Origin of the sequence: Cryobacterium sp. TMT2-15-1, from assembly GCF_004402345.1 — a bacterium.
Lineage (GTDB): Bacteria > Actinomycetota > Actinomycetes > Actinomycetales > Microbacteriaceae > Cryobacterium > Cryobacterium sandaracinum.
The window spans coordinates 1-46,761 of the sequence record NZ_SOGD01000027.1; the positions used below are offsets into that span (position 1 = coordinate 1).

The 46,761-nt window shown below is 66.5% G+C and carries 43 protein-coding genes, 1 tRNA gene, 1 other RNA gene and 2 pseudogenes; 28 read left to right on the forward strand and 19 right to left on the reverse strand.

The genetic code is table 11. The features are described 5' to 3' along the window. Nucleotides 1-431, reverse strand: a pseudogene (locus tag E3O62_RS06010) (transposase); the annotation flags it as partial. Nucleotides 432-984: 553 nt separating this feature from the next. Between E3O62_RS06010 and E3O62_RS06015 the strand changes: the two are divergent. Further along, nucleotides 985-1,947: a serine protease gene (locus tag E3O62_RS06015; protein ID WP_134395858.1), complete on the forward strand. Its 963-nt coding sequence runs from the start codon at nucleotides 985-987 to the stop codon at nucleotides 1,945-1,947. A 965-nt stretch (nucleotides 1,948-2,912) separates the two neighbouring features. After that, nucleotides 2,913-3,107 carry a three-helix bundle dimerization domain-containing protein gene (locus E3O62_RS06020; RefSeq protein WP_134395859.1) on the forward strand — a complete coding sequence of 65 codons (195 nt, stop codon included), beginning with the start codon at nucleotides 2,913-2,915 and terminating at the stop codon, nucleotides 3,105-3,107. 48 nt (nucleotides 3,108-3,155) lie between these two features. Here E3O62_RS06020 and E3O62_RS06025 read toward each other — a convergent pair whose 3' ends face one another. Next, a complete protein-coding gene (locus E3O62_RS06025; RefSeq protein WP_198413765.1) occupies nucleotides 3,156-3,623 on the reverse strand; it encodes a nitroreductase family deazaflavin-dependent oxidoreductase in 468 nt (155 codons plus the stop codon). Between the two features lie 344 nt (nucleotides 3,624-3,967). Between E3O62_RS06025 and E3O62_RS06030 the strand changes: the two genes are divergently transcribed. Both E3O62_RS06030 and E3O62_RS06035 read left to right on the forward strand, forming a co-directional pair. Then, entirely contained in the window at nucleotides 3,968-4,369 is a 402-nt protein-coding gene (locus E3O62_RS06030; protein ID WP_134397875.1) for a VOC family protein, read from the forward strand. Nucleotides 4,370-5,169: 800 nt separating this feature from the next. After that, a complete protein-coding gene (locus E3O62_RS06035) occupies nucleotides 5,170-5,577 on the forward strand; it encodes a hypothetical protein (RefSeq protein WP_134395865.1) in 408 nt (135 codons plus the stop codon). A gap of 412 nt (nucleotides 5,578-5,989) precedes the next feature. On the opposite strand, the gene E3O62_RS06040 is transcribed toward E3O62_RS06035, so the two are convergent. Further along, a complete protein-coding gene (locus tag E3O62_RS06040; protein WP_134397876.1) occupies nucleotides 5,990-6,655 on the reverse strand; it encodes a hypothetical protein in 666 nt (221 codons plus the stop codon). Nucleotides 6,656-6,884: 229 nt separating this feature from the next. On the opposite strand from E3O62_RS06040, the gene E3O62_RS06045 reads away from it, so the two are divergent. Together E3O62_RS06045 and E3O62_RS06050 are read left to right on the forward strand one after the other, a co-directional pair. Beyond that, entirely contained in the window at nucleotides 6,885-7,574 is a 690-nt protein-coding gene (locus E3O62_RS06045) for a phosphoribosyltransferase (RefSeq protein ID WP_104101874.1), read from the forward strand. A gap of 58 nt (nucleotides 7,575-7,632) precedes the next feature. Further along, a complete protein-coding gene (locus E3O62_RS06050) occupies nucleotides 7,633-9,351 on the forward strand; it encodes a bifunctional 3'-5' exonuclease/DNA polymerase (RefSeq protein ID WP_241973346.1) in 1,719 nt (572 codons plus the stop codon). Nucleotides 9,352-9,402: 51 nt separating this feature from the next. On the opposite strand, the gene E3O62_RS06055 is transcribed toward E3O62_RS06050, so the two are convergent. Beyond that, nucleotides 9,403-9,987, reverse strand: coding sequence for a PadR family transcriptional regulator (locus E3O62_RS06055; protein ID WP_166784511.1), 585 nt, complete (start codon nucleotides 9,985-9,987; stop codon nucleotides 9,403-9,405). 232 nt (nucleotides 9,988-10,219) lie between these two features. Between E3O62_RS06055 and E3O62_RS06060 the strand changes: the two genes are divergently transcribed. Then, entirely contained in the window at nucleotides 10,220-10,741 is a 522-nt protein-coding gene (locus tag E3O62_RS06060; protein WP_134395872.1) for a DUF3145 domain-containing protein, read from the forward strand. 456 nt (nucleotides 10,742-11,197) lie between these two features. Continuing rightward, nucleotides 11,198-12,276, forward strand: a pseudogene (locus E3O62_RS06065) (IS30 family transposase). Between the two features lie 83 nt (nucleotides 12,277-12,359). On the opposite strand, the gene E3O62_RS06070 reads toward E3O62_RS06065, so the two are convergent. The 6 genes from E3O62_RS06070 to aceE all read right to left on the reverse strand — a co-directional run bounded on the left by E3O62_RS06070 (nucleotide 12,360) and on the right by aceE (nucleotide 19,991). Then, nucleotides 12,360-13,595 (reverse strand): beta-ketoacyl synthase, encoded by a 1,236-nt coding sequence (locus E3O62_RS06070; protein WP_134397879.1) that lies wholly within the window; start codon nucleotides 13,593-13,595, stop codon nucleotides 12,360-12,362. Nucleotides 13,596-13,685: 90 nt separating this feature from the next. Then, entirely contained in the window at nucleotides 13,686-13,934 is a 249-nt protein-coding gene (locus tag E3O62_RS06075) for an acyl carrier protein (protein WP_134363808.1), read from the reverse strand. A gap of 67 nt (nucleotides 13,935-14,001) precedes the next feature. Beyond that, nucleotides 14,002-15,006, reverse strand: a complete 1,005-nt coding sequence (locus tag E3O62_RS06080; protein WP_134397880.1) for a beta-ketoacyl-ACP synthase III — start codon at nucleotides 15,004-15,006, stop codon at nucleotides 14,002-14,004. A 12-nt stretch (nucleotides 15,007-15,018) separates the two neighbouring features. Then, nucleotides 15,019-15,945, reverse strand: a complete 927-nt coding sequence (locus E3O62_RS06085; protein ID WP_134397881.1) for an ACP S-malonyltransferase — start codon at nucleotides 15,943-15,945, stop codon at nucleotides 15,019-15,021. Nucleotides 15,946-16,050: 105 nt separating this feature from the next. Further along, nucleotides 16,051-17,256: a CdaR family transcriptional regulator gene (locus E3O62_RS06090; protein WP_104101895.1), complete on the reverse strand. Its 1,206-nt coding sequence runs from the start codon at nucleotides 17,254-17,256 to the stop codon at nucleotides 16,051-16,053. Nucleotides 17,257-17,264: 8 nt separating this feature from the next. After that, nucleotides 17,265-19,991, reverse strand: a complete 2,727-nt coding sequence (gene aceE, locus E3O62_RS06095; protein WP_134397882.1) for a pyruvate dehydrogenase (acetyl-transferring), homodimeric type — start codon at nucleotides 19,989-19,991, stop codon at nucleotides 17,265-17,267. Between the two features lie 256 nt (nucleotides 19,992-20,247). On the opposite strand from aceE, the gene E3O62_RS06100 reads away from it, so the two are divergent. The 8 genes from E3O62_RS06100 to E3O62_RS06135 all read left to right on the forward strand — a co-directional run bounded on the left by E3O62_RS06100 (nucleotide 20,248) and on the right by E3O62_RS06135 (nucleotide 25,224). Further along, nucleotides 20,248-20,715 (forward strand): peroxiredoxin, encoded by a 468-nt coding sequence (locus tag E3O62_RS06100; RefSeq protein WP_134395876.1) that lies wholly within the window; start codon nucleotides 20,248-20,250, stop codon nucleotides 20,713-20,715. 71 nt (nucleotides 20,716-20,786) lie between these two features. Continuing rightward, a tRNA-Val gene (locus E3O62_RS06105) sits at nucleotides 20,787-20,859 on the forward strand. A gap of 74 nt (nucleotides 20,860-20,933) precedes the next feature. Next, nucleotides 20,934-21,401, forward strand: a complete 468-nt coding sequence (locus E3O62_RS06110; RefSeq protein ID WP_134395877.1) for an S-ribosylhomocysteine lyase — start codon at nucleotides 20,934-20,936, stop codon at nucleotides 21,399-21,401. Next, entirely contained in the window at nucleotides 21,398-22,123 is a 726-nt protein-coding gene (gene mtnN, locus E3O62_RS06115; protein WP_134397883.1) for a 5'-methylthioadenosine/S-adenosylhomocysteine nucleosidase, read from the forward strand. The genes E3O62_RS06110 and mtnN overlap by 4 nt, the downstream gene beginning before the upstream one ends. 252 nt (nucleotides 22,124-22,375) lie before the next feature. Beyond that, complete coding sequence (locus E3O62_RS06120) at nucleotides 22,376-23,098, forward strand: GAF and ANTAR domain-containing protein (protein ID WP_241973347.1); 723 nt, start codon at nucleotides 22,376-22,378, stop codon at nucleotides 23,096-23,098. A gap of 9 nt (nucleotides 23,099-23,107) precedes the next feature. Next, nucleotides 23,108-23,824 carry a GAF and ANTAR domain-containing protein gene (locus E3O62_RS06125; protein WP_134397885.1) on the forward strand — a complete coding sequence of 239 codons (717 nt, stop codon included), beginning with the start codon at nucleotides 23,108-23,110 and terminating at the stop codon, nucleotides 23,822-23,824. Nucleotides 23,825-23,903: 79 nt separating this feature from the next. Beyond that, on the forward strand, nucleotides 23,904-24,242 hold the full coding sequence (locus tag E3O62_RS06130) for a hypothetical protein (protein WP_134397886.1): 339 nt from the start codon (nucleotides 23,904-23,906) through the stop codon (nucleotides 24,240-24,242). A gap of 103 nt (nucleotides 24,243-24,345) precedes the next feature. Next, nucleotides 24,346-25,224: a universal stress protein gene (locus tag E3O62_RS06135; protein WP_134397887.1), complete on the forward strand. Its 879-nt coding sequence runs from the start codon at nucleotides 24,346-24,348 to the stop codon at nucleotides 25,222-25,224. Nucleotides 25,225-25,719: 495 nt separating this feature from the next. Here the strand turns inward: E3O62_RS06135 and E3O62_RS06140 are convergent, their stop codons facing one another. Beyond that, the gene (locus E3O62_RS06140; RefSeq protein WP_134397888.1) at nucleotides 25,720-26,634 is read right to left on the reverse strand and encodes a universal stress protein; all 915 of its coding nucleotides are present in this window, start codon (nucleotides 26,632-26,634) and stop codon (nucleotides 25,720-25,722) included. Between the two features lie 141 nt (nucleotides 26,635-26,775). Between E3O62_RS06140 and E3O62_RS06145 the strand changes: the two genes are divergently transcribed. The 7 genes from E3O62_RS06145 (at nucleotide 26,776) to rnpB (ending at nucleotide 32,179) form a co-directional block, all read left to right on the forward strand. After that, complete coding sequence (locus E3O62_RS06145; RefSeq protein WP_134397889.1) at nucleotides 26,776-28,011, forward strand: sensor histidine kinase; 1,236 nt, start codon at nucleotides 26,776-26,778, stop codon at nucleotides 28,009-28,011. Beyond that, nucleotides 28,008-28,691, forward strand: a complete 684-nt coding sequence (locus tag E3O62_RS06150; protein ID WP_134397890.1) for a response regulator transcription factor — start codon at nucleotides 28,008-28,010, stop codon at nucleotides 28,689-28,691. Before E3O62_RS06145 ends, E3O62_RS06150 begins: the two co-directional genes overlap by 4 nt. Then, on the forward strand, nucleotides 28,688-29,191 hold the full coding sequence (locus E3O62_RS06155; protein WP_134397891.1) for a DUF427 domain-containing protein: 504 nt from the start codon (nucleotides 28,688-28,690) through the stop codon (nucleotides 29,189-29,191). The genes E3O62_RS06150 and E3O62_RS06155 overlap by 4 nt, the downstream gene beginning before the upstream one ends. Then, nucleotides 29,188-30,171 carry a DMT family transporter gene (locus E3O62_RS06160; protein WP_241973348.1) on the forward strand — a complete coding sequence of 328 codons (984 nt, stop codon included), beginning with the start codon at nucleotides 29,188-29,190 and terminating at the stop codon, nucleotides 30,169-30,171. Before E3O62_RS06155 ends, E3O62_RS06160 begins: the two co-directional genes overlap by 4 nt. Then, complete coding sequence (locus E3O62_RS06165) at nucleotides 30,131-30,952, forward strand: Nif3-like dinuclear metal center hexameric protein (RefSeq protein WP_134397893.1); 822 nt, start codon at nucleotides 30,131-30,133, stop codon at nucleotides 30,950-30,952. Before E3O62_RS06160 ends, E3O62_RS06165 begins: the two co-directional genes overlap by 41 nt. Nucleotides 30,953-31,020: 68 nt before the next feature. Next, nucleotides 31,021-31,758 (forward strand): zinc ribbon domain-containing protein, encoded by a 738-nt coding sequence (locus E3O62_RS06170; protein WP_134397894.1) that lies wholly within the window; start codon nucleotides 31,021-31,023, stop codon nucleotides 31,756-31,758. Between the two features lie 44 nt (nucleotides 31,759-31,802). Beyond that, nucleotides 31,803-32,179, forward strand: an RNA gene (gene rnpB, locus E3O62_RS06175) — RNase P RNA component class A. A 49-nt stretch (nucleotides 32,180-32,228) separates the two neighbouring features. Here rnpB and ppgK read toward each other — a convergent pair. Both ppgK and map read right to left on the reverse strand, forming a co-directional pair. Next, a complete protein-coding gene (gene ppgK / locus E3O62_RS06180; protein WP_134395889.1) occupies nucleotides 32,229-32,993 on the reverse strand; it encodes a polyphosphate--glucose phosphotransferase in 765 nt (254 codons plus the stop codon). Between the two features lie 19 nt (nucleotides 32,994-33,012). Beyond that, complete coding sequence (gene map, locus E3O62_RS06185) at nucleotides 33,013-33,879, reverse strand: type I methionyl aminopeptidase (protein ID WP_134397895.1); 867 nt, start codon at nucleotides 33,877-33,879, stop codon at nucleotides 33,013-33,015. A 12-nt stretch (nucleotides 33,880-33,891) separates the two neighbouring features. On the opposite strand from map, the gene E3O62_RS06190 reads away from it, so the two are divergent. After that, nucleotides 33,892-34,080, forward strand: coding sequence for an SPOR domain-containing protein (locus E3O62_RS06190; protein ID WP_134395891.1), 189 nt, complete (start codon nucleotides 33,892-33,894; stop codon nucleotides 34,078-34,080). Nucleotides 34,081-34,098: 18 nt separating this feature from the next. On the opposite strand, the gene panB is transcribed toward E3O62_RS06190, so the two are convergent. Beyond that, the gene (gene panB, locus E3O62_RS06195) at nucleotides 34,099-34,908 is read right to left on the reverse strand and encodes a 3-methyl-2-oxobutanoate hydroxymethyltransferase (RefSeq protein WP_134397901.1); all 810 of its coding nucleotides are present in this window, start codon (nucleotides 34,906-34,908) and stop codon (nucleotides 34,099-34,101) included. Between the two features lie 164 nt (nucleotides 34,909-35,072). Between panB and E3O62_RS06200 the strand changes: the two genes are divergently transcribed. After that, on the forward strand, nucleotides 35,073-36,410 hold the full coding sequence (locus E3O62_RS06200) for a glutamine synthetase family protein (protein WP_134395892.1): 1,338 nt from the start codon (nucleotides 35,073-35,075) through the stop codon (nucleotides 36,408-36,410). Between the two features lie 20 nt (nucleotides 36,411-36,430). After that, a complete protein-coding gene (locus E3O62_RS06205; protein WP_134395893.1) occupies nucleotides 36,431-39,466 on the forward strand; it encodes a bifunctional [glutamine synthetase] adenylyltransferase/[glutamine synthetase]-adenylyl-L-tyrosine phosphorylase in 3,036 nt (1,011 codons plus the stop codon). 81 nt (nucleotides 39,467-39,547) lie between these two features. Here E3O62_RS06205 and glnA read toward each other — a convergent pair whose 3' ends face one another. Continuing rightward, complete coding sequence (glnA, locus tag E3O62_RS06210; RefSeq protein ID WP_134397896.1) at nucleotides 39,548-40,972, reverse strand: type I glutamate--ammonia ligase; 1,425 nt, start codon at nucleotides 40,970-40,972, stop codon at nucleotides 39,548-39,550. A 144-nt stretch (nucleotides 40,973-41,116) separates the two neighbouring features. On the opposite strand from glnA, the gene E3O62_RS06215 reads away from it, so the two are divergent. Continuing rightward, nucleotides 41,117-41,557, forward strand: coding sequence for an RDD family protein (locus E3O62_RS06215; protein ID WP_104101960.1), 441 nt, complete (start codon nucleotides 41,117-41,119; stop codon nucleotides 41,555-41,557). Nucleotides 41,558-41,579: 22 nt separating this feature from the next. On the opposite strand, the gene E3O62_RS06220 is transcribed toward E3O62_RS06215, so the two are convergent. Genes E3O62_RS06220 through lipB form a run of 3 tightly spaced genes read right to left on the reverse strand, consistent with a single transcriptional unit; the run spans nucleotide 41,580 to nucleotide 43,960 of the window. Next, nucleotides 41,580-42,290 carry a DUF4191 domain-containing protein gene (locus E3O62_RS06220; protein WP_134397897.1) on the reverse strand — a complete coding sequence of 237 codons (711 nt, stop codon included), beginning with the start codon at nucleotides 42,288-42,290 and terminating at the stop codon, nucleotides 41,580-41,582. Nucleotides 42,291-42,338: 48 nt separating this feature from the next. Next, nucleotides 42,339-43,328: a lipoyl synthase gene (lipA, locus tag E3O62_RS06225; RefSeq protein WP_134395895.1), complete on the reverse strand. Its 990-nt coding sequence runs from the start codon at nucleotides 43,326-43,328 to the stop codon at nucleotides 42,339-42,341. Beyond that, nucleotides 43,325-43,960, reverse strand: a complete 636-nt coding sequence (gene lipB, locus E3O62_RS06230; RefSeq protein WP_134395896.1) for a lipoyl(octanoyl) transferase LipB — start codon at nucleotides 43,958-43,960, stop codon at nucleotides 43,325-43,327. The genes lipA and lipB overlap by 4 nt, the downstream gene beginning before the upstream one ends. A 109-nt stretch (nucleotides 43,961-44,069) precedes the next feature. Here lipB and E3O62_RS06235 point away from each other — a divergent pair, with 109 nt between their 5' ends. Continuing rightward, nucleotides 44,070-45,632 (forward strand): protein kinase, encoded by a 1,563-nt coding sequence (locus tag E3O62_RS06235; protein ID WP_134397898.1) that lies wholly within the window; start codon nucleotides 44,070-44,072, stop codon nucleotides 45,630-45,632. Nucleotides 45,633-45,661: 29 nt separating this feature from the next. On the opposite strand, the gene E3O62_RS06240 is transcribed toward E3O62_RS06235, so the two are convergent. Then, nucleotides 45,662-46,761: 2-oxo acid dehydrogenase subunit E2 (locus E3O62_RS06240; RefSeq protein ID WP_134397899.1), on the reverse strand; the 1,100-nt coding region annotated here is incomplete at its 5' end.

A 46,761-nucleotide genomic window follows, 5' to 3' on the forward strand; every position in this document is an offset into this window, starting at 1 on the left:
GTTGGTGAGACGGGCGTCGACCCGGTCGCGCTGGGAGATGGGGTCGCGCTTCCACTGGTAGAACGCTTGTTTGGAGAAGCGCAACACCCGGCAGGTCACTGTGACGGGGACACCGTCGACGGCCAGTTCACGGACCAGCGGGTAGATCATTTTGGGTTGACGTCCCGGGACAGATACGCGACAGCCCGGCGCATGACCTCAGCTTCCTGCTCGAGCAGCCGGGTGCGTTTCTTGGCATCCCGCAGTTCCGCGGACTCCTTCTCGGTCACGCCCGGCTTGACGCCTTCCTCGACGTCGGCTTTCTTCAGCCAATTCGCCAGGCAGGACTCCGAGATCCCGAAGTCATTCGCGATCTGATTCAGCGGGGCTTCGTGCTTCCGGGCGACCGCGACAACGTCGCGGCGGAACTCGGGTGGGTAGGGCTTGGGCATGTTGACATCCTTCCAGCGAAGACGAATCTCCACAGGTTAGGAGTCAACCAAACCGGGGGCAGNGCAGCCCTGAACTCCATTCGAAAGCTGGCGACGCGTCACCCGATCGATGTGAATGTACCGAGGTACAGCACGAGTACACACCGTCGCGGGCGGGAGCATCCCAGCCCTAACGATTCCCTGACGGGCTCGCCCGGAAACCTAACGACTTTGCCCCTAGGGGCAGCGCTCCGGTGTTCCAAAGTCATGCTGCACTGTGCCGCGGCGCGTCGAGCAATGCGCCACAATGCCTATCGTCGACTGCCCCGGCTGACGTGGCTTGTGCGAACAGTACGCGGACGGCGACACGGCCCTCACGAAACCGTGTCCCCTCAAGGGCCGACTAGTGGCGTGTTCCAGAAAGGGGCCAGTGTTGAATCACGCTTGAACGGGGGGTGCAATGCGCAATTCACAGAGGTCTTCGGGATCGACGGCGTTAACACATCGTCCTGTTCACTCACGATACCACCGGCGATAGGTCCGGCGGATTCCATCGATAACTGGAGTGAAGACTATGAACAGAAGCAGAATCAGGTCCGGTGCCCTTGCGGCCCTCGCCATCAGTGCTCTATTCGTGACGGGCGGCCTCGTGGCGTCCGGATCAGCCGGTGCATCTGCCGCGACGCAATCCACGGATGTCGATAGGTGGGTCGTTCCCGAGACCCAACAGGGGGGCGAATACTGGACGGCAGAGCGGATGAGGACCGCCACCCCTGGCGATGTACTGGTCGTCGACAACGTGGCATCCGCTGGCCGAAGTGACGTCGAGGTGGGGCAAGAGAAGAAGGTCACGAAGCAGTCCCGCAATCCCAAGGTCACACCAACGGCGACTCAGCAGACACCCGTGGACCACATCGGCAAGGTGTTCTTCACGCTCGGCGGGAGCGACTACGTCTGCTCGGGTAACGCCATCTCCGCGGCCAACGAGAGCACCGTTGCGACAGCCGGACACTGCGTGAACGAGGGCCCGGGGGCATTCGCCTCCCGCCTGGTCTTCGTTCCGGCCTACGAGAACGGCGCCGCACCTTTCGGACAGTGGAACGCGACGGAGCTCTACGCTCCGACCCAATGGACGTCGGGCGGCGACATCACCTATGACACCGGATTCGCGATCGTCTCTTCCCCCACGGGTGTGACCCTGAGCGACACGGTCGGCGCATCGGGCGTGGCTTTCAATGACGGCAGAGGACTCACCTACTCGGCCTTCGGCTACCCGGCGGCGGCACCGTTCACGGGCAACACCCTGCAGTCCTGCTCCGGCACCGCCACGGACGACCCATACGCCCAGTCCGAATCGCAGGGCATCCCCTGCGACATGACCGGTGGTTCATCCGGCGGCCCCTGGTTCATCGGCAGCGGCTCGGCCGGCTATCAGAACTCGGTCAACAGTTTCGGCTACAACAACGTCGCGAACACCATGTTCGGGCCGTACTGGGGATCGGTCATCGAGAGCGCCTATGCTGCCGCCGCCGCCTGAACCTGACCGGCCTGACGAACCCTGCCCCGCATCCGTTGCGCACGAGAATCTGACCGCGGGCCCGTCCGACGCCGAATGGGACGAAGACCGGATGCGCGCGGCGCGACCACGAGCGATCCGTCTCAACCCGGACGGCACTCGCGATTCGGGTGAAGTACCGGGACCGCCGGAACCGACGGACGTACAGTAGAACCACCTGCGGGACAGCACCGGCAAGTTGGTGGTCCGCCGCATACCGCGGTATGTGGCGGACCACCGTCCTGCCATCCGGGTCGAGGCCACGGGGACAGCCAGGGAGCCGATCGCAACCTCTCACCCCGTTTTGCAGCGGTGACAGGGATCGGGAACCGTCGAGGATCATTGACTACTGAGGTTCGGGGAACGGCTCGAAGACCGCCCGCTCGATGAGGCGGTGCGCATCGAGGGTCGCAAGGAGCACCCACGAGGGTGGCATCGGCACGAGGGTATCGACAACCGTTTGAGCAAGGATGCGGCCAGGACCCACGAGGAGCTGTTCGCGAGGGTTGTCAGAGCGTTCGTCTGCGACGTGGTGAGGGGTGCCTGGGTGTAGGGAGCGCGGTTCGTGTCGGACCGGAACAGGGATGGGTAGTCCCCGGTGGCCACGGATGCGCAGTGATCGGGTTGGCGAGATCAGGCTTTCATCGATCCCGTCAACTGAGTGCCCAACCACGCTGCCAACGAAGGCCGGGGCGGCAGCGACAATCGTTGGACCCCAGCAAATCTCGGCCTGGATTTCGCTCGCCCCCGCTCGATCGCGATGGACGCAAGGCCCGCACTCAAGGTTGTCCTTGTGTAGATCCCATGACTTCATCGTGCACCTCGACCGGGAGATGCGTAATTCCCATTCCAGGCTGGTCGCTGACGAAAGCGATGGGCGGAGTGCGCAACTTTCGCTGACAGCAACGTCTTGATAGGCAGCTCCCGACGGTGGGACACTGGAAGTTGTGAACCTCAACGATGAACTGCAGGCCGTCGAAAAAGTGGTGGATCGACTCACGAAACGATTCCCAAATGTGCCACGGTCGAGCGTCGAAAGAGCCGTCCGCGAGGAGCATCAGAACTTCTCCGGCCACCCGATACGTGACTTTGTTCCCGTTCTCGTCGAACACGGGGTCAAGGAACGCTTACGCAAACGGTGAACCACGGTTCAGCGGGATAGTGCGCGACCACCAGTGGTCCGTTGCGCTTTACTGGACATCCCGGATCATGAACACTGGGAAATCGGCTGCTATGGTTTCGAATGCCGAGACCGGCTCCGACTGATCGACCGGAATGTGCGGTCGGGCGCCGGGTGCTTGCGCCAGGTAGGACTTGATAATCGGTGCGCGGGCATCCGCTCGAACCTCTTCGAGCAGCACCCGTCGCCTGCGCCCCGCGTAAATGACGGCGCTCCCATTCGCGGCCCGCACATTGCGCACCCACCGCGAGCCCTGGCCCAGCATCGAAACCACGTACTCACTGCCTTCGTAGCGGGCCACCACGAGCGGCAGGGTGAGCAGGGTGTGCGACTTCGGATTGACGGTCTCGAGGCTTACCGCGCCGTGGCCGACGATACCGAGCGAGAACACCATCGCGCTGATTCGGTTCAGGAAACGCGCCCACCGGTTCGGGCGCCCGCCGGCGTACATGCGCCGTAACGAGTCTTCACGGATCATGTCGGGTCGCCGCTGATCTTGAAGTGGGTGTTGTGCACGAATTTTGGCATGAGTGGTGTGCCTCTCTCGTTTTCCGACTGACACCAACGTTGCGGCTGTGTCGCTCGGGCGAGCTGACAGTACCATCGCATCACGGCGCGACCATTGTCAGTGAGTATCCGATTCCGTAACCGTAGGGGACGGAACACCGTCGCCGTTCTTGACGACGTGCACCAATGCCAGGGCGCGACCGCGGCCCCGGTCGGTGTCCTATTTCAGCGAAACGACGATCACCAGCTCGATCAGACAACGAACAATCACGACGCTCTTGCGATCGGTGGTAGGTCGATCTGTATGCTTTGCAAATGACGGCGCCGCAGATCTATGTCACTTTTCCCGGTACAGCGCGCGAAGCACTCCGCTTTTATGCGGATGTTTTCAGTGGAGTGCTCACTCTGCATACCTACGAGGATTTCGGTCGCAGTGACGGCCCGCCCCGCAACATAGCTCACGGAGTGCTCGAGGGCGTAGTTGTATTGATGGGATCCGATGCAGCCGCAGGCGAAAAAAGTGTTCGGCTCGATGGCGTCAAGCTCTCATTGCTGGGCGCCGCCGAACCGAAAATCCTCCACGAGTGGTTCGATAAACTCGCGATTGGCGGCCAGATCGTTGACTACCTTGCCCCAAAGCCTTGGGGTGCTTCGGATGGCCAAGTCATCGACCGTCATGGACTGCACTGGCTCATCGGATACGAACTCGGGCAATGAGCGGCACACAACGCTCGATCGTGGGGAGCTCCACCGTGCTTTCCCCCTGTCGCCCTTTTGGAAAGCCCCGAAGCGGATGCCGTGCCCGGCCCGTCCGCGCCGGCCGGACCGATCCCGGCCCGACGTGCTCGCCGTCAGAGACTTGATCAGCAACGGCGGCCAACAGAAAGTCCTGATCAACGCACCGGCTGTCCGCGAGTGCTCACCCGCATGTGGGCGTCGGAGTCGGGCAACTTATTGCATCGGGTGCACCCCGTATTTCGCCTCAAGCGTGGCATCCGTCACAATCTCCAGCGTGGACATGCCGCGACCGGTCTGGCAGCGCGTCACGCCGGGTCAGCGAAGTACCCCAAAACAAAGCTGCCGAAGTTCACCTGAACCACCCCTGTTACGCTGACAACGAGTCGTCCTGATTCGAGCCGACCGACTGAACCGGCATCGGTAGCGGCCAAGTACGGATGACTGTGCCAGCTACAACTGAGTATCTGTCTAGAAAGTGAGTGCGGGCCGGAGGATTCGTCCACGCGGCTACATCTGGCCGTGAGTCCACCGATCAAGGTGCGCCGAGGATCGCGTAGCCCCGCCGCATCGCATTTGGGTGCGGTGTCACAGGCATCCGCGGTCAGTTCTGCCGACATCGCCGCGACGACGGAGCTCTCCGAAAGCACCGGTTTGCATCACGAGCAGCTCAGCGTCTACTCCGCCATAGCCACAAAAACCGTCCATGATCGAGCGGAGAGCACCCTCAGTGACGCCGGAACGGTGATCACGGCCATGGCGAACACGGTGGATCCGACCCTTTGGCATCATCCGTTGCCGCGCTCGGGGACTACAGGTCATTGGAGACGGACACCGTCAACGAGCTCACCGAACAGGCTCAGGCTCAGGCGGCCGCCCAGGCCGTGGCCGCTGATGCGGCGCGCGATTCTGCTCCCGCTGTTGAGTCCCAGCCCGTCGCCGGTGGCAACACGCCGGCCGAGGCGAAAGCGACGGCCCGGGCGATGGCAGCCTCGCAATACGGCTGGGGCGAGTCCGAGTTCTCCTGCCTCGTACAGCTCTGGAACACGGAGTCTGGCTGGTCGTACACGGCCAACAACCCCAGCGGCGCCACTGGAATCCCGCAGGCCCTGCCCGGGAGCAAGATGGCCTCGGCGGGATCCGACTGGGTCACGAACGCGACGACGCAGATCTCCTGGGATCTCGGCTAGATCAAGGCTGGGTACGCCACCCCGTGCGAGCCTGGGCGCATTCCGTGACCAACAACTGATAGTGACCGCACCTGACCTGACCAGGCCGGGGCAACGGATTCGGGGGGTGAGCCGCAGGTCGAGGTGGACGGTCATGCTCCAGGCTGCTCCACAGTCGAACGGGTGGAAGGCTTGACGTACGTTGAGCGAGCCAGGCCCCCGCACGCTGCTGACTCTGGCGAGCGGCCTCACCCAGGTCCCACAGATTCTCCCGGGTGACGGAGACAGTCGGGCATCACCTCCCTATGCGGGACGCCTGCACCGGAGTGCCAACCAGCAGTGACGCCGGCGTACCGCACACCGCCCCGGCCACGGTAGGCGTTCCTCATCGACATCAGGCTGACCCGGTCGGCGCCAAAAAAACCCGTGCGAGTCAGCCGAGTGCTCCCGGCCGTCTGCGTGCAATGAAGAACGGTCGCACCGACACCAGGTAGAAGGCGACGAGCGCGGCCAGCAACCCCGATGCGGATGCCCCGACGGCGACGCCCCAGAGCAGCCGGGGCCCGTTGCCGGGCACGATCACGCCGGTGATGTCGGCGTTCGCGGGCGGCTCCGTAGACATCATCGCCGGAGTCGGCGTGCTGGTGTTCTCCGGCTCGGTGGTCGTTCTTGCGCGCTCGCCTGGAGCGGGAGCGGAGGTCGGGGCTGGATCCACGTTCTTGGCAGGTGGGGCTTCCGACGGTGCCGCCGCCGTCGCCGACGGTGCAACGACAGCCGGCGTGGACTGTGGCCCGGCCGAGGGGGCCGGCTCTGCCGGGGGAGTGGTGGCGGGTTCCTCAGGTGCTGGCGAGGGGAACTTGGTCGGAGTGAGAGTGGGAGGGGGCGGCGGAGTCGGTGTCGGTCCGGGGGTGGTTTCACCCTCGGTCAGGGCCACACACTGTGTCTCCCCGTCGACATCGACGATCGGCACGGTTTCGCCCGGGCACTCGTCGGCGGAGACGCGCGTCGCACTCGGCATCACGGTGCCGAGCGTCAGCAGGAGAGCGATCCCGGCCGTGAGCCCGGTCGCGGCAATCAGGGTGGTGAGTCGTCGATACACAGCTGATCCAGGTTCCGTTCGATGGTGCCGTCAGTGTTCTGGTTGAACCGAGTCTGCCCTCGGTCCCCGGACGCGTCCAGTGCCCGGGACCACCGAAGTGGCATGTGTGCCCGTCAGTTCGAATCGGGTCGCCGCGCCTGAGCCCCGGGCGGCCCTCGACAAAGCCGAGGGTCGGCGGCAGAATCGGACGAGGCGGACCCGCAGGAGGTATTCGCCGGGTGGGAGCCTCATGTTCACGAATCGGAGCGAGGCCGGCCGACTGCTGGCCGAACCATTGATCGAACGACTGACCGAGCTTGAGGCGCACGACCCGGTGGTCTACGCCCTCCCGCGGGGCGGTGTGCCTGTGGCGATCGAGGTCGCTCGGCGCCTGCATGCCCCGCTGGACCTCATCCTGGTGCGCAAGATCGGGGCCCCGGGCTATCCGGAGGTCGCGATGGGGGCGGTCGTCGACGGTGCTAGTCCGCAGGCGATCGTCAATGAGGACGTGTTCGCCGCCACCGGGGGCGACTCGATGGGTTTGGCCCGGGCCCGCCGTCGCGAGCTGGCCGAAATCGCACGACGTCGCACCCTCTACCTCAATGACCGCCCGCAGATCAGTCCGCGGGGCCGTGTCGCCGTCGTCGTGGACGACGGCCTCGCGACGGGAGCCACGGCCAAGGCAGCCCTCGCGGCCCTGAAAGGGCAGGGCGCCGCACTCACGGTGCTCGCGGTCCCGGTCGCACCCGCCGAGCTGCTCGGGGAGATGCGGCAGTATGCGGATGTCATCGTCGTGCTGCACGCCCCGCAGGAGTTGTGGGCAATCGGGCCCTTTTACACCGACTTCCACCAACTCTCAGACAACGAGACCGTCGCCCTGCTGCAGGAGGCGTGGGCTGAGGCTGACGCCACTCCACCGACAGACGGCCGGACGAACTGACGGTCATATGACGGATGCTTTTCCCGCCGGCACGGTCCCGAAGCGGCAGAATGGGCAGGTGCACCTTCTGGCGAGTCGAACGGGAAACGGGGAGATCCTCGTGCTGTCGCTCGACGCCGAGGGCAACGTCGCGGGGCCAGCACTCCGTTTGCCTTCACACGAACTTCCCGGCTATGTGCTCGGTCAGGAGCGAGACCGGCCCCGTTGGGTGTGGGAGGACACGGCCCGCATCTACCCGCTGCTCCTGGCGGCCGGAATCAGGGTGCAGCGCGCCCACGACTTGCGCCTGTGCCACGCGATCCTGCGCCAGTCGTCGCTGACCCAGGCAAGCGCGCTGGCCCGGGCGGAGCCGAGCCGCTGGGATCGGGCGGTGGCCTTCGAACCGGCCGCGTCCGCATCCGGGGTGACACTCTTCGACCTGTTCGACAGCGACGGTGACAGCGCCGCCGGCAGCGCGGCCGCCGGGTTCGGTACGCAGGCGGAATACCGGCGCCAGCTCGACGCGGTCCGCGCCTCTGCGGAGCCCGGCCGCCTCCGCCTGCTGCTCGCCGCGGAATCGGCCGGGGCGCTGATCGCCGCCGAGATGCAGTTCGCCGGCCTGCCGTGGCGCACCGACGTGCACGACGCTCTGCTGACCCGCGAACTCGGCCCCCGCGTCGCCCCGGGCATCCGGCCCGAACGCCTCGAAAACCTCGCTCGGCGCATCCGTGACGCTGTTGGCGAACCCGGTCTCAACCCCGACTCCCAGCCCGACCTGATGCGGGCACTGCAGAAGGTCGGCCTGAAGGTGACGTCCACCCGCGCCTGGGAGCTCAAGGAGCTCACCCACCCTGTGATCGATCCGCTGCTCGAATACAAGAAGCTGGCCCGGCTGCTCAGCGCGAACGGCTGGTATTGGATGGACACCTGGATCGTCGACGGCCGGTTCCATCCCGAGTACATCCCCGGCGGGGTGGTGACGGGCCGCTGGGCCACTCGGGGCGGGGGAGCCCTGCAGCTGCCCAAACAGGTGCGCGGCGCAGTCGTCGCCGATGCGGGCTGGAAGCTCGTGGTCGCGGACGCCGCGCAGCTCGAGCCGCGTATCCTCGCCGCCCTATCGGCCGACACGGCCATGGCCCAGGCCGGCCGGGGAACGGACCTGTACGCCGGGATCGTCGCCGGGGGTGTTGTGGAGACCCGCGACCACGCCAAGGTGGCCATGCTCGGGGCCATGTACGGCGCCACTAGAGGGGAGAGCGGGCGCCTTCTGCCCCGGCTCGCGAAGGCCTTTCCGAGGGCACTGGCCCTCACCGAGACGGCCGCACGCGCCGGGGAACGCGGCGAGAGCGTGACGACACGGCTTGGACGTTCATCCCCACGTCCCGGGGAACGCTGGCTGGCCACCCAGGCCAAGGCCTACGACCCCGGGGCAACGGATGCCGACGAGCGCCGGGCCCGCAGTCAGGCGCGAGACTGGGGCCGCTTCACCCGCAATTTCATCGTTCAGGGCAGCGCCGCGGAATGGGCGCTGTGCTGGATGGCGGAGGTGCGGCGGGAACTGCGAATGCTGCCCCAGGGGGCACAGGGTGCCTCCGGGTCGGAATTCGACCGGGCCCCGCACCTGGTTTTCTTCCTGCACGACGAGGTCATGGTGCACACGCCCGCCGCGCTGGCCGATACCGTCGAGGAAATCATCCGGCGGGCGGCGGATAACGCCGGCCGGCACTTGTTCGGCGATTTCCCGGTCGATTTCCTGCTCACCGTCGCGACGGTCGACAGCTACGCGCAGGCGAAGTAGGTGCGACCACCGCAGGGGCGACGGCAGCTTCGACGGTGCGTGTCGCCCAGGTCAGGCGACGGATGCCGGTCGTCGCCCGCGCTTCGGCCGCACGTCGTTCAGACCCTGCCGAAAATTCGCGGCGTGGCCGTCCTCGAGCAGCGCGTCGACGTCCCGAAGCCAGTCCAGCGCAGCGGCGGACAGCGCGACCCGGGCGGCGCCCGCCAAGCGCTCCGCGCCCGTGGCCGCGGTGGCCAGGGTCGCAGTCTCGGTGCGTGACTGCCACTGCCGGCGGTACCGGGCAACGATGCCGCGCGCATCGATGCCCAGCACCTGAGGATCAGGGAGGGAGACGGCGATCAGGACCCGGTCGACCAGGTCGCTCCACTCGTTGCCGGGAGCGCTCTCGGTATCGGCCAGCCAGTGGAGCGCCTCGGCCTGGCCGAGAGCGGTGATTCGGTACAGTGGCAGGCCGTCTGCGGTGCTGCCGGCCGATTCAACGGCTGCCTGTTTCACCAACCGCTCTAGAGTGCCGTAGATCTGCCCGACGTTGACCGCCCGCCGACCGGCCGTTCGAGACTCCAGCTCGCCATGAAGCTGGAAGCCATAGGCCGGACCGATCGTAAGGATCGCCAACAGGCAGCTGCGAACAGACATGGAACCTCCGGTGGCCAAGGCATGACCATACGCAGTATAGCGAACGGAGATCCGGTCCCGGCTCGAGTCTTGTGATCGCAGGGGTCGTTGAGGCATAATTCATGGATGCAGCGCCTGCGCGGTGCGTCGACCGTTGGTCATAGGTTCACCGTTCTCGATAAGTTCACAGCACGCCGCATTGTTTCGTTCAGAGGTCGTTGGGGAAGACGCACCTCATAGAACGGGAGAAACGATGGTGGCTACACACGCTCGGCAGGAAGCGACTGCGCGCGGCTTCATTTACGTGCATTCTTCGCCTCGCGCTCTGAGCGCCCATGTGGAGTGGGCCGTGGGTCGCGCCCTGGGCGTGCCCGTCAGTTTCGACTGGTCTGAGCAGCCCGTGCTCCGCGGAGCGCAGCGGGCCGAGTACCAGTGGGAAGGCGCCTGCGGTACGGGGGCGCGGCTCGCGTCGGCGCTCCGCGGGTGGGAACACCTGCGCTTCGAGGTCACCGAAGACGCCGGTTTCGGCGCCGATGGGGCGCGCTGGCTGCACACCCCCGACCTGGGCATCTTCTTCGCCCAGACCGACACGGCCGGTAACGTCGTTATCCCGGAGGACCGGCTGCGCCACGCCATGGACCTGGCCGGGGCGAACGCGCTGGAGCTCCACCGGCAGCTCCGCATCGCGCTCGGGCAGGCCTGGGACGACGAGCTCGAACCGTTCCGGCACGTCGGCGATTTCAACTCTGTCGTGTGGTTGCACCAGACGGGCTGACGTGCAGCGCACAGTCCCTCCCGAACACGGAACGGCCCCGACCGGTGCCTTGGGTTCTAGCGGTCGTTGCAACACCCCGTCTTTCTGGGAGTTGCAACGACCGTGTCTTCGTTAACGAGTGGAAACCCGTCTTCGGGTAGGAAAAAGAGGATCAAGAGGACGTATAGGCAGCAGGATGTTGATGCGTTCTTCTTGGTGTTCGAGCGGCTGGGATCGAAGGCGGCCGCTGCTGCCGAGCTGGGGTTCAATCCGCGCACGGCAGCCCGGTGGGGCCGGGTGAAAGGTGTGGGCGGGCGAGCACCCCACCCGGGCCGGGACGAGTACTCGAAGCTGCGTGCCTCGGGCGGCCACCGAGCCGAAGCCGCACGCCGGATCGGTGTGAATTCCCGCACCGCCCAGGACTGGGACCTCGGAATCCGACACGTGAGCAACAATCGCATTCGCCCGGATGGGCGCGTGATCGACTACACAAGTGGAATGACCACGCTTCTTCCTGCGGTGCCGGCGACGCTGGAGCAGCCGATCAACGCCCGCTACCTGTCTTTGTCAGAACGGGAAACGATCCGGGACATGCTGGCCTCCGGCTCGTCATTGCGAACCATCAGCGCCGCGTTGCGCCGGGCGCCGTCGACGATCATTCGGGAGATCGCCCGCAACACCGTGCCGGTCCATGGTTACCTGCCGTATGCGGCGCATCGCGCCGCGGCGGCCCGGCGGCCCCGGCCCAAGGACCGCAAGCTGCAAACGACCCCGCGGTTGCGCGCTTACGTGACGAGTAAGTTGAGGGTTCGCTGGTCACCGGAACAAATCAGTCACACTCTGGTCAAGACTTATCCTGATGATCTGGAGATGCGAGTGACCCACGAGACGATCTACCAGGCCCCGTATCTCCAGGGCCGTGGTGGGCTGCGCCGCGAAGTGGCCGCGACACTGCGCACCGGCCGAGCACGGCGAAAGCCCCAGAACACCGGAGAAGCCCGCCGGCCTCGCTTCGCCGACGAGATGGTCATGATCTCCGAGCGTCCCGCCGAAGTCGAAGACCGGGCGGTGCCCGGCCACTGGGAAGGCGACCTGATCACCGGAGCATCCAACCAGAGCGCGATCGGGACCCTGGTCGAACGAACCACCCGCTACGTGATGCTGCTGTATCTGCCCCACGACCACACCGCCGAGTCCGTCCGCGACGCACTGGTCACCACGATGGGCACCTTGCCCGAGCACCTGCGCGGGTCACTGACCTGGGACCAGGGCGCCGAAATGGCTGCCCACAAATCGTTCAAGATCGCCACCGACATCGACGTCCATTTCTGCGACCCGGCCAGCCCCGGCCAGCCCCGGCCAGCCCCTGGCAGCGCGGCTCGAACGAGAACACCAACGGGCTCCTGCGCCAGTACTTCCCCAAAGGAACCGACCTGAGCACCTACGGCCGCGAAGACCTCGGACACGTCGCCCAGGAGCTCAACGGCCGCCGACGCAAAACGCTCGACTGGGATATCCCAGCCGAGCGTTTACGTGATCTACTTCACAGCACCTAAACCATCAGGTGTTGCAACGAACGCTAGAAACCGCCTGCTGGTCGGGGCCTTTCCGGTGCTGACGGGTCTTCCGCCGGGTGGAGCTAGACCGACCGGAACGCCACGACGGCGTTGTGACCGCCGAAACCGAACGAGTTGCTGATGGCCAGCAGATCGCCGGAAGGCAACGTGCGCGGCATGGTCACGACGTCGAGCGGGATGCTCGGATCCTGGTTCAGCAGGTTGATGGTCGGCGGGGCCATGCGCTCGGCCAGAGCGAGAACCGTGAACAGGGCCTCAATCGCCCCGGCACCACCGAGGAGGTGACCGGTGGAAGCCTTGGTCGCCGACACCGGGATGCCGTCGAGCAGGTCACCGAACACGCGGCGGAGTGCGTTGTACTCGGCGATGTCCCCAACCGGAGTGCTGGTCGCATGCGCGTTGATGTGCGAAACATCCGCCAGGCTCGCGCCGGCATTCCTGATCGCGGTGATCATCGCGCGGGCCGCAGCCGTGCCCTCGGGGTCTGGAGCGGTGATGTGGTACGCGTCACTGGTCACGGCACCACCAAGGAGCTCGGCGTAGATGCGTGCGCCGCGGGCCTTGGCGTGTTCTTCCGTCTCGACGACGAGCGCCGCGGCACCCTCACCGAGAACGAAGCCGTCCCGGGTGATGTCGTAGGGGCGCGACGCTGTGGCCGGGTCGTCGTTGCGCTTGGACAAGGCCTGCATGGCAGCGAAGGATGCGATCGGAAGCGGGTGGATTGCGGCCTCGGAGCCACCGGCGATGACGATGTCGGCGAGCCCGGCCTGCAGGCGGTTGTAGGCGTTCACGAGAGACTCGGTGCTCGAGGCGCACGCGGACACAACCGTGGTGATTCCGGCCCGGGCGTGCAGGTCCATTCCGATGGCCGCTCCCGGGCCGTTCGGCATGAGCATGGGCACGGTCATCGGCAGCACGCGGCGCGGACCGCGTTCGCGGAGGGTGTCCCATGCGTCGAGAAGGGTCCAGACTCCACCGATTCCGGTCGCCCAATCGACGGCCAGCCGTTCGGGGTCTGCTTCGGGGGAGCCGGCATCCGCCCAGGCTTCACGCCCGGCAATCAACGCGAACTGGCTGGAGGGGTCGAGACGCTTCGTCTCGTGTCGGGCCAGAACGTCGACGGATGGAACCCTGGCCTGGGCGGCGAAGGTCACCGGGAGCTGAGTCCGGGCCACCCATTCGTGGTCTAGCGTGCTCGTCCCCGATTCGCCGGCGAGCAGGGCCGACCAGCTGTCGGCGGCCGTGCCGCCGAGAGGGGAGGTCGCACCGATGCCGGTGATAACGATTTTTTTGGTCATAACGTTAACTCTCCGTAAGGCGTGCAAACGTGGGCATCACCCACAGATCAGGCCGGTCGGCAGATGCCGACCGGCCTGTTCATTTGTGGACTAGACCTGAGCCTTGACGATGAAGTCGACAGCGTCGCCGACGGACTTGAGGTTCTTGACCTCTTCGTCGGGGATCTTGACGTCGAACTTTTCTTCGGCGTTGACGACGATGGTCATCATCGAGATGGAATCGATGTCCAGATCATCGGTGAATGACTTCCCCATCTCAACCGTGTCGGTCGCGATGCCAGTCTCGTCGTTGATGAGTTCGGCCAGGCCGGCAAGAACTTCTTCGGTGGACAATGCCATGTTATTTCTCCTTGGGGGGGGTGTCTCGTATGACCGAGATCCAGTTTAGAGGGGAGTTGAGTGAAATCTAGGGAAGCACGACGACCTGCGCGCCGAACACCAGTCCTGCTCCGAAGCCGATCTGGAGGGCGAGGCCTCCGCTGAGCTCGGGGTGCTCTTCCAGGAGGCGGTGGGTGGCCAACGGGATCGACGCCGACGAGGTGTTCCCGGTGGTGGCGACATCGCGGGCGATGACGACCGAGTCGGGAAGCTTCAGTTGCTTGGCGAACTCGTCGATGATGCGCATATTGGCCTGGTGCGGAATGAAAGCGGCGAGCTGGTCGCTCTCGATTCCCGCGACCTGGAGAGCCTCCTTGGCCACCTTCGCCATGTTCCAGACGGCCCAGCGGAAAACCGTCTGGCCTTCCTGGCGCAGGGTGGGCCATTCGGATTCTCCGCGGCGGTATTCCTGCAGGGTGTGATTCATGGTGATGGCATCGGCCTTGGACCCGTCGGATCCCCACACGGTGGGGGCGATCCCCGGGAAGTCGCTCGGGCCGATGACGACGGCGCCGGCGCCGTCGCCGAGGAGGAACGAGATGCTGCGGTCCGTAGGGTCGACGAGGTCGGACAGCTTCTCGGCGCCGATGACGAGCGCGTAGTGGGCGGTGCCCGTACGGATCAACGAATCGGCTTGCGCTACGGCGTAGGTGTATCCGGCGCAGGCGGCGTTGACGTCGTAGGCGGCGGCGGGGTTGGCGCCGATCCGATCGGCGACCACGGCGGCAATGGACGGTGTCTGCCGGCCGTTGCTGATCGTGGCCACGATGACGGCGTCGATCAGGTGCGGCTGGATGCCGGACCTCTCAATGGCTTCGCGGGCGGCATCCGTCGCGAGGTCGACGGCCTGGATGTCCTGGCTCGCTCGGGTGCGGGTGATGATGCCGGTGCGCTGCTGGATCCATTCATCGGACGAATCGATCGGACCGACCAGGTCGTCGTTGGGCACGACGAGGTCCCCGCGGGCGGCGCCGATCGAGAGAATCCGGGTGTATTGGGGACCGTGCGACTGCTGGAGTGTTGGCTTGGACATATTCTCTTTCGGTCAGACTAGGTTCTGCTGGTCGATCAGGTCGAACGCAGCGGGCAGGTCGTCCGGCGTCCTGATCGCTACGCTGGGCACGCCCTTGAGGGCTCGTTTGGCGAGGCCGACAAGCGCCCCGGCCGGTGCGACCTCGATGATTCCGGTCACGCCGGCATCCGCGAACGATCGCATGCACATATCCCACCGTACCGGCGAGGACACCTGATCAACCAGTAACTCCACGAACCGGGCACCGTTGGACACCGCGCTGCCGTCCCGGTTCGTCCAGATCGAAAGCGTGGGATCGGCGGGGGCGAGTAGCGCGGAGACACGGGTGAGGTGCTTCACCGCCGGCTGCATATACCGCGTGTGGAATGCACCGGCCACCTGCAGAGGGATCACCCGGGTGCGCGGATTGGGGTTCTTGCCGAGAGCGGCCAAAGCCGCGAGGGAGCCGGCGACGACGATCTGGCCGCCGCCGTTGAAATTGGCTGGCGCGAGGTCGAGTTCGTCGAGGCGGGCCAGGAGTTCGGTCTCATCGCCGCCCAGCACGGCGCTCATGCCGGAGGGTTCCAGCGCCGCGGCCTCGGCCATGGCGGTGCCGCGTTCGCGCACGAAACGCACGGCGTCCGCCGCGCTGAGGATGCCGGCGCCGGCTGCGGCGGTGATCTCGCCCACCGAGTGACCGGCGATACCGGAGATGCGCTCCCGCCGGCCGTCGGCGAGGAGTGCGTTCAACGTGAGGAGTCCGGCGGCCACGATCAGCGGCTGGGCGATCCGGGTGTCCCGAATGGTGTCGGCGTCGCTCACGGTGCCGTGGCGCTTCAGATCGATTCCGCAGGCCGCGGAGATCTCGTCCAGGCCGGCGGCGAAGGTGGGGTTCCGAAGCCAGGGCTCGAGGAAACCGGGGGTTTGGGAGCCCTGACCGGGGCAGACGACAACAATCATTGATCCAGTCTCCCAACCTCGTATGTTGTGGGCATGTCGGAGATCCACCAACTATTCGAGGAGTGTTTGTCGAATCTCGCTAGTTTGGCACCTCTGACGCCGCAATTAACGCCGGCGTGTTGACCCGTCGTGATCGCTGATCGACCCGATGATCAGGGCCGCCTGCAGGATGAGGGCCTCACGGGCGCCCGTGGCGTCGTAGCCGATGACCTCTGACACCCGCTTCAGGCGGTAGCGCACGGTGTTCGGGTGCACGAACAGTTCCCGGGCGGTGGCTTCCAGGGAGCGACCGTTGTCCAGGTAGCACCAGAGTGTGGTGAGCAGCTCAGTCGAATGCGCTTGCAGCGGGCGGTAAATCCGGTGGATCAGCGTGGCGCGGGCAAGCGGATCGCCGGCCAGCGCCCGCTCGGGAAGCAGATCATCCGCCTGTACAGGGCGTGGGGCGTTGCGCCAGGAGCGCGCCACGGCGAAGCCGGCCAAGGCGGCCTTAGCGCTCTTGGACGCGTCGACCAGATTCGGTACTTCGTGGCCGAGCACCAGGTGGCCGGCGCCGAAGCTCGGCTCGAGCTGCACCGCGATCTCCATGAAGCTGAGGGCGGAGGCCGTGCCAATCGCGTCATCCGTCTCGGTCGGCGACGGGTGCGCTCGGCCGATGACCAGGACGAGCCGGTTGCCCTGCACCCCGATCAGAACGTCGGCGGCCATGTGGCGGGCCGAGCGACGCAGCTGGTCGACGTCGAGCATCTTGGGCGTCGTGCCCACGAGCACGCAGACCTCGCCGTGCCCGTGCCAGCCCAGGGCTGCGATCCGGCTGGGCAGTTCGTCGTCGTACTCGCCGCTCAGGATCGAGTCGACGACCAGGGCCTCGAGGCGTACATCCCAGAGGCCACGTGCCTCGGCTGCCCGGGCATAGACATCCGCCGCGCCGAAGGCGATTTCGCGGGAATACAGCAGGATGGCCTCCCGCAGGATTTCCCCGCCGTCTTTAACCCGCTCCTCCACCACCTCGACGGTGACGCGGATCAGCTGCAGGGTCTGCTGCAGGCTGATTGAGCGCAGCAGTTCTCGCGGGGCGGCACCGAAGACGTCGGCCGCGATCCAGGGGGTGGACCGCGGGTCGTCAAACCACGAGATGAACGACGTGATCCCGGCCTGGGCGACCAGACCCACGGCGGAACGCCGCCCGGGCGGCATATCGCCGTACCAGGGCAACGTGTCCTCGAGACGCTTCAGCGTCGCCGTGGAAAGCTCGCCGGATATCGTTCGCAGCCAGCTGAGCGTCTGTTCCTTTGTCTTCGGTGTGGGTGCCACGGGGGCTGTTAGCTCTCGCCCCCGGCGGAACCGGTGGTACCCGCCGTTACGTCGTGCAACCGGTACTTCGCGATCGCCTGGCCGACGACGCTGCGGTCGACCTCGCCTCGGCGAGCGAGAAGTTCGAGTGCGCGCACCACCATCGACGGTCCGTCGATCTTGAAGTAGCGGCGGGCCGCCGGGCGGGTGTCCGAGAAGCCGAACCCGTCGGCGCCGAGGGTCGCGAAGTCGCCGGGCACGAACTGCCGGATCTGATCGGGCACCGCATGCATGAAGTCGGTGACGGCGATGAACGGTCCGGCGGTGCCGGCCAGCTTCTCCGTCACATACGGGATCTGCGGCGCGTCGTCCGGGTAGAGGAAGTTGTGTTCCTCGACCGCGATGCCATCACGACGCAGTTCGGCCCAGGAGGTGACCGACCAGACGTCGGCGGACACTCCCCAGTCCTCGGCCAAAAGGGCCTGGGCCTCGAGTGCCCAGGGCACGGAGACGCCGGAGGCCAACAGCTGCGCCTTCGGACCGGACACATCGGACGCGCTGACTCGGTGGATGCCGCGCACGATGCCGTCCACGTCCACGTCGTCGGGCTCGCGCGGCTGCACCTGCGGCTCGTTGTAGACCGTGATGTAGTACATGACGTTGGGGTCGGCGTGCGTTCCGCCGTACATCCGCTCGAGTCCCGACCGCACGATGTGCCCGATCTCGTAGCCGTAGGCCGGGTCGTACGAGACCACGGCGGGGTTCGTCGAGGCCAGCAACGGCGAGTGGCCGTCGGCGTGCTGCAGGCCTTCACCGGTCAGGGTGGTGCGTCCGGCGGTGGCGCCGATCATGAACCCGCGGGTCATCTGATCGCCCGCGGCCCACATGGCGTCGCCCGTGCGCTGGAAGCCGAACATCGAGTAGAAAACGTAGATCGGGATGAGCGGCTCACCCTGCGTTGCGTAGGAGGTGCCCACGTTGGTGAAGGCAGCCATCGCGCCGGCTTCGTTGATGCCCACGTGCAGGATCTGGCCCTGCGGGCTCTCCTTATACGCCAAAAGCTGCGCGTGGTCGACCGAGGTGTACTGCTGGCCGCTGGGGTTGTAGATCTTGGCGTTCGGGAAGAACGCGTCGATGCCGAAGGTGCGAGCCTCGTCCGGGATGATCGGCACGATGCGGTGTCCGAAGTCCTTGGCGCGCAGCAGTTCCTTGAGCAGCCGCACGAAGGCCATCGTGGTCGCGATCTCCTGCGTGCCGGAACCCTTCTTGGTGGGGGCGTAGGTCGCGTCGTCCGGCAGGGTGATCTGCGTGTACTTGCTGCGACGCTCCGGCACGTACCCGCCGAGCGCGCGGCGGCGCTCATGCAGGTACTGGATCGCCTCATCGTTTTCGTCCGGCTTGAAGTACGGGGGGAGGTAGGGGTTCTCCTCGAGCTGGGCATCCGTGATCGGCATGTGGGTGCTGTCGCGGAACGTCTTGAGGTTGTCGAGGGTAAACTTCTTCATCTGGTGGGTCGCGTTGCGGCCCTCGAAGCTCGGGCCGAGGGCGTAGCCCTTGACCGTCTTCGCCAGGATGACGGTCGGCTGGCCCTTGTGCTCGGATGCGGCCTTGAATGCCGCGTAAACCTTGCGGTAGTCGTGGCCACCGCGCTTGAGGTTCCAGATGTCGTCGTCGGTGTAACCCTCGACGAGCTTGAGCGCGCGAGGGTCGCGGCCGAAGAAGTGCTCGCGCACGTACGCGCCGCTCTCGGCCTTGTACGTCTGGTAGTCGCCGTCGGGGGTGGCGTTCATCAGGTCGCGCAGGGCGCCATCGGTATCGCGGGAGAGCAACTCGTCCCACTCGCGACCCCAGACGACCTTAATGACGTTCCAGCCGGCGCCGCGGAAGAAGCTTTCCAGTTCCTGGATGATCTTGCCGTTGCCGCGTACCGGGCCGTCGAGGCGCTGGAGGTTGCAGTTGACGATGAAGTTGAGGTTGTCCAGACCCTCGTTGGCGGCAACCTGCAGCTGCCCACGGCTCTCGACCTCATCCATCTCGCCGTCGCCGAGAAACGCCCAGACCTGCTGGTCGCTGGCGTCCTTGATCCCGCGGTTGGTGAGGTACCGGTTGGTTTGCGCCTGGTAGATGGCGTTGATCGGGCCGAGTCCCATGGAGACCGTCGGGAACTGCCAAAATTCCGGCATCAGTCGCGGGTGCGGGTAGGAGGACAGCCCGTTAGGGCCGTGGGACTTCTCCTGGCGGAATCCGTCGAGCTGGTCGGTGCTCAGGCGGCCCTCGAGGAAGGCCCGCGCGTAGGTTCCGGGGGAGGCGTGGCCCTGGATGAAGATCTGGTCTCCGCCGCCCGGGTGGTCCTGGCCGCGGAAGAAGTGGTTGAAGCCGACCTCGTACAGGGCAGCGGAGGATGCATAGGTCGAGATGTGGCCGCCGACGGAGATGCCGGGGCGCTGAGCACGGTGCACGAGAACGGCGGCGTTCCAGCGAATCCAGGCGCGGTAGCGGCGCTCGATGTCTTCGTCGCCGGGGAAGTCGGGTTCATTGCCGGCCGCGATGGTGTTGATGTAGTCCGTGGTCGGCACCATGGGCACGCCGAGGTGCAGTTCCTTGGAGCGTTTCAGGAGCGTCAGCATGATCTCCCGACCACGCTGGTGACCGTTAGCGGATACGAGCGCGTCCAGCGATTCCGACCATTCGGCGGATTCCTCCGGGTCCGCATCCGTGCTGTTAACCGAATACGGGTCCTGGTCGTTGACAGTCACACTCGACCTCTCTCTGTTGGGCAGACCATCGAAGCGAACCTGCCAAGTTAGCGGTGCCGGATGACGGTCGGATCACGACCGACGGCACCACGCAAGCCTACAGATTATGCCTTCGGTTTGTGTGCGGCCGGTGAGCGTCGTTCGGGCCGCGAATCGAGGGTCCCTCGGGACGCTCATCTTGGTTCCGGCAGAAGGCGGGGCTAGGCTGTGGCGTCGCCTTGCACCGTTCCCGTGGGCGCACGAAAGGAAGCGCTCCATGGCGTTGGAAAATGACACCCAGGCTCCTGATTTCGAGCTCTTCAACCAGTTCGGCGAGCGGGTGCAGCTCAGCGAGTTCCGCGGGAAGAAGTCGGTCGCCCTGGTCTTCTTCCCCCTGGCGTTCTCCGGAATCTGCAGCGGCGAGTTGTGCGAGCTGCGGGACAACCTGTCGTTGTTCGCCGCCAATGAGGTGGAACTGCTCGGCATCTCGGTCGATTCCCGTCATGCCCTGCGTGCCTGGGGGGAACAGGAACGGTACACCTTCGACCTCCTGGCCGACTTCTGGCCGCATGGTGCGGTCGCGAAGGAATACGGCGTGTTCCTTGAGGAAAAGGGCTTCGCGAACCGGGCCACTTTCCTGATCGACCCTGAGGGGATCATCCGGGCCAGCTTCATCACCGCGCCGGGCGAGCCCCGGTCGCTGGAGGCCTACCGGGCCGCGATCGGCGAACTCCAGCCGGCCTGAACCCGGCCGCGGTCCACCCGGCAGGCAGAATCTGTATGATGGGCTACGGCCTTCACCGGCCGTTGCATCAGGGGCCTTTAGCTCAGTTGGTAGAGCGCCACGTTTACACCGTGGATGTCATCGGTTCGAGCCCGGTAGGGCCCACACATAACCCCCCTGATCACGTCCGTTGCGAACGAGCCCCAGCCGAGTGCCACGACAGTATTCAGGGAGAGCACGTGAATCAGCCACGCATGAACGTCGAATCGTTTAACCTCGATCACCGCACGGTCGTCGCACCCTATGTGCGCTTGGCCGATACCAAGATGCTGCCACAGGGGGACACCATCGTGAAGTACGACGTGCGCTTCACCCAGCCCAACGTCCTTCACCTGGAGATGCCGGCAGTGCACTCGATCGAGCACCTTTTCGCCGAGCATTCCCGCAACCATTCCACCCGAGTCATCGACTTCTCGCCGATGGGCTGCCAGACCGGTTTCTACCTGATTCTGCAGGGGCAGCCGGAGTACGCCGAGGTCCTCGGGCTGATCGAGGCCACCATGACCGACATCCTCGGCGCCACCGAGGTGCCCGCCGCCAACGAGGTTCAGTGCGGGTGGGGAGCCAACCACTCGTTGGCAGCCGCCCAGGACGCTGTGAAGGTCTTCCTGGCCGCCCGCGGCGCCTGGGCCACCGTCACCGCATGACGACCGTCGACGCGATCATTCTGGTCGCGATGGAGGAGGAGGCCGCTCCGTTCCTGGCGGTGGCCACCGCTTCCGCGCCGCCGGTCGCCACCGGTAGGGCCCGCCGGCACCGCCTCACCCTGGCCGGGTGTGAAGTGCTGCTGGTGCAGAGCGGCATCGGACTGGTCAACGCGGCCGGTGCGACGACATCCGCACTCCTGTGTGCGCGCGCCGAGGACCCCGAGGCGTCGCCGCTGGTGATCAGCGCCGGTTCGGCCGGCGGGGTGGGCGCCCAGGTGCGAGTGGGCGAGGTGGTCATCGGGAGCGAATACCTCAACAGCGACGCTGATGCACGCGCCTTCGGGTACGCGCTCGGCCAGGTGCCCGGTATGCCGGCTCGCTACGAGGGAGCGACTGCGGCGCTGCGCGGCGCCGAATCCGCTGCCCGGATGCCCGACGGATCGGCGCTGGTCGTGCGCCGCGGGCTGCTGGTCTCCAGCGACGCCTTCGTGAGCGTGGAGCGCGCAGAGAGCCTCCGCGTGCTGTTCCCCGGGGTTCTCGCCACCGACATGGAATCCGTGGGCGCTGCTCAAACCTGCTTCGCGCACGGCGTACCGTTCGTGGCGGTCCGCGGCATCTCGGACCTGTGCGGACCGATTGACGATCATCTCACCCACATCGACGACGCGGCCGACCGCTCGGCCGCGGTCGTGCTGGAGATGCTTCGCAGGCTCGCCGACTGACTCGGCCTGCGCCCCATCCGGTCGTCACCGATCCCCGGGGCGTACACAGGTCGGGCGCAGTTTCTTCACTCAAACTGCGGAGCCGGGTTCTGCGCAATGCGGGAAACGCCGAGCTTTGTGGAAGCCGATGCCCGCCGCGGAAAAATCGTCGCTCTCCCGCGGAGCCGAGAGGTCGTGAAGGCACCGTGCACACTCACGCGCGAGCGACTTCAATGCGAGCAATTTCGACCCGAGTAACGGATGCCATGGGGGGTGATCGTCGTCATGTCCCGGTCTGACCGTCAATCGTTCGGCCTCGCCGTCGAGGAGTTGTCCAACGCGCACCGGACCAGCACGGACCTGTGCTCGCCGTTCCTGCGGGTGCTGCCCGTCACCGGCGTGGCGATCTCCACCCTCGGCGCACCGTTTGGCACCGAAACCGTGTGCGCGAGCGACGCGTCCGCCGCACGGCTCGACGAGCTGCAATTTGATCTCGGCGAAGGTCCGTGCTGGGAAGCCCTGACGACTCGTCGCCCGGTTCTGAACAGCGATATTCGACACCACGGCAATCCGGCTTGGCCGGTTTTCACACAGTCCATCGACGAGACCGACGTGGGAAGCGTGTTCGCGTTCCCGATGGTCGTCGGAACGCTGGACATCGGAGCGGTTGACCTGTACTCTCGACGCCCGCGCACCCTGACCGGAGTTCAGATCGCCGACGCCACGATGCTGGTCAAGATCGCCGCCCGACAGGTGCTTCGGCGCGTCCTGCTCTCGCATACGATGAAGCCGGACCCTGACGCCGACGAGGGCTACTCGCGTCGCGTTGTGCACCAAGCGACGGGGATGGTTCTGGCCCAATTGAACGTGGGAGCTTCGGATGCCCTCCTGATCCTCCAGGGCTACGCGTTCTCCCACGCGCGCACCGTCCGCGAGGTAGCGGACGATGTTGTGGCGCGAAAAGTTGATTTCACATCAGAATTGAACGGGTCTTAGGGTGGAGTTATGGTGACCAGAACACGTGAAGGTCAGTTGGTTGAGACCTTCGTCACGCTGGCCGACACGCTTGTCGTCGGGTACGACGTCGTCGACCTGCTGCACACACTCGTAGAGACCTGCGGCACACTCTTCGGGGCGTCCGCGGTCGGGATCATCCTCTCCGCCGGTAACGACAACGATCTCGAGGTCGTGGCCTCAACCAACGAACGCAGTCGCCTGATTGAGATCCTGCAGCTGCGGGCCGGCAATGGGCCGTGCGTCGAGTGCTACACGACCGGCAAACCGGTGGCCATTCCCGACCTCGATGTCCTCGCCCCGGCGTGGCCGAGATTTCGGGCGGGAGCGCTCGAACTCGGCTTGAAGTCGATGCACTCGGTTCCCCTGCGGCTGCGAGCGACGACCATCGGATCGCTCAATCTCTTCTGGGATCGCCTCGGCGGTCTGGGAGCGGAGGACCTGCGCACGGTCCAGGCGCTGGCCGACACCGCCACCATCGGCATTCTTCAGGAACGGGCCATCAGGGAGAGCGACGTGGCTCGGGCGCAGTTGCAACGCGCGCTCAGTAGCCGCGTTCTGATCGAGCAGGCCAAGGGCGTCGTCGCTTTCACCCACACCGTCGACATGGAAGAGGCCTTCGCGATCCTGCGTCAATATGCCCGCGACAACGGCCAGCGGCTGGTCGAGGTTGCCGAGCAGGTTGTGAACCGAACTCTCGACCTTTAGGCCCCGCACGGTCTAGAATCAGAAAATGCCCCAGACCCTGGCTGCACATGTCCATTTCGTGAACAATCAGGGGTCTACCATGAAGCGTATATTTCACCCCGGCGGATCGGTCATCACGGGCGATGATCTCGCGGATGCCGTCATGCACTATGCCGAGGCGTTGAGTCTCCGTCCCCAGGTCGATGTCGTCGACATTCCGATCGTCGAAGAGACCGGCCTGCTGGGCCGCATCCAGATCCTGATCGGCGGATCCGGCCAACTGGTCTGCGTCACTGCCGGTTCCGCTCGGTCAGAGCTGCTGGAGCCGGAGACGGTGGACACTCTCCGCCATAAGGCCCTGGTCGGCACGGCCTCGGGCCGAGCCTCGTGGACGGGCGACGGCCTGGATTCGCCACAGTTCGACGAGTTCGACTACTGACGTCCTGACCGACGCCGGGACTTTCGGCCCTGTTCTGGCGGATCGGCGCGCGACATCGTAAACCCCGTTCTGCCCGCTGTGCCGGGGAGCGGAGGAGGTCGTCATGGACAACCGTCTTGTAGTGGGGGTCAGCGGTCGGCCGGCGGCTCGGGCCGCGCTCCAGTGGGCGTTCAACTATGCGCGTCCCCGGCGCCTGGAAATCGAGTTGGTGCACGTCGTCGACGCGACCTTCGGCACGACCCCGGCCGGGTTTCTGCACGCGGCCCGCGAGCAGGCCGAACTGTTGCTCGCCCGTGAGGCCGAGGAGGCCCGCAGTGTCGCTCCTGACCTGACTTTTCGCACGACGGTCCTTGAGGGCTCGCCTACCGGAGCCCTCACCGACTGGGCCGTCGGCGCGCAACTCCTCGTTGTGGGCTCGCACGCCCTGGGCCGGTTTCGGGACTATGTCTTCAGCACCCAAGCCGCGCAGATCGCGGCCTACGCCGGCGGTTCCGTCGTCGTCGTGCCTGAGCGGGAAGAACAGCGCGGCACCGGCGTCGTCGTCGGGGTGGACGGTTCCGAGGCATCTCTCGCCGCGGTGACATTCGCCGCGGATCAGGCGGACCGCCTGGGCGAGCGGTTGACGGCGCTGTACTGCTGGAGCGCACCGGTACCGTGGACCGAAGATCGCGCCATGATCGACTGGCCGATGGTGCCCGATGAGGCCGACCGCCTGGTCCTCGCCGAAGCGGTGGCGGGACTGGCCGAACGCTATCCGGACCTGAAGCTCGACCTGCGGCTCGACCTCGGGTTACCGGTGGACGCACTCGTGTCGGCGGCGACCGGTGCGCGGCTTCTCGTTGTAGGCAGCCACGGTCGTCACGGGTTCGCTCGCTTCTGGCTGGGTTCGGTCAGTCATGTGCTCGTTTTGACCATGCCCTGCCCAGTCGCCGTGATCAGGGTCGCCGTCACCGAGACCGGCCCGGTCAGCGAACCCGTCTAAATGATTCACAGCGCTCGAATCGGAGCGTGCGAATCGGAGTGTGTCAGTCGGACCGGGCGATCAGCACAGGCGCGTCGATGTTCATCAGGGCGTCGTGGCTGCTGAACCGGGCACCGACTGGGTCACCGGCCTCGGATGTGATACTCCGAGCACCAGCAAAACAGCCTCGCTGCCGACATCGAGCAGAGCGTCGGCCGGCGGCTCCGGGCTCCGCACGCGAAGTCGACGGCGCATGCACGAGGATGGGTTCGTGGCCAAGGTGGCGCGCCTCCTGGGCGCCGCGGGACGCTGCGGGAGCCGAGCACGGGTCCGCTCAGGGAGCCGGTCTTGTGGGTTCCAACGACCAAAACACCGTCGGATGTCGGTACCGCGGCGAGCGTCAGGCGGGAGATCCGTGCAGGACCTCGGGCGACCCGTCCGCTACCGCCCGAGCCAGACCCCAGCTGAAGGCGGACCTGCTCGGATCCGATCCGTCGAATCCGATGTAGTAGGTGTTCACCGCTTCTCCGCACCTTCCGTGGAGCCCGGTCGGGACTCGGCGCGTTCACCGGCCGGGCGGGGGACCACAGCGACCGGGCACGGCAGGTTCATCAGCACGTCGTGGCTGACCGAACCGAGAAAGAGGCTGCCGACGGCACCCCGGCCGTGTGTGCCGACGACGACGAGGGACGCCGTGTGGGAGGCGTTCACGAGCACGGATGCCGCGGTGCCCTGTTCCAGAACCTCGGCGATATGCAGCGCCGGATGCGCGTCGCGAACCCTCCTCGTTGCCCCCGACAGAATGCGCGCGTGGGCGTCTCGTATCTCCTCGTAGGGCAGGACGGCACCGTATTCGACGGCCACGGTCGCGGGAATGGTCCAGGCATGGACGATATCGAGAGGGAGTTTGTAACGCTCGGCTTCGCGGGCCGCGAAGTCAACGGCGACCAGGGCCGTAACGTCGTTCTCCATGCCCACGACGATGTGGCCGCCACGCGCCTGCCAGTTGACGGGGACGACGACGACGGGGCACCGGGCGTGGGCCGCGAGGCGAAGGGGAAGGGTGCCGAAGACCGTCCCGGCGAGAACACCGGTCTTGTTCGTGCCGATGACCAGAAGGTCGGCGGTCGCCGACGCCCGCGCCAGCTCATCGACCGGGACGCCATGGCGGATGTAGCTCGTCTTCCGGCAGGAGGGTGCCACCTGTTCGACTCGTCGAAGGGCTTCCGCGAGCGGGCGCTCGTAGGCAGGCTGACTGGAATAGTCCGATCCCTCAGCGGGGTACCAGCCCAGCTCCACCACCGTGGTGAGTTCGAGTTGCACGGGCGTGCCCTGCATCCGTTCGAGCGTCACAACCCGGTCGAGGGCCCACTCCAGGGCTGCCTTGCTCGCGGCCCCACCGTCAATGGCGACGATCACTTTTTCAACCATGGGTGTGACTCCTGCTCTGGGGTGGAATCGCACCGGACAGTCCGATCCACGTCATTATCGCAGTGCCTGCCGGACGGGGACAGGGCCGAAGGTCCCGTGCGGGTAGTATCCCCGCTACCAGACGAGAGGCGGTCCCCGGTCATGCCCCACAAAACTATCCCGGTCACCCTGAACGAACGACCTGAGGCTCTCCCGGAGACAGTGATCGACCTGCCGGCGCATCTGCCCCTCCCGTGCCGGTCGCGGTGGGTGGCCGCATCCGCCGATTTCATCGAGGGTTTGCGGGGTGAGCGAACGGGTGACCCGCTGATGGTGCTGGCAGACATCTTCGCGTCGGCTGCGGATGCGGCCCTGGTCTGCGTTATCGGGCCGCCTGGTGTTGATTCGGGCGCGGGGGACGGTTTTGTCGTCCATGCGGCTCATGGAAGTGCCACTCGACCGTTGGACGGCCTGACGTTCCCCGTGGCGGGGAGCCTGTGCGGCCGGGCGCTGGCCACCGGCCGGCCGATCCTCGTCGGCCGGGAAGAGCGCGAGGCTGCGGGCCCCGAGTCGCTCCTGATGCTCGGGCCGACCCTGGTGGTCCCGCTGGGGAAAGCCGGGGAATCCGGCCCGCCCGCAGTGGTGCTCACCGCCTCCCGGCCCAGCGGGGCGCTTCCGTTCACTGCCGTGGACCTTGATTCTGCCGTCGATTTCGCCCGACTGGCATATGTGGGCCGCCACCTCGAGCGGAGCAGCACGGACCGGGCGCGTCTGGCGGTGCTCACCGATCGCGACCGGATCGCACGTGAGCTGCACGACCGGGTCATTCAGCGGGTGTTCGCTGTGGGGCTCGCCGTGCGCGCCCTCGGCGGGATGACCGCCGACCCGGTGTTCGGGCGGCGGCTGGCCGACCAGGTGGGAGCCCTTGACGCGGTCATCGCCGATCTCCGCACCGCGATCTTCGGGTTGTCGACGCAGGCGGACCCCGACCGGCACGGGCTTCGCCGCAGAATCGTCGACCTGCTCGACGAGGTCGGGCCTCTCTTCGCGCACCCGCCGCGGGTGGTGTTCTCCGGGGCGATCGATCTGCTCGTTTCCACCTCTCTGGCTGATGATGTCGTGGCAGTCGTGCGCGAGGGGCTGACCAACGTGGTCCGGCACTCTGGAACCCGGGAGGCGGAAGTGCGCGTCTCGGTCGCGGCGGACATCCTCACGGTCGAGATCGGCGACACCGGCGTCGGTCTGACCGGCGCAAGTCGGCGCAGCGGCGTCGCTAATCTGGCGGTCAGAGCCGAACGCTGGCAGGGGATGGTGTCGCTGATCGACCGGGCGCCGCGCGGTGCCGAGCTGCGTTGGACGGCGCGCGTGAGCGACGCTACCGCAGGGACTTCCCGATGACGCGCGTGTTTGTGGTCGACGACCATGACGTCGTCCGTATCGGCCTGGCTGCCCTGATCAACGCCGAAGCCGACCTGGAAGTGGTGGGGGAGGCGGCAACGAGGCGGCAGGCCGTGGCCAGGGTCGCCGCCACCCGGCCGGACGTCGTGGTCCTTGACGTGCGGCTGCCCGACGGAAGCGGCATCGACGCCTGCCGGGACATCCGCGGGAGGGATCCCGGCATCCGGTGCCTGATACTCACGGCGTTCGACGACGACGTGGCCAGCCGCGCCGCTGTCCTGGCTGGGGCGTCCGGCTATGTCTTGAAGGACATCCGCGGTGAACGCCTGGTGGAGGGAATCCGGCGTGTGGCCGGGGGGGAGTCGCTGCTCACCCCGCTGCTGGCCAGCCGGGTGGCAACCTCCTTGGGGCTGGACCGAGGCGACCCAGCCGCCCGAGCGCTGACGACGCGGGAGCGGCAAGTCCTCGATTTGATCTCCCGGGGCCTCACCAACCGCCAGATCGGCGAGCACCTTGACCTGGCGGAGAAGACGGTGAAGAACTATGTGTCGGGGGTGCTCAGCAAACTCGGCATGGAGCGCCGTACCCAGGCCGCCGTCTTCGGGGTGGAGTTGCAGCGCCAGGAGGGTTCGTCCACTGTTCGAATTCGCCCGGCCGCTCCCGGTACGCTGGCCGGATGAAACCGTATCGTGCTAACCGGGTTGTGCCCGGACCCGGCCAGGAATCGGTCTGGGATTACCCGCGACCGCCCCGCGTGGAGGCGAGCGCCGACCGGGTCGTCGTCACCCTCGGGGGCCTGGTCCTGGTCGACACCGACGATGCCGTCCGGGTGCTCGAGACCAGCCATCCACCGGTCTACTACCTGCCGCGTTCCGCGTTCCGGGCGGGGAGCCTCGAACCGGTGACCGGCCGATCGTACTGCGAGTACAAGGGCGAGGCGTCGTACCTGAGCGTGGTCACCCCGGGGCGTGTGGAGAAGGCGGCCGGGTGGTACTACCCGTCGCCGACGCGGGGCTTTGAGGATCTGGCAAACCGCGTCGCGCTGTACCCCGGACGGATGGACCTCGTTACCGTGAACGGGGAAGCGGTGCTGCCTCAGCCGGGCGACTTCTACGGCGGCTGGATCACCTCCCGGGTCGTCGGACCGTTCAAGGGGGCTCCCGGCACTCTCGGATGGTGACGCCGCCGCGAACCGTCGCGAGCCGGCTCGGCGTGGCCCCCATCTTTCTGGCCGCGCTGCTCTGGGGCACGACGGGCACGGCCGCACACTTCCTGCCCGGCAGCGTCAGCCCGCTGGCGACCGGGGCGGCCACGATGGTCGTGGGCGGCGCGCTGCTCTTCACGCTTTCCGCCCGAAGCGCCCGGGCAACCCTCCGAGACTGCTCCGTGCGCCGCTGGGTGCTGGCAGGGGTCGCCGGCATCGTCGTCTACCCGCTCGCTTTCTACAGTGCGATTAACCTGGCCGGGGTGGCTGTCGGCACGGTCGTGTCGCTGGGGTCTGCGCCCGTCTTTGCCGCGGGGATCGAGTTCCTGGCGGAGCGCCGGGCGGTCACACGGCTCTGGGCACTGTGCACACTGGTGGCTCTGCTCGGCACGATTCTGCTGATCAACGGCCGGCAGTCGGACCAGGCCGCCGGGTCCGCTCCTCTGGGCGTTCTGCTCGGGCTGTTGGCCGGGCTCAGCTACGCGCTCTACACGCACGCATCCCACCGGGTGATCGCGGGCGGGCACAGCTCCCGGGCCACGATGGGGGCGCTCTTCGGCGTCGGCGCGCTGTGCCTCGTACCGGTGCTCGCGGCCACGGGAGCACCGCTGCTCCAGAGCACCGGCAGCCTGAGCGTCACCGCCTACCTCGCGATCGGGCCCATGTTCGTCGCCTACCTGCTTTTCGGCCGCGGCCTGCGCACGGTCCGCGGCAGCACGGCGACCAGCATCACCCTGGTCGAACCGCTCGTGGCTACGCTGCTGGCGGTCCTGATCGTCGGCGAGCGGTTGCCACCGTCCGGCTGGGCCGGGCTCGGGCTGCTTCTGGTGGCGGTGACCGCGCTTGCAGTTCTTCGGGATCCCGGCCAACCGTCGTCAGGAGAGCGCACCGCCTCGTCACCGGTAGGCTTACGAGGTGCCCGTCTCACTCGCCGATGTAAGTCGAATCATCCATGAACTGTGGCCGTTGTCCGGTGCCGAAGTCTGGGACGTCCCGGGTCTGGTCTGCGGCAACCCCGGCCAGCCGGTCGAGTCGATCCACCTGGCTGTGGACGCCGTCTCCGCGACCGTGGACGAGGCGGTCGGATATGGCGCAGACCTGCTCCTGGTGCACCATCCGCTCCTGCTGCGCGGCGTCACGTCGGTCGCCGAAGACCGTTACAAGGGCGCCCTGATCGGTCGTCTGATCCGAGCGAATTGCGCTCTCCTTGCGGCGCACACCAACGCGGATGTCGTCGTGGACGGCGTCTCGGACATCCTCGCCACCCGACTCGGCCTCGTTGACCCAGCCCCCATCACGGCGGGCGCCGCGGCGGGAACGGGAATCGGCCGGGTCGGCCGGCTCGCGCACCCGACCACCCTGGGCCAACTGGCCCACCGCCTCGCCCAGCTCCTGCCGGCGACCGCCACCGGCGTCCGGGTCGCGGGGGAGTACGGCAGTGTCGTCAAAACCGTCTCGCTCTGCGGTGGTGCAGGCGATTCCCTTCTCCCTCATCCCGCCGTGCAGTCGTCCGATGTGTATATCACCTCCGATCTCCGTCACCACCCGGCGTCGGAGGCCCGTGAGCAGTCCGGGCTGTCGGGGGGCACCCCTGCCCTGATCGACGTGTCGCACTGGGCCAGTGAATGGCTCTGGATCGAGCCGGCCGCCGAACAGTTGCGGGCTCTTCTGCCTGGTGTGCGCATCACCAGCAGTTCCCTGCGCACGGATCCCTGGGACTTCGCGATCGTGCAGTAGCCTGCCGATGAAGTTCGGATTCACCCCCAACGCTCGTTCATATTTCTATTTGCAAAGGTCAGGACATCGTGAAGGCATCCCCCGTAGAACAGAAGGAGCTTCTCCGGCTTCAGGCCCTCGACATCAGGCTGCAGCAGGTCGAGCACCAGACGAAGGCCCTGCCCCAGCACGCCGAGATCCGGGAACTCACCACGTTGTTCGACACCACCCGGATGGCCTTCGGCACCCGCGCCGGAGAACGTGATGACGTGCGCACCGAGCTGGCGCGGATCGAATCCGACGTCGATGTGGTCGAGAAGCGCATCGCGCGGGACACCGACCGGGTTCAGCACACCTCCTCGGTGAAAGACGTGCAGGCTTTGGAGACGGAGCTTGCGGCGCTGCGCAAACGCCTCCTCGCGCTCGAGGAGATCGAGATCGCGGTGATGGAACGGCTCGAGGAGAGCGATGCGACCGTCTCCGCGGTGGAGGCGGAGCGGGACGCGATCGCGCTCCAAATCCATGACGCCGAGCAGGCGCGCAACGAAAGCCTCGCCGATCTGAACCGGCAGCTCGGCGAACTCCGCCGGGACCGGGCCGCCGTCGCCGGCAGCGTCGCCGAGGACCTCGCCGCGCTGTACGAGAAACGTTTCGTGACGGGGCGGGGCAACGCCGCCGCCCTGTTGCGGGCGCGCACCTGCAGCGGCTGCACGATGACGCTCACCGGCAGTGACCTCGATGCCGTGCGTTCCTCGCCGGCTGACGAGGTCCTGTTCTGCCCGGACTGCGGGGCGATCCTGGTTCGCACGGAGGAGTCCGGGATCTAGGTGGAGCCGGGCCCCGCCGGCGGCCTGTACTCTGGAGTGTGGAATGGGTCGGCAAGACGGTCGCGTCATCCGCTACCTTCGGGTCAGCGGATGCCGAGGAACGTCCGGGCTCCGCAGAGCAGGATGGTGGGTAACACCCACCCGGGGTAACCCGCGAGACAGTGCCACAGAAAGTAGACCGCCTCCGGTTTCGGCCGGTGGTAAGGGTGAAACGGTGGTGTAAGAGACCACCAGAGGCCAGGGTGACCTGGTCGGCTAGGTAAACCTCGTCCGGAGCAAGGTCAGACAGGAAACGCCAAGGCGGCTCGCCGAGTTTCCGGGTAGACCGCTAGAGGGCTACGGCAACGTAGTCCCGAGATAGATGGCCGTCCAGGGTGCTACGGCATCGGGACAGAACCCGGCGTAATAGTCGGCCCATTCCACCTTCCGGCCTCCAGGTTCTGCGCCGGGGCGCTGCCACCCCGGGCAGGTCAGCCCTGATGCTTGACGGCGAGTGCGGCGGCCCCGAGGATTCCCGCGTTGTTGCGGTGCACGGCCGGGATGATGGCTGTCTTCAGTCGCAGAAGGGGCAGGAAGTCCTGGTGGTGCTTGGACACGCCGCCGCCGACGATGAAGAGGTCCGGCGAGAACAGTGCCTCCAAGGTCGAGTAGTACTTCTGCAGCCGACCGGCCCATTTTTCCCAGCTCAGGTTCTCCCTCTCCTTGGCGGAGTACGCGGCCTTGGTTTCGTAGTCGACGCCCTCGATCTGCAGATGGCCGAGTTCAGTGTTCGGCACCAGCAAACCGTCGTTGAGCAGTGCGGTTCCGATTCCGGTGCCAAGCGTCGTCATGATGACCACCCCCCTCACCCCCTTCGCCGCGCCGAATTGCGTCTCCGCGTAGCCGGCGGCATCCGCGTCGTTCACGAAGTGAATGGGCTGGCCGAGACCCTTCTCGAAGAGATTCTCGGCGGAGAGGCCGATCCACTTGTCCGAGACGTTGGCGGCCGACATGGTGTGGCCGTTCTTGACGACGGCGGGGAAGCAGATGCCCACCGGCAGCGCACCGGCACCCTCCTCGGCGGAAACGGTTGTCAGGAGGGTCCTGGTCGTTTCGATGATGTCGGCTGGTCGGCCGCCTTTGGGCGTGGGAAGCTTCACGCGATCGGACAGGAGCTTCCCGGTGGACAGATCGACCACCGCTCCCTTGATCCCGGTGCCGCCAATGTCAATGCCGATGGCCATGGTTGAACTCATAGTCAAAACCTACCGGTTGTCAGGAGAGGGTGAGGATCTCGGCGCCCCGGTCGGTCACCACGAGGGTGTGCTCGAACTGGGCGGTGATGCTCTTGTCTTGGGTCGTCACGGTCCAGTCATCCGCCCACATGTCCCAGTCGGTCCCGCCCAGGGTGAGCATCGGTTCGATCGTGAAGACCATGCCGACCTCCATCACGGTGTCGTAGACGGGAGCGGAGTCGTAGTGCGGGATGATCAGGCCGGAGTGGAAGGCCTCGCCGACGCCGTGTCCGGTGAAGTCCCGAACGACCCCATAGCCGAACCTCTTGGCGTAAGACTCGATGGCGCGGCCGATCACGTTCACCTGGCGTCCGGGAGCGACGGCCTTGATACCGCGGGCGAGAGCCTCCCGGGTGCGTTCGACGAGGAGCCTGACCTCATCCCGTGCCTCACCGACGATGAAGGTGGCGTTCGTGTCGCCGTGCACACCGTTCTTGTAGGCGGTGATGTCGATGTTGACGATGTCGCCGTTCTCAAGAACGGTGTCGTCCGGGATGCCGTGGCAGATGACCTCGTTCACGGAACTACACAGTGATTTGGGGAACCCCCGATAGCCGAGCGTCGACGGGTAGGCGTCACGCTCGATCATGAACTCGTGGCCGATCCGGTCGAGTTCCTCTGTCGTCACGCCGGGGCGGATGGCCTGTGCGACAGCTTCGATGGCCCCGGCCGCAATCCGGCCTGATTCCCGGATCAGCTCGATGCGCTCGGAGGAGTACAGATCCGATCCGGTGAAGGGCGAGGGCATCCCCTTGCCGACGTACTCCGGGCGCACGATGTGGCGGGGAACGGCGCGGAGCGGAGAAACCGCGCCCGGGAGGAGGTGACCAACAGAATCCTTAGGCATAGGATCAAGCTTATGTCCGAAGGCACCGATCATCAGTTCTGGTACAACATGCGCACGGGCGCGGTCGAGCAGGGGATGCAGTCCCCCTCTATAGACCGCGTCGGGCCGTTCGCCACCCGGGAGGAGGCCGTCCACGCGCTGGAGAAGCTGCGCGCGAACAGCGCCAAGTGGGCCGCGGAAGAGGCCGAAAACGACCGCTAGTCCCGCGAGCGCCGAGATCTACTCGTAGCTGTGTTCCGGCCCGGGGTACGCGCCGGAGTCGACGTCGTCCTTGAACCGGTGCACAGCATCCGTCAGCACGCCGCGCAGGTTGGCGTACTGCCGAACGAATCGGGGCACTCGCCCCTCGGTCATGCCGGCGAAATCCGTCCACACCAACAGTTGGCCGTCGACGTCGGGCCCAGCACCCACCCCGATCGTGGGGATGTCGAGCCGTGCGGTGACCAGTGCCGCGACCGTCGCCGGGACCATCTCGAGTACGACCGCGAAGGCGCCGGCGTCCTGCACCGCGAGGGCGTCTTCAATCAGCTGATCCGCGGCCTCGCCGCGGCCCTGGATAATGTGTCCGCCCAGCCCGTGCTCGCTCTGAGGGGTGAAGCCGACATGCCCCATCACGGGGATCCCCGATGACACGATGCGCTTGATCTGCTTGTGGCTGCGAACCCCGCCCTCGAGCTTGACCGCGTGGGCCTGCGCTTCCTTCATGAAACGCACGGCGGTGTGCAGGGCCTCGCTCTGGCCGGTCTCGTACGAACCGAAGGGCATATCCGCGACGACGAGTGCGCGGGTCACGGCGCGCGCGACGGCCCGGGTGAGCGGGATGAGCTCGTCGACCGTTACCGGGAGGGTGGTCTCGTAGCCGAACACGTTGTTACCGGCCGAATCGCCCACGAGCAGGAAGTCGATGCCGGCCTGGTCGAAGATCTGGGCCGTGAGCATGTCGTAGCTGGTGAGCCCCGTAATCGGGATGCCCTGCTGCTTGGCGTTGTGAAAATGGCGCGTCCGCACCCGTTTGGGTCCGGACTGCATGGAAACGAAGGGATTCAGCTCGCTGACGGGCTGGGGTTCGTCCGGAACGGTCGACTCTGGCATGCCTCAAGTGTAGTCAAGGAGCGTTCGGGCCGATCGGCGGTCGGTTTCGCCCGAGAGTCCACGCCAGACAGTAGCCTAGGGAGCGACAAGAAAGGGCGTGAATGGACAAGCAGCGCGACTTCGTTCTTCGGACCATCGAGGAGCGGGGAATCAAGTTCATCCGACTCTGGTTCACGGATGTCGTCGGCACCCTCAAATCGGTGGCCATCGCACCCGCAGAGGTTGAGGGCGCATTCGCCGAGGGTCTCGGTTTCGACGGTTCGGCGATCGAGGGTCTCACCCGGTCGTTCGAGGCGGATGTGCTCGCGCACCCGGACCCGACCACGTTCCAGATCCTGCCCTGGCGCGGCGAGATCGACCCGACCGCCCGCATGTTCTGCGACATCATGACGCCGGACGGTCAGCCGGCCGTCGCCGATCCGCGAAATGTGCTCAAGCGCACGCTGGCCAAAGCAGCCGACCGCGGTTTCACGTTCTATACCCACCCCGAAATTGAGTTCTACCTGCTCAAGTCGTCCAAGTATGGCAAGAACGGCCCCGTGCCGGTGGACCACGCCGGCTACTTCGACAACGTTCCCGGCGGCACAGCCCACGACTTCCGCCGCCGGTCGGTGCGGATGCTCGAAGACCTGGGCATTTCGGTGGAATTCAGCCACCACGAGGCCGGTCCCGGTCAGAACGAGATCGACCTGCGCTACGCGGATGCGCTGACCACGGCGGATAACATCATGACCTTCCGCACGGTCATCAAGGAGGTGGCCATCGAGCAGGGCGTCTACGCGACGTTCATGCCGAAGCCGATGTCGGAGCACCCCGGGTCAGGAATGCACACGCACCTGTCCCTGTTCGAGGGCGACACCAACGCGTTCTTCGAGGCGGGCGCCCAATACCAGCTCTCTAAGACCGGCCGCCAGTTCATCGCCGGGCTGCTCAAGCATGCCCCGGAGATCACCGCCGTCACGAACCAGTTCGTGAACTCCTACAAGCGACTGTGGGGCGGGGACGAAGCCCCCAGCTTCGTGTGCTGGGGCCACAACAACCGGTCCGCCCTGATCCGGGTGCCACTCTACAAGCCCAATAAGGGGCAGAGCGCCCGCGTCGAGTACCGGGCCATCGACTCGGCAGCGAATCCGTACCTCGCGTACTCCCTCATGCTGGCCGCCGGGCTCAAGGGAATCGAAGAGGGCTACGAGCTTCCCCCCGAGGCCGAGGACAATGTGTGGGGCCTGAGCGACACCGAGCGGCGCGCTCTGGGCTACCGGCAGCTTCCAGCGAGCCTGGACCACGCGATCCAGTACATGGAGGAGTCCGAGTTGGTTGCCGAGACGCTGGGCGAGCACGTGTTCAACTATGTGCTGCTGAACAAGCGCCAGGAGTGGAAGGATTACCGCTCGCAGGTCACTCCCTTCGAGCTCGACAAGAACCTCGAGATGCTCTAACGGTCGGGAGACGAGACCGGATGGCACGGGAACAGCTGACCCTGACCGAGCTCGCCCGGGTAGGCTTCGTCGAGCTGCGAGAGGTGCGTTTCCGGCTGGACGAGGTCGGTGACCTGGGCGGACCCGAATCGGCCGCCCTGCTGCCGCTGCTCGGCAAGACGGCCAACCCGGATGCCGCCCTCGCGGCCCTCGTGTCTCTGCTGCGCCAGGCACCGCACGAGGTGCGGGCGTTGCTGCTGCACCCGGAGGCGACCCAGCGGCTGTTGCGAGTCGTCGGCGCGTCGAGCGGACTGACCGAGTTCTTCCTGCGTCATCCGGAGGAATTGACGGTTCTCGCCCAGCCGCTCACGGCCCTTCCCGACCTGCCGGAACTGATCGAGGACCTGCTGGATTCGGTCGGTACCCGAGACGGTTTCGCCAGCCTCGTCGACGATGAGGGCTGGGTCGCCCTGCGGGTGCGCTACCGGCGCCGACTGGCGCAGCTGGCCGCCTACGACCTCGAGCAGGCCGACCCGGTCGCGGGCCTGGACGCCGTCGCCCGCACGCTCGCCGACCTGGCGGCCGCCGCGCTGGAGGCCTCCCTGGCCGTCGCGCGGAGCATGTCCACCGGCCTGGTCGCGGGGCGAGGCGTATTCCCGGAGGAAGAGGTGCGCGCCACTCGGCTCGCGGTGATCGGCATGGGCAAAGCCGGCGCCGCCGAACTGAACTACGTCAGCGATGTCGACGTGATCTTCGTCGCCGAGGGTGACCCGGCCGCCGGCCTGGAAGCACCGCGCGCGGTCGATATCGCCACCCGGCTCGCGATCCTGCTGATGCGGGGACTGAATCAGCCCGCCGTCGAACCCGAGCTCTGGGAAGTGGACCCGAACCTCCGTCCCGAGGGCAAGTCCGGCGCCCTGGTGCGATCCCTCGAGTCTCACCTGGCCTACTACGACCGTTGGGCGAAGAGCTGGGAGTTCCAGGCGCTGCTGAAGGCCAGACCACTGGCGGGCGACCTCGAGCTCGGGGGTCGGTATGTGGCGGCGGTGTCCCCAAAGGTGTGGACCAGTGCCAGCCGGGAGAATTTCGTCGAGTCCGTGCAGCGGATGCGCGAGCGCGTCACCAAGAACATACCGGAGGACGAAGTCGCCGTGCAGTTGAAGCTCGGCCCCGGCGGCCTTCGCGACATCGAGTTCACCGTGCAGCTTCTGCAGCTCGTGCACGGTCAGGCGGATCCGGCGGTTCGGCAGGCCGGCACCCTGCCAGCGCTGTCCGCGCTGGCCGAGAGCGGATACGTCGGGCGCGCTGAAGCGGCCGAGTTCGCTCAGGAGTACCGCATCCTGAGGCTGATGGAGCACCGTTTGCAGCTGGAGAAGCTCCGGCGCACCCACCTTGTCCCGCGCGACGAGTCGAGCCTGCGCGTCCTCGCCCGGGCGACCGGGCTCGCGCCGAACGCCGCCCAGTTGAGCGTCCGGTGGCTGAACACCAAGCACCGGGTGCGCGGCCTGCATGAGCGCCTGTTCTACCGCCCACTTCTGTCCGCGGTGGCCGCGCTCCCGGCGGACGGGCTGGGCCTCACCAGCGCCCAGGCCGAGGCCCGGCTGGCCGCCATCGGATTCCGCAACACTAAGGGGGCCCTCGGTCACATCGCGGCCCTCACCGGCGGGGTGTCCCGACGGGCCACGATTCAGCGCAATCTCCTGCCTGTGTTGCTGCAATGGTTCTCCGAGGGAGCCGACCCCGACTACGGGCTGCTCGCGTTCCGGCGCCTGAGCGACAGTCTCGGTACGACCTACTGGTTCCTGCGCATGCTCCGCGACTCATCCGGGGCCGCCGAGCGACTCACCCGGGTGCTGTCCTCATCCCGTTTCGTCGGCGAGCTCCTGGAGACGATTCCCGAATCCGTGGCCTGGCTGGAAGACGAGGACGACTTGCGGCCCCGCAGCGCGGCCACCCTCCGTGAGGAGGCCCGCGCCGTGCTGGCACGGCACGAGAGCCCGGATGCGGCCGCCTCGATCCTGCGCACTGCCCGGCGCCGCGAAATGCTGCGGCTGGCGTTCTCGGCGATTCTGGGCCAGGTCAGCATCGACGAGCTGGCGACGGGGCTCACCGACGTCACCGCAACCATCATCGAGGGGGTGCTTGCCGCCATCCGTGGCACCACGCTTGACGGTGCGGAAGACGGTCAGGACGCCGACGGGATCGAATTTGCCGTGATCGGCATGGGCCGGTTCGGCGGCTCGGAACTGGGGTTCGGCTCGGATGCCGACGTGATGTACGTCTTCCGCCCGGGCACCCTCATCGGCGAGGCAGCCCACGACCGGGCGAAGTTCATCGTCAAGGAGTTGTCGCGGCTCACCGATGACAACCGCCTGCCTCTGGACCTGGACATCGGGTTGCGCCCTGAGGGGAAGAACGGTTCCGTCGCCAGGTCCCTCGAGTCCTACGAGGCCTATTACCGGCGTTGGTCGCTCACCTGGGAGGCACAGGCGCTGTTGCGGGGGAGAGGAGTCGCCGGCGACGCCCGGCTCCTGGCCGACTTCGAGGCCGTTGCCGACGAGGTACGGTATCCGTCATCGATCAGCGAACAGGCGATCCGTGAGGTCAAGCGGATCAAGGCCAGAGTCGAAAACGAACGGCTGCCGCAGGGCGCCGATCCCAACCGGCACCTCAAGCTCGGCCGAGGGTCGCTGAGCGACGTGGAGTGGTTCGTGCAGCTGCTTCAGCTGCAGCATGCGGCCGATAGCGCCAAGCTGCGCACCTCGTCGACGCTCGGCGCCCTCCGCGCGGCCGTCGCCGCGGGTCTGGTCAACGAGACGGATGCCGAAACTCTCACCACCGCGTGGCTCTTCGCGTCGCGCTGCCGGTCCGCGATCACCCTCTGGACCAACAAGACCGCGGATGTCCTCCCGACCGACCGCGTGCAGCTCGAGGGCGTCGCCCGGGTGATGGAATACCCGCCGGGCTCTGCCAACCAGCTCGAGGAGGAATACCTCTCGGTGACCCGCCGCGCCCGCGCGGTGTTCGAGAGACTGTTCTACGGGCCGGTGGAGCGCGCCGGCCCCTTCGGCGGGTAGGTCCGGTATAGGCAGGAGGACCGCATCCCATAGGGGATGCGGTCCTCCTGCCTATACCCGGCCGGTTGCCGGGGCTACGGTCTAGACGCCGTAGTAGAGCTCGAACTCGAACGGGTGCGGACGCTGCGCGAGCGGCTTGATTTCCATCTCACGCTTGTAGTCGATCCAGGTTTCGATCAGTTCGGGCGTGAAGACATTGCCGGCAAGCAGGAAGTCGTGATCGTTCTCGAGGGCTACGAGGGCCTCGCCGAGCGACGCGGGAACCTGCGGAATGTTCTTGGCCTCTTCGGGCGGCAGCTCGTAGAGGTCCTTGTCGACCGGCTCGTGCGGTTCGATCCGGTTCTTGATACCGTCCAGGCCGGCCATCAGTTGGGCGGCGAAGGCGAGATACGGGTTGCCCGACGCATCGGGAGCGCGGAACTCGATGCGTTTCGCCTTCGGGTTGGTGCCCGTGATCGGGATCCGGATGGACGCCGAACGGTTGCCCGCCGAGTAGACGAGGTTGACGGGAGCTTCGAACCCCGGCACCAGACGGTGGTAGGAGTTGACGCTCGGGTTGGTGAAGGCGAGTACGGCCGGTGCGTGCTTGAGCAGACCACCGATGTACCAGCGGGCGACGTCGGACAGTCCGCCGTAGCCGGACTCGTCGTAGAAAAGGGGCTTGCCGTCGGCCCACAGTGACTGGTGCGTGTGCATGCCGGAGCCGTTGTCGCCGAACAGCGGCTTCGGCATGAAGGTGGCCGTCTTTCCCCACTCGGCCGAGGTGTTCTTGACGATGTACTTGAACTTGAGCAGATCGTCGGCTGCGTGCACCATCGTGTCGAAGCGGTAGTTGATCTCGCCCTGGCCGCCGGTGCCGACCTCGTGGTGGCTGCGTTCCAGGTTGAGTCCGGCGTCAATCAGCTTGAGGCAGATGTCGTCGCGCAGGTCGGCGTGCTGGTCGACCGGGCTGACGGGGAAGTAGCCGCCCTTAAAAGGCGTCTTGTTGGCGAGGTTTCCGCCGACCTCTTCCTTGCCCGAGTTCCAGGCACCCTCGCTGGAGTCCACGGAGTAGAAGCTGGAGTGCTGGTTCACTTCGTAGCGAACATCGTCGAAGATGTAGAACTCGGCCTCCGGAGCGAAAAAAGCGGTGTCCGCGATCCCGGTCGAAGCCAGGTACTTCTCGGCCTTCTTGGCAACCTGACGCGGGTCCTTCGAGTAGATCTCGCCGTTGCGCGGGTTGTAGATATCGAAGAGCATGATGAGAGTGCGCTCGGTGCGGAACGCGTCGATGTAGGCCGTGGTCACGTCCGGGATCAGCTGCATGTCGGATTCGTGGATCGACGCGAAACCGCGGATCGACGAACCGTCGAACATCTGCCCGACCGTGAAGAACTCCTCATCGACGGTCGACGCGGGGATGTTGAAGTGCTGCTGAACACCCGGCAAGTCGGTGAAACGGATGTCAAGGAACTTGACGTCCGTGTCTTTGATGAACTTGAGCACTTCTGACGAATCGCGGAACATGCGGTTTTTTCTCCAAACGACGTGGGCATAGAACGTGTAAGTCGCGCGCTGCGGCTCCTTTGAGGCTACTGGGATGCCATTACCCGGCGGTGACGCTTATGTTTCACACATGTTACAGCGGGGCCCGCTCGGTAGACTCAGCCCGTGTCTGCCGCAGCCTCGAATTCGACCACTTTTGGACAACTTCCACCGAGCCGTTGGCCGGGGGAGCGCCTCGGCCTGCCGAACGAGGGAACTCGGTCCGTGGGGCGCGTCGGCCGCCGGATTGGCGCCCTCGCGCTGGACTGGGCCCTGGCCTACGGGGCGGCGGCACTGTTCTTCAGCACGAGCGGCGTGGTCAACGGCTTCGCTGTGACCGCCATTTTCGTGGGGCTCCAGATCGTGTTCATCCCGACCATCGGCGGCAGCATCGGCCACCGTCTGGTCGGGCTCCGGGTCGTTCCGCTCCAGCCGGGTTGGGTCGGGTTGTGGCGCCCCGTTGTGCGGTCCCTGCTGCTCGGGCTAGCGGTCCCCGCTCTGGTCTGGGACTCGGACCAGCGCGGTTTCCATGACAAGGTCGCAGGAACGGTGCTCATCCGCTCCTAGCCTGAGCCGCGCGGCGAAGTACCTAGTTCCCGCGCTGCGGACGCGCCTTTATCGGGTCGACGCCCTTGGGGATCGGCAGTTTCTTGATCATGGAGTTCAACCGGTTGTTCACGGCGAGCACCTCGGCCTTGGTCAGGGTGGACTTGATCCGGGTGAGGCGCCGGGCCAGTTTGTGCAGCGGCACGGCATCGGCGTCGGGGCCGACGCTGATGATGGTGACGGCGATGCTGCCGCCGAGCCTGGTCACCATCCGGCGCTCTTCCTCGAGCATGCGGGCCGTTCGGGTGCGCGGCCCTTCACTGATCAGCACCACGCCGCCGCGGCCGACAGCCCGGTACACGGCATCCTGAGTCTTGCCGTTGACGGCGACGGGCATCTCACTCCCCACCCAGCCGCGCTTCAACGAACCGCGCAGCACCGCGCCGACGGCGCCGGGCTGCCCTTCGATCTGCGTGTATGCGGCCTTCTCGGCCCTCTGGCCCAGGATGATGAGCATGGCGAGGATGCCGGTGAGCAGACCCGAAATCGTCCACAGGACGATGTTGAGGATGCTCCCGGGGGACAGGATAAGGGCCAGTCCCAGCGCGACCGCGACGGGCACCACGAAGCCGAGAACCATGAACAGCACGATCTTCTTGTCGTAGCGGCGTGTCATCTGGAACACCTGCCACATTTGCTTCATGCGGCCGGGCTTCTTGGGGGGGCGGGGAGTCTTGTCCTTGCTGCGTGCCATGGTTCCAAGACTACCCAGTCACCCGAATGTCTCGTGACCGATTTTTGATCAGGAGACCGCCTGTGCGAACCCGAGGGACGCGTCCGCCAGATGGCGCAGTTGCGGCGGAACCTCGCGACCGGTCGCCAGCATGGACTGGGCCCAGAGCCGGCCCGCCCGATAGGACGAGCGCACAAGCGGGCCGGAGAGCACACCGAGGAAGCCGATGGCCTCGGCTTCCTCCTTGAGCTCGACGAACTCCTCCGGCTTCACCCAGCGGGCCACGGGCAGATGACGCGCGCTCGGCCGCAGATACTGGGTGATCGTGATGATGTCGGTCCCGGCGTCGTGCAGGTCCTGGAGGGCCTGGCTGACCTCCGAGCGCTCCTCGCCCATTCCCAGGATCAAATTCGATTTCGTGATAAGTCCCGCATTGCGGCCCTGGGTAAGGACGTCCAGGGACCGTTCGTAGCGGAATGCCGGCCGGATTCGCTTGAAGATTCTCGGGACGGTCTCCACATTGTGGCCGAACACCTCGGGCTGAGCGGAAAAGACCTCGCCGAGGTGGTCCGGGTTGCCGGAGAAGTCCGGGACCAGAATCTCAACGCCGGTTCCGGGACTCTGCTGGTGGATCTGCCGGATGGTCTCCGCGTAGAGCCAGGAGCCCTCGTCGGGCAGGTCGTCGCGGGCGACGCCCGTCACCGTGGCGTAACGCAGATTCATCTTGACGACGGATTCCGCGACGCGGCGCGGCTCATCCGTGTCGTACTCGGCAGGTTTGCCGGTATCGATCTGGCAGAAGTCGCACCGCCTCGTGCACTGTGACCCGCCGATCAGGAAGGTCGCCTCGCGGTCTTCCCAGCATTCAAAGATGTTGGGGCAGCCGGCCTCCTGGCACACGGTGTGCAGGTTTTCGCCCTTCACCAGGTTTTGGAGCTTGCGGTACTCTGGTCCCATCTTCGCCACCGTCTTGATCCAGGCGGGTTTACGTTCGATCGGCGTTTCCATGTTGCGAATCTCAAGGCGGAGCATCTTGCGTCCCTCGGGCGCCGCGCTCATGCCGACACCGCCCAGGCGGTCTCGAACTGGGCCGTGATGGGGGCGATGAGATCGGCCGGGTTCACGTCGCGGCCGACCATTCTCGAGATGGTGGTGACGCCGGCATCCTTGATCCCGCAGGCGATGATGTGGTCGTACGGTTCGAGCGAGTTGTTGCAGTTGAGGGCGAAGCCGTGCATGGTCACTCCTTCCGCGACGCGGATTCCGATGGCGGCGATTTTGTCTTCCCGGCCCTCCGGGCCGACCCAGACTCCTGAACGGCCCGAGATTCGGCAGCCGACGATGTCGAAGCCCAGGAGGGCGTCGATGAGGATTCCCTCGAGGAGGCGCACGTAGCCGACGACGTCGACGGGCTCCCGGAGGCGAATGACCGGATACCCGACCAGCTGCCCGGGGCCGTGCCAGGTGATCTTCCCACCGCGGTCGGCGTCGATGACGGGGGTTCCGTTTCGGGGCCGCTCCTCGGGAGCTGTGCGCTTCCCGGCGGTATACACACTCGGATGTTCGAGAAAGATGACGGTGTCCGGCCTCTCCCCGGAGACGACGGAACGGTGGACTGCGCGTTGGAGCTCAAGGCCCTCAACATACGGCACGGAGTTGGCGCTTAGCCCCGCGACGACAAAGTCGAGCATTCCCTCATCCTAAACCCCGGCGTTCCTCCCCACGGGGTCGGCGGCCCGGTTGTCCCCGAAACGAGTCCGGATCGGCCGGGAGGGGAGCGGCGAGGCCAGCATGTCCGGTATGAGAACTCGCGGTCGACGCGTCCGCAATCCGGGGCCCGCGTCCCCGCCCCACTCGGCCGGCGCGGTGCCCGGCGGCGGCCCCGCATTGGTCGCAGGTTACCGCGTTCTGCGGCGCTTGGCGTCCACCGACCGGGCCGACCTGTATGTGGGCGTGGCGCCGTCCCGGTCGACCTCGACCGGGGACGAGGCGCGGGAGTGGGAGCAGGGTTGCTCCACGACATCCGTCGTGCTCAAGGTCTTCCATCCGGGAACGGAGGACGTCTCGATCGAACGGGAGGTCCAAGCCCTGACCACCCTGACGGTCGGACGGCTGACCACGCTCGTCGACGTCGGCACCCTGGCCGATGGCCGCACCTGCCTCGTACTGGAACAGCTCACGGGCGGGTCGCTGAGCTGCTTTCTGGAGGGCCGCAGACACTTGCTTCCCGGGGAGGTGGTCACGATCCTGGCCCCGATCGCGGCCGCATTGGCGGAGCTGCAGGCCATCGGCCTGATCCATCCGGCCGTCAGCCTCGCGAGCATTCTCTTCGACTCCAGCGGGCGCCCGGTCCTGACCGGGCTGGGAGAGCTCCGGGCGCTGCCCGAGGCCGGTCGCGGGCGGCCCGAGGCGCTCGCCCTGGTGCACGGTCGGCTCGCGCAGGTCATCCGGACGGTGCTCGACCACGTCGATCCCGTCGTGCCGGTCCCGTCGGTCCTCCGCGACCTGGAACGGTGGTGCGCGGTGCCGGCCGCTGGCTCGGCGGCCCGCGCCTGGGGCGAGCTCGAGCATCTCCTGTTCGCCTGGGCCGAGGCCGTGCCGGTGAGGCTGGGCCGCAGCCCCGAGGCCGTCAGCGGGCCGCTACCGGCCGTCGACTGGTACCGGAGACCTCTGACTGATGATGTCGTCGGGCGTGCTCCCACGGTGAACGTCCGCCTTGCCGCGGAGGCGTCCCGGGCCAATCGGATGTTCGGCAACCGGGCCTCGCGCGTTCGCACGGCGCTTCGCCGGCTGCGGGAAGGTCACCCGGCCGGTGGGCTGAAGTCGCTGCTGGGCCGGGGGTTCCGCCTCCGCCGTGGGCCGCTGCTCCTCGTGGCCCTCATGACCCTGCTGAGTATGGGACTGGCGCTGGCCGCGGGTGGATCAGCGCACACCGACGGAGCGCGGCCGAAGGCGTCAAAGCCGGCCGAGTTGACCACGGCTGACGGCGACCCAGTAGACAGTGACGGGTCCCCCCAAGAGGAAGCCGTGGTGACCGGTGACGACCCGGTGGTTGCGCTTCCGGCCCTGCTGCGGGTCCGGAACGGGTGCCTGGCGAAGGTCTCGGTGGTCTGCCTCGATGCCGTGTACCAGGCGCAATCGGCGGCTCTGGCGGCCGACAGCTACACCCTGCGCATGATTCAACAGGGCGGCGGGGCCGCCGAACACGAGGATTTGTCGTCGTGGGCGGCGGTTCTGGTGGAGCGAATGGGGGATGTCGCACTCGTGTCGCTTCAGGCCCCGGATGCGGAACGACAACCGGCCTCGGTCCTTGTGGTCAAGGGCGAGGCCGGCTGGCGAATCAGGGATATTTTCGACTACTAGTCGAGGTCCGGTCTCACGGACGACATCGACTAGATACCGAGGTTTGCTTCGAAGGCACCTGCCTCGAGACGCTGCTTCATGGTGACGAGGAAGCGTGAAGCATCCGCGCCGTCAATGATGCGGTGATCATAGGACAGAGCCAGAAACACGGTCGAGCGGATCGCGATCGCGTCGAGGCCACCCTGGCTGACGACGATGGGCTTCTTGTAGACAACCCCGGTGCCGAGGATGGCGCTCTGCGGCAGGAAGACGACCGGGGTGTCGAAGAGCGCACCGCGCGAACCGGTGTTGGTCAGCGTGAACGTTCCACCAGACAGCTCGTCGGGCTTGAGCTTGTTGTCGCGGGTGCGCTGGGCGAGGTCGGCGATCTGAGCGGCGAATCCGGCCAGATCGAGGTCGCCCGCGTTGCGCACGACCGGGGTCAGCAGGCCGCGTTCGGTGTCGACCGCAATGCTGATGTTCTCCTGGTTCGGGTACACGATCGTGTCGCCGTCGATGGTGGCGTTGATGATCGGGTTGGCCTGCAGTGCCTCGGCTGCAGCGAGAGCGAAGAACGGCAGAAAGGACAACTTGTTGCCCGTCTTGGCGTGAAAATCGGCTTTCACCTGATCGCGAAGAATCGCGACCCGAGTGACGTCGACCTCGACCACCGTTGTCAACTGAGCCGATGACTGCATCGAGATGACGGCGCGCTCGGCGACGACCTTGCGCAGACGCGACATGGGCTCGGTGGTCCCACGCAGGGCGGAGACCTCCACGGCCGGAGCTGTTGCTGCAGCAGTCCCGACGGGAGCGCTGGCCTGCGCGAGCGCGATGTCCTCCTTGCGGATGCGTCCACCGACACCGGTTCCGACTACGCGGGACAGATCGACACCGGCCTCGTTCGCGAGTTTGCGGACGATGGGGGTGACGTAGCCGGATGTTCCCGCGTGCGATCCGCGGGAGACGGCCGGCTCCGACGCGACCACGGGGGCAGCGGCAGGTGCCGGGACGGCGACAGGAGCAGCGGCAGGTGCCGGGGCGGCAACGGGTGCCGCGACCGGTGCGGGCGCGAACACCGGTGCGGGTGCCGCGACGGGCTCGGGAGCGGCGACCGGTGCGGGTGCCGCCACGGGTGCCGGTGCCGCCA

Bases quoted from the DNA above. Each gene is read 5' to 3' on its own strand.
- E3O62_RS06015 (WP_134395858.1), top strand. From the start codon at position 985: ATGAACAGAAGCAGAATCAGGTCCGGTGCCCTTGCGGCCCTCGCCATC.
- E3O62_RS06025 (WP_198413765.1), bottom strand. From the start codon at position 3,623: ATGATCCGTGAAGACTCGTTACGGCGCATGTACGCCGGCGGGCGCCCG.
- E3O62_RS06030 (WP_134397875.1), top strand. From the start codon at position 3,968: ATGACGGCGCCGCAGATCTATGTCACTTTTCCCGGTACAGCGCGCGAA.
- E3O62_RS06045 (WP_104101874.1), top strand. From the start codon at position 6,885: ATGTTCACGAATCGGAGCGAGGCCGGCCGACTGCTGGCCGAACCATTG.
- E3O62_RS06055 (WP_166784511.1), bottom strand. From the start codon at position 9,987: ATGTCTGTTCGCAGCTGCCTGTTGGCGATCCTTACGATCGGTCCGGCC.
- E3O62_RS06060 (WP_134395872.1), top strand. From the start codon at position 10,220: ATGGTGGCTACACACGCTCGGCAGGAAGCGACTGCGCGCGGCTTCATT.
- E3O62_RS06070 (WP_134397879.1), bottom strand. From the start codon at position 13,595: ATGACCAAAAAAATCGTTATCACCGGCATCGGTGCGACCTCCCCTCTC.
- E3O62_RS06075 (WP_134363808.1), bottom strand. From the start codon at position 13,934: ATGGCATTGTCCACCGAAGAAGTTCTTGCCGGCCTGGCCGAACTCATC.
- E3O62_RS06080 (WP_134397880.1), bottom strand. From the start codon at position 15,006: ATGTCCAAGCCAACACTCCAGCAGTCGCACGGTCCCCAATACACCCGG.
- E3O62_RS06085 (WP_134397881.1), bottom strand. From the start codon at position 15,945: ATGATTGTTGTCGTCTGCCCCGGTCAGGGCTCCCAAACCCCCGGTTTC.
- E3O62_RS06100 (WP_134395876.1), top strand. From the start codon at position 20,248: ATGGCGTTGGAAAATGACACCCAGGCTCCTGATTTCGAGCTCTTCAAC.
- mtnN (WP_134397883.1), top strand. From the start codon at position 21,398: ATGACGACCGTCGACGCGATCATTCTGGTCGCGATGGAGGAGGAGGCC.
- E3O62_RS06125 (WP_134397885.1), top strand. From the start codon at position 23,108: ATGGTGACCAGAACACGTGAAGGTCAGTTGGTTGAGACCTTCGTCACG.
- E3O62_RS06130 (WP_134397886.1), top strand. From the start codon at position 23,904: ATGAAGCGTATATTTCACCCCGGCGGATCGGTCATCACGGGCGATGAT.
- E3O62_RS06135 (WP_134397887.1), top strand. From the start codon at position 24,346: ATGGACAACCGTCTTGTAGTGGGGGTCAGCGGTCGGCCGGCGGCTCGG.
- E3O62_RS06140 (WP_134397888.1), bottom strand. From the start codon at position 26,634: ATGGTTGAAAAAGTGATCGTCGCCATTGACGGTGGGGCCGCGAGCAAG.
- E3O62_RS06145 (WP_134397889.1), top strand. From the start codon at position 26,776: ATGCCCCACAAAACTATCCCGGTCACCCTGAACGAACGACCTGAGGCT.
- E3O62_RS06150 (WP_134397890.1), top strand. From the start codon at position 28,008: ATGACGCGCGTGTTTGTGGTCGACGACCATGACGTCGTCCGTATCGGC.
- E3O62_RS06155 (WP_134397891.1), top strand. From the start codon at position 28,688: ATGAAACCGTATCGTGCTAACCGGGTTGTGCCCGGACCCGGCCAGGAA.
- ppgK (WP_134395889.1), bottom strand. From the start codon at position 32,993: ATGAGTTCAACCATGGCCATCGGCATTGACATTGGCGGCACCGGGATC.
- map (WP_134397895.1), bottom strand. From the start codon at position 33,879: ATGCCTAAGGATTCTGTTGGTCACCTCCTCCCGGGCGCGGTTTCTCCG.
- E3O62_RS06190 (WP_134395891.1), top strand. From the start codon at position 33,892: ATGTCCGAAGGCACCGATCATCAGTTCTGGTACAACATGCGCACGGGC.
- panB (WP_134397901.1), bottom strand. From the start codon at position 34,908: ATGCAGTCCGGACCCAAACGGGTGCGGACGCGCCATTTTCACAACGCC.
- E3O62_RS06200 (WP_134395892.1), top strand. From the start codon at position 35,073: ATGGACAAGCAGCGCGACTTCGTTCTTCGGACCATCGAGGAGCGGGGA.
- E3O62_RS06205 (WP_134395893.1), top strand. From the start codon at position 36,431: ATGGCACGGGAACAGCTGACCCTGACCGAGCTCGCCCGGGTAGGCTTC.
- glnA (WP_134397896.1), bottom strand. From the start codon at position 40,972: ATGTTCCGCGATTCGTCAGAAGTGCTCAAGTTCATCAAAGACACGGAC.
- E3O62_RS06220 (WP_134397897.1), bottom strand. From the start codon at position 42,290: ATGGCACGCAGCAAGGACAAGACTCCCCGCCCCCCCAAGAAGCCCGGC.
- lipA (WP_134395895.1), bottom strand. From the start codon at position 43,328: ATGAGCGCGGCGCCCGAGGGACGCAAGATGCTCCGCCTTGAGATTCGC.
- lipB (WP_134395896.1), bottom strand. From the start codon at position 43,960: ATGCTCGACTTTGTCGTCGCGGGGCTAAGCGCCAACTCCGTGCCGTAT.
- E3O62_RS06235 (WP_134397898.1), top strand. From the start codon at position 44,070: ATGAGAACTCGCGGTCGACGCGTCCGCAATCCGGGGCCCGCGTCCCCG.